The following is a 55,812-nucleotide window of genomic DNA, read 5'->3' on the forward strand; positions in this document are numbered from 1 at the left end:
GCCGGCGATGTGGCGGCTGAACCGGCCGCCGACCAGAACGATCTCGCCCTTGGCCTCCATCAAAAGGCGGGCGGCCCGCTCGTAGGTCTGGACCGGTGTCGCGGCGGTGGCTTTCTGCAGGGCCGCGGTGACGGAATCGAGATAGGCGAGCACCGCGCTGTCGCTGGAACCGCTTTGCCGCTTGGTCTCCATCATCAACAGAGGCGAATGCAGCCTGGCCTCGACCTCGGCGAGCAGCTTTGCCTGAAAATCCGGAAACCCCTCATAGCCGAGCTTGACCACCAGCCGGACCACGGTGGGATCGCTGACGCCGGCGCGCCGCGCGAGCGACGAGGCGGTGCCAAGGCCGGAGGTCGGATAGTCCGTCAACAGCAGCCGGACGATCTTTTCCTCCGACGGCGTCAGCGCTAGATCCCCGCGCATCAGAACATCGCGTATCGCCATTGGCCTCCCCGAAATCCACGGTCTCTTGTTTTGTAAAAACTATTACAGATACTTTAAATAGTGTCAAGAATGAAGGGATGTTGACATCGGGCGATCGCCGGCCTTCGGCATCTTCGTCGAATATCCCCAGCAGACCCCCATCGAAGGCGAGATCCAGCAGCATGTGCCCGATAACCTGTGGCAGGTCATATCAGGCGACCAAGGGCCGGCGCGATGCCGCCCAGATCACGCTGTTCGATTCCGTAGGCTTCGCCATAGAGGACTTTTCGGCGCTGGGTTATGTCAGGGATCAGCTGAAGTCGACCAGCCTCTACCAGGAACTCGACATGCTGGCCGACCCCGACGAGCCGCGCGAACTCTTCGGCATGCTGCTCAGGGCTGACCCTTCAGGCAAGGCATCGGCTGACCCATGCTGGTCGCAGGCAGCGCCTCGATCTATCGGACATCATGGCGAAAATCCGTCCATCCGGGCAGCACGCAAGATGCGATTGCCGAGCGGCGGCCGATATTCAGCTTGGCGAAGATCCGCCTGATGTGTTCGCGCACCGTGTAGCCGCTGATGCCGAGCTGGCGTGCGATTTCCTTGTCGAGCTTGCCTTCGGCGATCAGCAGCGCGATCTGCAGCTCGCGCCGCGTCAGTATATCGGCGGCCGTGAGCGGTGTGTCGGCGGTTGCCGGAACATAGACTGCGTCATAGATCAGATAGTGAGTGCCGGCGCATACGATGCGGCCCACGGGGCGCTGATCGCCATGGCCGCTCGGGCCGCCAGGCTCCTCATCTTCGAGATGCCGGATGGCGACCAGCGAATGGCCGTTCACCACAAAACTCGATGTGTCCGTATCGGTGTTCCGCTCATTCCGTGACGCGGAGAGTTCTTCGGCGAACTCCGAAAGCCTCTGCAAGTTCTCGGCATGCCCAATCATGACCGAACGCCTTAGTTGGCAGGAAACTCATTACAATCACAAGCCCTGGCGCCTTAGCAAACGGCCACGCCACCGGACCACGGCGCAACCCGTATGAATGCTGCATTGATGGCCCGAACTATAACACTTCCCGGAATATTAGCATTCCCAAAATCATTTGGGGCCATCAATTTTCAGGTCAGGGTGCGAATCCGGAGTTGATAGAGCGCAACAGGTCCGGCGTTATCCTGACACCGCGGTTGAACAGCCCGGCCGGCGCCAGCGGCACACCCGGCCGGCAGCCCCAGGCGCCGCCCGAATGCGGGCGCGGACCGGCGGTGTGAACGGCGATGATGACCGGCGGGCCGGCTTGCTGGCGCTGGATCCAGACGGGCGCACCGCTGTGCCCCGGGCAGGTGTCGACGCTGTAGAAAAGCTGCCGCTCGGTGATCCGGTCGAGACGCTCGGCATGCTCCCACTGCGTGCCCTCCGGCTTGTCGGCCGGATAGCCTGAAATGTGCAGCAGACGCGAGGCCCGGAGCCTGTCGAGATCCTGCCGGCTCGGCGACCACAGCCGGAAAAAACCCGGCGCCGGCGAGAACGGCCGCTCGAGTTCGATCAGCCCGACATCGTGCAGCGCGGATGGCCGACGGCGGTAGGGCGGATTGACGTGCCAGCGTTTCGCCCATTGCCAGCCGAAGGGGCGCGCGTCGCGGGACGCACGGCCCGGCGTGACCCGGATGCGCACGGCAAGGTTGGGCAGGCCAAGCCGCTGCCGGATCGGGCTGGTGATGCAGTGTGCGGCGGTCAGCAGGCGCGTCGGCGAGATCAGGAAAGCGGTGCAGCCGGTCAGCCTGCCGTCGCCGAAGTCGCGCTCGATATGGCAGACCGCGCTGTGCGGAAAGCGGTTGGTGTGCGCGACTCTGGCGCGGCCGTCGGTCGGCCCGACCACCGCATAATCCGCTTCGTCGGCCAGACGGTCGAGTTCGAAGGGCGCTGGCGAGAACAGCGTCATGTGTCTTGCTCGGCTTGTGGTGGCTCGGCTTGCGGCGGCGCGACATCCGGCGGAGCGACATCGTAGATCCCGCCTCCGCTTTCCACCTCCCGTGGGACGTCGGTCGCGGCCATGTCCGCGTCCGCTGCCGGGCCGAGCATGTCGCGCAGGCGGTCCACTAGAAGATGGGCCTCTTCGCCCCGGCCCTCAAGGTAGGCCGTCGCGCGATCCATGAACTCCTCGTCGGAACCAAATTGTGGTTCCGCCGGGCGCGGCGGGACCGAGCGCAGCGCCTTGACCTCCTGGAGAACGATGGCATCGAGGTCGGCCCATACCGACCTTGCATGAGGTGCGACTTGCCCGTGCATGGAGATCTCCCTTGGTTCAGTTGGTGTACATCAACCCCGCTTCATCGAATGTGGTGCTGTTGGGGTCATAGAGCAGTGGCCGCTCCCGGTCCTGCAGCCAGCCCTCATAGTTCCGGGCCCGCCTTGGATGCATCGCCTGGCGGGTCAGGCGAGCCGCCTGGACCAGGACCTGGCCCGGTTGCAGGTTGCGGATCGCGGTGTTGACCCGGGGGTCGGCGCGGCTCGGCTGCCGGTAATGTTCGACAATCCTCTGCGCGATCGAATTGGTCCCCTTGGTCATGCCGATGCTGAGCGGACGGTCGCGGTCTATGCCGGCGCGGGTGATGCGATAGACCTGCGGCCCCGGCGCCAGGAACGGCCGCAGCAATGGATCGACGGCCTGGCCCCTGCCGGCGGCGGTGCGCGCCGCATCGATGGCGGCCAGCGACACCGGCGGCGTCCAGCCGCGCCAGCCCGGCAGTTGCGAACCCCGAGCCCGTGCCGAGGTCTGGCCGCGCGCCGGCCGCGGAGCACGTCCCCGCCGCACGGTGGCTTCGTCGAAGGAGGTGTCGCCGCCGCAACCGCAGCCGCAGCCACCGCTTGGAAAATGCCGGCGCCTGACCTCCACGGCGCGAAAGCCCTGTTGCCGGCGGCATTGTGCGCAGCCGCATGGCCGGCGGTGGCCGACTGTTTGCGCTGCCTCGTCAACCAGCGCGTCGAGTTGTTCGTCGAGATATGACATGCCGGCTCCCTTTCCTGCGTCCTGTTCAATGCCTGCCCGTTGCCGGGCTACCCCGGACCGGCCGCCACTTTTGCGTCCGCCGCCGTAGCCCGCCGGCGCAGCCGCGCCACGGTTCTTTCCCGCTGTTCGACCGTCGGCAGCGGAAAGGATGGCCGCGCCGGCTGTGGCGGCCTGATATCGAGATAGCTGGCGATGTTGGCGCTCGGATCGAGCTCAAGCTGCAATAGCGAAGCCGGTGCCGAAAGCAGCGAGACGACACCCGGGCCATGACCCGCCACGGTGCTGTCCGAGTGCACAATCACACCCACCGATACATGTCCGCCCAGCCGCGAGCGGCCATAGCGGTTGTCTGCGTCCATGATGCCGACAATGTCGCCGAAACGCAGCGAGCCGAGCTTGTAGCGACGCACCATGCCCGGATCGGACATCTGGATGTCGTAGTCGCCGCGCAGCACATTGTTGCGGCCCAGCCCCGAACCCATGACGCGGGCGGGAATGCGATGCGTGACCTTGACGTGGATCCTGCCGTTGCGCTCCACCGGCCGCCAGCGCGCGAGCAGCCGTGGCGAGCAGTTCCAGATCGCAACGTCGGGATAGTCGGTCAGGCGCAGGCCAAGTCCATAGGCCCAGACCTGGATGCGGTCGCCGATCGCCATCTGCCGCATCGCCGGCAGCGGAAAGTCGATCAGCACCGTGTCGACGCCGCCATGCTTGCCGGTCACCACGCCGCGCGCGCCGGCGGCGCGCCCCGTCGTGACGATGGCGTGATTGCCGACGCAGGAATAGCTCTGCAGCGCCTGGTTGGCGGCATCAGGGCTGCCGCCGGCCGCGCGCGCCTCGTTGCGGATCGACACCGCCGGTTCGACATGATCGCCGGCGAGCCCGACGCAAGGGTCGCCGACGCGATGGTTGAGCACGATGCCGCCGGTGCCCGGCAGCGAGCGCGGCCTGCCGTCGTAGCCGATGCGCCACGGCGTTCCCTTCTCTGTCGGCGAAGCCACTTGCCCGGCGACGCTGATCATCACCAGGTCGCGCGCATTGGTGCGCAGGCCGTGGACCGGGTGGAGGCGGGCCGGTTTCATGCCGCCGCCTCCACTGGTGCCAGCTCGTACCAGAGCGCGCAAGCATTGCGCCAGGGATCGTCCGGCGTCTCGTCATGGTCGGCTGGATCCTCCAGCGCCAAGTCGGTTTCGCTCCAGCCGTCCGGCAGCGCCAGGATGACCGGCGCGACGACCTGCACGATGGCGGCGCTGCGGCCGCTCGCGGCGATCGGGGCGGCGGCGGGCCAGAAGGCCGGACCAGACCAACCCGGGATCGCGCCCGGATGACGTGTGGCCGGAAACGCGAGCCGCTCCAGATAGTCGCATAGCGGCGGCCGGGCACCGGCGCTGCCGGCGATGGTCAGGATGTAGGTGCTCTCGGGCTGCAGCGCGGCCGACAGGGCAATGACGTCGCGCGCGCATTCGTCGAGCGGTGCTGCGGTGCCGGCGAGGTCGCCAAGCCGCGCTTCAAGCGCGGCACAACAGCCTTCGAAGCGCGGCAGCAGGGCAGTGCCTTCGCGCTCGGGCAGCGCGCTCTCATATTGCGCATCGCCGACCCAGTGTACGCGTGACGACAGCCGGCCGTTCTGCCAGGCGCGGCGCCACGGCTCGAGCTCAAGCACCAATTCCCTGAGCGTCGCGTCCCGCGCATCGGGATGCAGCCAGCCGCCGCCCATCTGGTCCGGCCGGTGGCGGTAGTACTCGTCATTGTCGAGCAAGGTGTAGAAGCCGCGCGGCAGCCACACCCGAGCCGACTGCGACAGCGTCACCGTGACGAGCAGCCCCATCGGCGACAGCGCCAGCGGCGCATCGATGACGATGTTCGGGGGCTTGGGCGAAAAGCGCCCGGGAAGAGCCAGATGGTGGTCCATCGCGGACACCCTTCAGAAATAGAGAGTTGGAGCTGTCCGGCGACTCCACCGGATGCTGAACAGCTGCAACGGTTTAGGCGGCGATGCGCGAGGCGGTGTTGCGGTTGAGCCCGTACGACCAGTGCACACGATCGCCATCGAGGCCGGGGAAGCGGCGCCCTTCGCGCGTCAGCCGGTAGGCGGCGAGCCACGCGTCGGCCTGCGAGCCCATCTTCTTGGCGTCGGCGTCGAACTCGGCCGGCGTGATCGTCGTGCGGAAATCGTTCTCGGCGATGTATTGCAGCGTCCTGCGCCCCGCATCCGCCATCTTGGCGCGCTGCGACATCTCGGCCGCGCCGCCCAAGTGCCGGTTGGCGACGGCTTCGATGACATCCCATTTGGTGTTGGCGTCGAAGGACTTCTTGATGTCGGGCGCGTCGAACAGTTCGAAGATTTGCTGCACGTACTGGCCGGTTTCACGGGTCAGCGCCAGGATGTTGCCATAGCTTGAACGGTCGAGATGGTAGCGCAGGTCGGTACCGACACGCTGCACCGTGGCGAGCGCCGCGAACGGCCGGTCATTGATGGTCGAGCTGCCGCGGATGACCTGGCCGATGGTCAGATCCTGGAAGTATTGCGACATCGCGTTCATGAAGGCGACCAGCATGAAGTGGAAGCTGCGGTTGACGATCGCCCCCGACGGCACCGGCGCGCGGCCATAGTTGAAGACGCGGCGATAGGCGATCAGCCGGTCGCGGCGCTTGTAGCGGATCGGCCGCCACTTCTCGAGGATGTAGAGCCCGCGCGCGCCGGGGCCGCGCTGGATGCGGATCTGGCCGTTCTGGAATAGCCGGCGCAGCACATCGACGACCTGGAACAGCTTCATGCGGTCCATCTGGTAGATGTAATAGAGTTCTGCCGAGGCCTGCAGCTGCGGCGGAATGATGGATTCGTCGAAGTCATTGCGCAGCAACGGCATCTGCAGCGCGTCGAACGGCTTGAGCGGCCCGTCGCCGAAGCCCACCAGATCCGCGAAGCTCGTTGTCGTCGCACTGGACGAGCGATCGAGCAGTTCGCCGTAGCGGCCCTCGAACTCGCTCTCGAAAGCGGCGCGGTCCGCCGGCGACAATCCGGGCAGCTCGTCCCTGAAGAAGCGCTGGAACAGCCTTTGGATGACCTCATTGGATTCGCTAGCCATAACAGACCTCATGTTGCTCGAATTGGCGGCTCACGGTTTCAGGCTTTGGGCGGCTCGCTGGAGCCAGTGTCCTGACTGGCATTGATGGCGCTGATCACGGCCGGCACCAGGTCGAAGAAGCGCGCCAGCTCACTGTCGGTGATCGTCGCGGGAAGGCCTGGTGGGACGGGCTCGACAGCGCGCACGCGCTTGACGAACTCGCTGCGCCGTTCGTCCTGCGGCTTGGTCTTCTGAAACTTGACGATGGCCTGCAGCGACGGGAATTCCGCCCGGATGAGCCATTGGCCCGCATTCGTGCGGCCAACGATGTCGCCGGTCGTGTCGACCGCCGCCGCGTAGAGTGCCGTGACATTGTCCTTGTCGCGCAGGCCAAACGACCGCACCGTTTCGTCAAACCTGTCGATCGCCTTGCCGATGTCGCCAAGCTTCTTGTCGATCTCGCTACCCTTGGGCTGGTTCTGCAGCGCGGTGGCGATAGTCTCCATCGCGGCGGTCAGCCGTTCGAAGGTCTTCGACTGGTCTCCGTCGGGATATCTCCTGATCGCCTTGGCAACGTCGCCGATGGCCTTCTGGGTTCCCTGGCTGCCCGTATCGACCTGTTTGGTCAACAGGTCGATCGATTGCGGCGTCTGGGCCTCCACTTCGAAGCGGGCCTTGACCCCGGCGTGGAACTTGTTGGCCGGATGATAGGGAAACGGAATTTTCGCAGCCATTGTCCTGCTCCTCTCATGCCTGCTCACGCCGACCAGTAGTCGGGACGGTTCTGACCCATGCTAGCCATCGAGCTCGCGATAGGCGACGGCATCTGGACCGGGCTCGGCAGGTTGGTGCCCTGGTTGAACGTGTTCTGCAGGATCGTGCGGATCATCCAGCGGATCAGCGACTGGTTGTTGCGGAAGTTGAAAACGTTGAAGTCGCATTGCTGGGTCAGCGACCGCACCAGGCGCTCGGTCTGCTCCTCGGCCTGGTAGAAGGTTCGCAGCTCACGCACCATCAGCCCCTTGAGACCGGGGTCCCAGGCGCCAGCGCCACCGAACGGGTCGAGCAACTCGCCGGAGATGGTGGCGAGCTTGGTCTTCAGCTTGTCGCTGAATTCGCACAGCAGCACGCCGGGGTTCGCCACCTGGTCGGTCAGGTCCAGCACCGCGCCCACGGCGAGGCCGACGGCGGTCGCCCGTCTCTCCTGTTCACCGAGGCCGTCCGGATCGATGCCGACCGCATAGAGATCGATCGCCCGGTCGAGCAGGAACAGCATGTAATCCAGGAGCACCTGGCAGCTGATCTCGTCGTCGTCGCAGCCGCAGCCGGCGAAGCAGTCGACCTGCTCGAGCAGGAAACCGCGCGCGATGGTGAGGTTCATCAGCCGGACGGCGCCCTGGTCGGGGCCGCCGGCGCCATAGAGGCCGTAGACGATGATCGGCGGGCGCGCGACATAGAGCAGCCGCGAGCTGCCTTTGGCGACGAAGGCATCGACGAAGAGCTGCAGGCTGGAGACGAACGCCACCAGCGGCGGCGATTCCGGTGGTCCCGATGTGATCGGCACGTCGATCGGAACCGGAATGCTCTGGCCGAACTGGATCAGGCGCTGGAAGCGGTGAACCAGCATCGCCGACGCGGTCGATAGTTCACGCAGGCTCTCGACGCTTGCCCCGGTCGAGAGGTCGACCAGGTCGTCCATCGCCTGCGACAGCGCGTTCTCTTCCAGAAGGGCACGCAGGTCCGCCTGGCCGCCGGCTTCCAGTTGCAGGACCAGATTGCGGTAGGCTTCGATGCCGCGCGGCCAGTCCTCCTGGCCAAGCGCGCTTTCGACCGAGCCGGTCAGGCTGCGCAGCGCCATGATGACGGCATTGCGGCGCGCCTGCAGCTCACCGGCCGCCGAACGCACGATCGAGGTGCTGCGTGTGATGCCGTTGGACGCCAGCCCCTCGCCGATGGCGACAAGGATGAGCCCCGCCAGCACGTCGCAGCTCTGGGCAAAGCGCCGGAACAGGATGGCGCTGCCATCGGTTAGCGTGCCGACATAGCGTGCCAGGCGCGAATACTCGCCGAGCTGGCGACGCGCCGACATGGCGCGGTCGTGGTTGACCGAATCCAGCGAAAGGCGCGCGGCGGCCAGCCCGTCATTGGCGAGCTGCCGGATCGAGCGGCCCCAGCCAATCATCTCGATGCGGATGTCCTTCAGTGGCGAGGAGGTCGAAAGCGTCTGCAGGTCGCGCTCGAGATCGTCCTGCGCCTGGGCCATTTCGACCGAGGACGGACCCGTGTTCCGTACCTGCGGCACATAATCGGGCACGCTCGAATAGGGCAGGCCGGCGCGTTCGCGGCGGTCCCTGTCCGCTTCCTGCGGGTAGAAGTTCAGCAGCGCGTTGGCCATCTGGTCGGGATCGCGCGGATCACTGACGCGCAGCGTCTTGCGCAGCAGATTGTCGACGGCGACCGTGGCGGGCGACCGAAATTTCGAGACCGGGCTGGCGGCGGTTGTAAACAGGTCGGCCATGACATCTCACCTCATGCAACGAGTGCGGCTGGGGACGGTTGCGCGGCAGGCCGTCTGCTTGCCTGGCGCTGGGCCAGGTTCCTGATGACGAGCTTGGCAATGGCGTCCGGTTCGGCGCCGGCCTCCAGCGCGAAACGGCTGGCCGACACAAGAAAGCGTGGCGGCAGGTCGGGTACGTGCCCCGCCGCGATCTGGATTCCGCCGCGCCGGATGCGGGCTTCGTCGGCGCGCGTGAATGGAATGGCATCGGCCAGCGCGTGCTGGCCCAGCCCCCGCCGAGGCTGGTAGGCGATCTCGTCGACCACCGCCGGGATGAGGCGCGGGACCGACGCAAGCAGCACCGGAGGCAGCCTGTGGCCGCGCGACGGATTGTAGAGCGCGCGCCAGACGCGTTCGGCGCGCGCCGCATCGGCGGCGAAGCCCATGCGGCGCAGCATTTCGGTCAGGATCAGGACCCGGATCCAGCCGGTCGGATGGGCGCCGCCGGGGCGATAGGTCAAGGCGCGCGCGCCGGGGTGGGCCAGGAACTCCATCATGCCCCAGACCGACGCCGTGCCGCCGAGCAGCAGCGCCGCGAGGTCCGCGAAGATCTCCTTGTGCCAGCGGCGCAGAATGGTCACCACGAGCGGATCGAAGCGCATCGAGGCCAGCCGGTTACCGACCGCCTGCGCGTTTTCCTGCCACAGGCCCATATCGGCCTGCAGATTGTGCGCGACCTCGTGCAGGAATACCGATTGCCAGGGATTGTCGCGGTCCCAGGGGACGCGGATCACCGGGAACGGATTGCTGTCGCCGAGCAACCGCGCCAGCGCCACGCCACGACGCTGCGTCGCCGGCGAATAGCCGTGTTCCATATAGGTCAGCGGCTTCAGCAGCGGGCCGGCGAAGACGCCGGGCAAGGCCGCGCGGACGACGGTATAACAGTCCATCGCGATCGCGTCATGGGCGGCCAGCGCCGGCGCGAAGCCCGAGCCGCGCTGCGACATCACCTCGAAGAACATGCCGAAGCTGCGGCGCAGCCGGTCGATGCTGCGGTCGAGCAACGCCATCTGGGTGAGAGCCGCCTGCGCCGTTGCCGGCGGCCAGCCGCGTTCGATCACGGCGATCTGCCGATTGATGGCGTTGCCGATGGCGGCCAGCCGCCGGTTGGCGGCGTGGAAATGGGCTCGCGACGGCGCATAGGGCAGGTCTTCGGGACGCAGCCCGATGCGCCGCGGCGTCAGCCGGTTCAGGCGCTGCGCGCGCGCCTTCAGCGCCCGCAACTTGGTGTCCAGGAACCGCCTGGTCGAAGAACCCGTGCGCATCGCCACGATCCTTCTGGTTGCACCGAGAGGGTTTCAGTTGGGCCGGATGGTGATGCTGACCGGACCGCGGATGACGATGCGCCGCCGGCGCCCGGAACCCTGGCCCTGGCCATAGCCCGGAGCATACCCACCGGTCCAACCGCCAATGCCGCCCATTCCCCCGAGCGCCCGCCCGGCGGCGCGCGCCAGGATGCGTGCCGGAGCCATGCCGGAGCGGACCGCCGCGGCCGTGCGGCGCACGATCCGCCGCCCTCTCTGCAAGGGCTGCGTCAGCTGCCGGCGCAAGCCATGCCCGCGTGCCGCGACACGGCGCGCGGTGCGCGCCAGCACCATTGGCCGCACAGAAGCCGGGGTGCGCCGGGTGACCGCCGTGCGGCGCACGCTGTTGGCGATGCGCGGCAAGGCGCGGATCGCGGTCGGCCCGCCACGGTTGACGAGCTGGGTGGCGGCGCGGCGCACGGTGCGCACCGCCTGGATGCGGGCGGCCGCCGGCATGCGGGCGGCGGCGGGGCCGAGCACGCGTCTGGCGGCGAGCCCCGCGACCAGCGGGATGGCGGCGCGATTGCGCACCGCGAGCTCGGCGAAGGCGTCGAGCGCTTCGTCCTCCGAGGCTTCGTCCGCCATCAGCTGGCCGATGACATTGGCGACGCCGCCAATTGCCGTGCCGTAGCCTGGGATGAGGCTGGCGACCGGCGCCACGGCGCGGGCGATGCGGCCGATGGTGGGAGCGGCACGCCGCACGGTGCGCACGGCGCCGCGTATGCCGCGGGCGATGCGCCGGAAGAACTCGTCGCTGTCTTCAGCCGCGAGCGCGAAGCCCAGCGCTTGGTCCCAGCCGTCATCGTCGCCCTCGTCGAAATCGTCGCTCTCGTCGAAGTCGTCGCCTTCATCGAATTCGTCGCCGGCGTCCATCTCGTCGAAGCTCGAAGCCTCGTACTCGTCGCCCGCGTCATACTCGTCGCCCTCGTCGCCTTCATCGGCACCTTCGAAGCCGTCGCCTTCGTCCATTTCGTCGAATTCGTCATAGCTGTCGGCGGGGCCTTCCGCTTCATCAAAGGCTAGGTCGTCGAACATCGATTCGTCATACCCGTCCATCTCGAGATCTCCTCTTGAGCGATCGGCCCCTCAGGAGAGCGGGACCAAAGCGATTAACGCCGGTCGGGATAGTCCCCCCTGAAGTGATCGCCCTCAAGTCGGCAGGACTGGGTAGCTCGAAGATGGTCGTCAGTATCGGCGACTATTCAGGTGCGGAATTTTGTGCTTAAAACAAATATATTGCGAGTATTATTTTACTATAATTTTATTATAAACGGATTTACGGCTGATATCTGACGTGAAGCGCCAAAAATTGGAGAAAGGCCCATAAATACTTCGCGGCATGCTGAAAGCCGCCGTCGCCGGCCAGGCTCGCCATAAGGTTGGGAAGTCTTCCTCGTCTTTACCGCAACGCAACACCCTTCTCAGTTCGGCCATATCTCCTGCCGTGATCACGATCATCATCATATCGCCTGCGCGGCGTGGAAAATTATTCGTCGCGATGGCTTTTGAAGGGCCAATCGTTTCTTTCCGGGCAAGGGGGAGTCGATGAGACTTGTAGGCATTGGCGGCGGAAGGAAACCGGTAAAGGAGCCTGATATGCCCAGAATAGTACCCGTGCTCGATTTGAGCCGCTTTGAGCAAGGCGCATCGGAACGTCGGACATTTCTGGCGGATCTCCGCTCCGCCTCGCGTGACATCGGCTTTTTCTACCTGGCCGGACACGGGATCTCCTGGGCCGAGATCAGCGAGGTGCTCACCGCGTCCCGCCGCTTCTTTGCCTTGGCCGAGGCCGACAAGCTCGCGATCGAGATGGTCAAGTCCTCGCAGTTCCGCGGCTATACGCGCGCCGGCGGCGAGCTGACCAAGGGCAAGGCCGACTGGCGCGAACAGCTCGATATCGGCGTCGAGCGCCAGCCCATAGCGCAAGGCCCCGGAATTCCCGCCTGGACGCGGCTGCAGGGGCCGAACCAGTGGCCGGCTGCGTTGCCAGAACTCAAACCCGCCCTGCTGGCATGGCAGGCCAAGGCGACAGGGGTGGCCATCAGGCTCTTGAAAGCCTTCGCGCTGTCGCTCGACCAGCCAGAGGATGCCTTCGACCCGATCTACCGTGAGCAGCCAAACCACCGCATGAAGATCGTGCGCTATCCGGGCCGTGAGGCGACCGGCGGTGATCAAGGTGTCGGCGCGCACAAGGATGGCGGTTTCCTGACGCTGTTGCTTCAGGATGACAATAAGGGGCTGCAGGTCGACTATGATGGCAGCTGGGTGGATGTGGATCCCATTCCCGGCACGCTCGTCGTCAACATCGGTGAATTGCTCGAGCTGGCCTCGAACGGCTATTTGCGTGCGACCGTGCATCGCGTCGTGACGCCGCCCGCCGGCATTGAACGCATTTCGGTGCCGTTCTTCTTCAGCGCCAAACTCGATGCGACGATACCGCTGCTCGAACTCCCCGAGGAATTGGCGACGCAGGCGCGCGGGCCGGCCAGCGATCCGGACAATCCGCTGTTTCGCGATGTCGGAACCAATGTGCTGAAAAGCCGGCTGCGCTCGCATCCCGACGTCGCGCGCCGCCATTACGCCGACCTGCTTGAGCCGGAAACCGGAGCGGGTTGAGCCTGTTGCCACAAGAACGAATGGATTTTTTGCAGTCCCGGCTGATTTTGGAAAATCGTTCGTCGCATCTGCGTGAAGATCGGTTCAAAAGAGAAAAATCCGTTCGGTGTTCTCCTCCCATTTCGCTGAACGGTGTTCCCCTCTGAAGGTTGTGACCTTCTTTTGGCCGGGCGTTTCGCGCCCGGCCATTTTTCTTTCCGCCTTGCGCGTTGCCGGTGCGGCGTTGATCCGGCAGACTTCGGCATGCGCCAACCGTTGCAATCAGTGGAAGAAGGAGAGGTCACATGACATCCAATGTCGCCGTCATTGCCGGAGCGGGTTCTGGATTGAGCGCATCGCTGGCGCGTCTTCTCGCCAGGGAAGGGTTCCAAATCGTCCTGGCCGCTCGAAATATCGAGAAGCTCGGTGCATTGCAGGCGCAAGCCGGCGCGCAAGCCGTGGCGACGGATGTCTCGGATCCGGCCTCGGTGGAGCAGCTGTTTGATGTCGCCGACAAGGCTGGCCCGCTTTCCCTCGTGATTTTCAACGCCAGCGGCCGCGCTCGCGGCCCGATGCTGGCCTTGGGCTCGGGGTCGATCCTTTTCACCGGCGCGACGGCAAGCGTGAAGGGGTTCGCCGGGTCTGCCGGCTTTGCCATGCCCAAATTCGGATTGCGCGGGCTGGCGCAATCCATGGCCCGTGAACTGGCGCCCAAGAACATTCACGTCGCGCATTTCATCATCGACGGGGCCATCGCCTCGGCCGCGTCTGGACAGGAGTCCGAGCTGCAGGACCGCCGGCTGTCGCCGGATGCGATCGCCGCGGCCTATCTCTCCATCCACCGCCAGCACCGCAGCGCCTGGACCTGGGAAATGGAGCTCAGGCCATGGGTCGAAAACTTCTGACCGCATCAGCGATCCATGCGACCTTTGCATGGCTCGTGTGCACAGGCCTTGAGGAGAGTCGACATCGCATGAGGATGTCACTATATAGCGACGGCTTCGATGGCTCGCGCCTTGAAGCGTAACGTCATAAGGCGGCTGCAGCGACAGCCATTGAGATACGAAACGGACTGGAAGCCGTAAAAGGTAGAAGCAATTGCTCGGAGCGGGCAGATCCCGCCAACGGTACAGTCCTTCAGAATCAGAAAATGTTCTTCACCCCTCGATTTCCTTCGGCTCTGTGGACCCTGGACGGCATTGGCTTGCCGGCTGGCCGCGACTCGGCTGGAATGGGAGCATGCATCCTTTGCGGGATGCCGACGTTTATGATTACCAACCGGCTTTGCCGCCAGGGAAAAGCAGTATGAGTGAACATGCGATCGAGTTCTTGCGGGGATGGATCGGTGAAAAGGTCCATTGCCAGTCCCACGCCAGGATCGAGAAACAGGCCGAGACATTGGCCCGCGAATGCGCCGCCAAGGCAGCCGAGGTCGGCATACCGCTGGAGGACATCCAGGAGGAAGTCGGCGACATCCAGGAATTGATCGCTTCCCGGCTCGAGGAAGCTGCCGAGGCGGACGAAAACCAGCAGGCTTCCAGCAAGGCCGCGGAATAGATTTTCAGGGACAATCCTGTCTGAAAGCGCGGGCCGTTCGGCCCGCGTTTTCGTCTCAGCCGAACTTTTCTTTCAACCACGTCTTTGGCAGCGCCGGCACGAAATTGCCGTCGCGGCCGGTCATGTCGTCATTGGCGACCAGGGCGTTGAGGATCGATTCCTCCACCGCCTGGATCACCGCGTCGAAGAACGGGTCGATGTCTGCGTCGGGAATGAAATCGGCGCTGGCGATGCGGCCAGACAGCCCCAGCGCCGCGGCGGGATTGGCCGTCGAGAAGGCGAGGAAGATGTCGCCCGAACTGTGATAGCCGAAGCCGCCGGTCATGGCGACGCCGAGCGGCACACGCCGTGCCAGCCGCTTCATCTGGTGCGGCAGGAACGGCGCGTCGGTGGCGATGACGGCGATGATCGAACCCTTTTCCGCGCGCGACGTGGCTTCGCGGATCGCTGGTTCGGTGAGTTCGGGATCGGCGCGCCGGCCACGCATCGTGAAATTGTGCCGCTTGCCGAAATTCGACTGCACGAAAGCGCCGGCCGTGTAGGTGCGCCCCTGCCATGCGACGATGCGCGATGCCGTGCCCGAGCCTGCCTTGAAGCCGAAGGTGATCATGCCGGTGCCGCCGCCGACGCTGCCTTCCTCGACCGGTCCGCCGGCCGCGCCGTCGAGCGCCTCGGTGACATGCTCCGATGTCAGATGGTGGCCGTTTATGTCGTTGAGAAACCCGTCATAGGTCTCCGCCGCCACCGGCAAACCCCAGGCGCTGTCGATCGCGGCCGGCAGCACCCGGTTCATCCAGCGCAGCGTGCCGTCACGCGAAACACCGCAGGAATGCGTGTTGGTGATGGTGATCGGGAAGTTGAAAGCACCGGTTTCCTCGATGATGTGCGAGCCGGTCAGCTCGCCATTGCCGTTTTGGCTGAAGATGCCGGCGAAGACCGGCGTCGCCAGCTCGGCGCGAGGCCTGGGCAGGATGGCGGTCACGCCGGTGCGCACCGGTCCCTTGCCGACGACAAGCGCACCATCGCCTGAAATCAGCGTCGTATAGCCGACCGCGACCCCTGGCACGTCGGTGATCGCATTGAACGGCCCAGGCGTGCCGTCGAAGTCGATATTGAAGCTTCGCGCGCGCGGCTTGCACGACGGTGTTGCCAGATGGTGCGGATTGTCGGTCATGCTCTTAGAACAAGGATCCCTGATTGCCGGGTTCTCTCGTCTTGGCAACTGGGGCCTTGGCCGCGGGCCTGGCGGCGGGCTTTGGCCGCGCCGCGCCGCTGGTTGCCACCGCATCGGCAGTGCCGTCGGCGAACTCCAGCGAAAGCGCCATACCCGACGCCACGTCTGCGGCCTGCTTGATGACGGCGCCGTCGGCATCCTTCACCAGCACGAAGCCGCGCGCCAGGACGGCCTTGTGCGACAACGTCGCCATCAGCCGGTCGGCCTGGATGATGCGGCCGCGCAACCGCTCCAGCCTAAGCAGCATCGCCTGGCCGCCGCGTCGCGTCAAAGCGGTCAGCAAATCTCTATGAACACGTTGCCGCCGTGCTGTCGGCTCGATCGTGATGCGGCCCTGCAGCAAAGCCAGTTGCTGCCTGTGCCGTTGCAGCGATGCCTTGGCGCATTTTGGCAACTGATCCGCTGCACGATTGAGTTCCGCCCGCCGGCTTCTCGCCAGAGTACGCAGCGCCCGTTGCGCACGCAAAAGATTACGGTCGTTGGTGCGCCGCGCCTCGGCAATCCGCTGCGACAGCATCGCCGGCGTCAATTTTACGGCGAAGAATCGTGCCCGCTTGCGCTCGGTGGAAACCATCAGGCCACGGCCGAGCCTCGACGTCGCTTCGTCGAGGCGCCGGCGCGGCAGCGCCAGCAATTGATCGGGCGAAGGCAGCGCACGCGCTGCTGCACGTGTTGCTTGCCGCTTGCGCTCGAAATTGCGCAGGACGGCTGCCTTGAGCCGTGCGCCGAGGCTGGCCAGCGTCGCTTCGAGGTCCGCCTTCACCGGTACGGCGATTTCGGCCGCGCCTGTCGGTGTTGGCGCCCGCACATCGGCGACGAGGTCGATCAGCGTCCAATCGGTCTCGTGGCCGACCGCCGAGATCACCGGAATGCCCGAGGCGGCGACGGCGCGGGCGAGTGCCTCGTCGTTGAAGCCCCACAGATCTTCCAGGCTGCCGCCACCGCGCGCGACGATCAAGAGATCGGGACGCTGGATAGGGCTGTCCCATGCCAGCGCGTTGAAACCGGTCACGGCATTGGTCACTTCCGCACTCGCCGTGTCGCCCTGCACGCGCACCGGCCAGACCAGCACATGCAGCGGAAAGCGGTCCTTGATGCGGTGGATGATGTCGCGGATGACCGAGCCGGTCGGCGAGGTGACGACGCCGATGACGCGGGGCATGAACGGCAGCCGGCGTTTGCGGCCCGCATCGAAAAGCCCTTCCGCCTGCAGTCGGCGCTTGCGCTCCTCGAGCAGCGCCATCAGCGCCCCGGCGCCGGCCGGCTCCAGATTGTCGATGACGATCTGGTAGTTGGACTTGCCGGGATAGGTGGTGAGTTTGCCGGTGGCGATCACCTCCATCCCTTCCTCGGGACGGAATTTCAGCCGGCTCATCGTGCCTTTCCACACCACGGCGTCGAGCCGGGCGCGGTCGTCCTTCAGCGCGAAATAGGCGTGACCCGAGGAATGCGGCCCGCGATAGCCCGAAATTTCGCCGCGCACCCGCACATTGCCGAAGACGTCCTCGACCGTGCGCTTCAGCGCGCCCGATATCTCGCTCACCGTGTATTCGGTGGCGTTGGTGCGTGATTCGGATGCTGCTTCGCTCATTGGCCGATTGGGGGCTGGTTGAGCGCCGACGTCAAGGCGGCCATGTCAGCCCCGATATTGATGATCCGCATCTACCAGCCCGGCAGGATCTGGTTCGGCTTGCTCCGCTTCATCTTGGCGAAGGCGAGGGCCGCGAAGTCGAACGTTCCCGTTTCCTCGCCAAGCGGGATCGAGATGTTGTCCAGGCTTTCCGAAATATGGCGGGCAAGCGCATCGACAATCTCCGGCCGCGAGGTCTGGCCGCGCATGATGCCGATGCGGCAGTCCGGCAGGGCGCCGAAGCCATCGGCTTCGCCCAGCACCCGCATGCCAGGCCTGAGCGCGCATTCCGGCAGCACCGAGACCGCCAGGCCGGACAGCACGGCCGCGGTGATCACGGTCGCCGAGAAACTGGTGAACAGGATGCGGTAGTCGCGGTTCTGCTGGTCCAGCACGTCGACGGCGGCGCGCCGCCAGATGCAGTTCGGCCGGCCGAAGGCCATCGGCAGGATTTCCTGCTCGTGCGTCGCGTGATTGGCCGAGGATACCCACAGCAGCGGCTCACGTCGCACGACCTCCGACTGGCCGCGCACATCATTGTGCGTCACCAGCGCCAGGTCGAGATTGCCGCGCTTGATGTGTTCGACCAGCCCCGGCGTCGGCTCGCAGATGACGGTCAGTTCGACGCGCGGATTGGAGCGGGTGAAACGTGCCATGATCTCCGGCAGGAAACGATCTGCATAGTCGTCCGGCGTGCCGATGCGGATCGTGCCTTCGAGCCGCTGGTCGTCGAAGGCGGCAAGTGTCTCGCGGTTGAGATAGAGCAGCCGCCTTGCGTAGGAGAGCAGCTTGTCGCCTTCCTCCGTCAGCCGGTTGGTGCGCCCCTCCTTCTCGAACAGCGGCTTGCCGATCCGCTCCTCCAGCCGGCGCATCTGCATCGACACCGCCGACTGGGTGCGGTGCACATCTTCGGCAGCCCGGGTGAAACTGCCGGTGTCGGCGATCGAGACGAAGGTCTGCAATTGATCGAGATCGAGCGGCGCTTTCATCGACATGATCCATCACTAGTGTTGATGCCAAAGATTAAAAACATTCGTTGGATTAATCAATCGGTCGATGGCAAATTGGCATTGTCCACATGAAGGCATGTGAATCGAAGCCGAAACGGCCGCTGTCGCCAGCGCCGATCGTCGGGTTTCGTCTGTTCGAGTCTGAAGGAGACCGACATGACCACGATCGATTTCGCCACCGAGACCTCGCGCATCACTTCGCGTCCGTCCGTTGCCGCGCGCGTGGCCAACACGGCCTTCAATATCTACCGCGCCTGGAAAAACCGCCGTGCTTTCTACCGTTTGGGCGAGATGTCGGATGCCGAGCTCGCCGATATCGGCCTGACGCGCGCCGACCTGCATGTCGCGATCGACGTGCCGTTCGGCCGCGATCCGACGGCAATCCTGCGTGAGATCGCCAGCGACCGCGTGGAAACGATCGAGGATATCGCCCGCAAGGTAGCCTGATTGGTTCAGTTTCGGTCTTGTTGAACCTTTCTGCGGTTCAGCGCGACCAAGGTTCATGCAGGCTCCCCACTCCCTGCCGGTTCCCCGCCGGCCTGCCTGCACGCTGCCCGGTCCTCCCAAGGACCGGGCTTTTCTTTTCTAGCTTGCCGGGAAATGGCGTTGGCCTGACGCCTATCGCCGGTCCATATCCCGCTTGAACTGGTCGAAGATCGTTTCCACGCCCTTCTGGTAGTCGTCACGCTGCTGGGCGCCGGTCTCGAACATCTTGCCGAAAATGTCGTCGAACGGGTTCCTTGGCCGGCCGCTCGGATTGGCCTGCGGCTGTGGTGCCTGGCGCGGCTGCGGCTGCGGCGCTTGAGGTTGCGGCGTCGGCTGCCCGCCGGGCATCCCGAAGCCGCCGCCTCCGCCTTGCCGCAGCATCTCCTCGAAGATTTTCCCCAGCGGGTTGTCGCCGTAGGGACTTTGCGTCTGCTGGGGCTGGGGTCGGCTTTGTGGTTGCTGCGGCGTGCCGCCGCCGAACATGTCCTGCAGCACCTTGCCGAGCGGATTGTCGCCATAGGGGTTTGGCGCCGGCTGCGGCTGGCTTTGTGGTTGCGGTGAGCCGCCGCCGAACATGTCCTGCAAGACCTTGCCGAGCGGGTTGTCCATGGGGTTCTGAGGCGGCGGCTGGCGCTGTTGCGGCGCCGGCGCCTGCATGCCGCCTTGCCGCATCATCTGCTCGATGATCTCGCCCAGTGGATTGTTGCCGCCGCCACCAAGACCAGCCGCTGCCTGCATCTGGCTTGTCGTCTGCTTGAACAGTCCGCCCATTACCATCGAGGCGATCGCGGGCAGCATCTGCTGCAGGATCTGCTGGCTGACGCCGCTCGCTTGCGCCGCCTGGCTGGCCACGGCGCGCGACAGGTCCTTCGAGCCGAACAGATGTCCCAGAATGCCGTTGCCCTCGTCCACGCCTTGCGGCGAGAAGGCGCGCGTCGCGTCCTCGAAATATTTGGCGTGCTGGCCGCTCGCCATCGCCGTCATGAAGGCGCCGAGCCCGTAAGGATCGGCGGTGTTGCGTTGCAACCCTTGTGAAAAGGCCGGCAACAGTGCGGCGACCGCGGCCTGCGTCTGCTGCATCGAAAGCCCGTATTGCTGGGCAAGCGCCTGCATGCCGTTGCCGTTCTGGGCCTGCGTCAGCATGTCGAACAAGGTAGGCATCGGCTTCTCCTCCGGGAAATCCTCGGATGAGAGCCTAATTCGTTTCAGGGTTCGTTTGAAGCTGGTTTTGCCCTCGCCATGGCTCGCGGTTAATAGGCATATTCCATGAACACGGGCTCGATCGAGCCGCCCCAGCGTGTGTGATAGGCCGACAGCATCTCCTCGGCGCTGGTGGTGCCGCGCGCCACGACCTCGTCGAGCGTGTTGAGGAACGAGGTTTCATCATAGCCGTCGCGGTTTTTCTTGCCGCGGTTCTTCAGCCCTGTGCGTGAAATGGCCATCACGTCGCGCGCGATCTCGCGCAGCGTGGTGTTGCGGAAGGGCGCGGCAATGCCCAGTTCCGGCACGGCGTTGCGCATGGCCAGCACTTCCTTGTAGGTCCAGCTCGAGGTCAAGGCTTCTGCCGCGTCGAGCGCGGCCTCGTCGTAGAGCAGACCGACCCAGAAGGCCGGCAGCGCGCAGATGCGCCGCCAGGGCCCGCCATCGGCGCCGCGCATTTCCAGGAAGCGCTTCAGCCGCACGTCCGGGAACAACGTCGACAGATGGTTCGCCCAATCACCCATCGTCGGCAGTCCGTCCGGCACTTCGTTGCGCGCCGCGCCGGCCATGAACTGGCGGAAGGTGATATGCGTCATGTCGTGATAATGGCCGTCGCGGATGACGAAATACATCGGCACGTCGAGCGCCCATTCGACATAGTCGGCGAAACCGAAATCGGGCGAGAAGCAGAATTCGAGCAGGCCCGAGCGCTGGTTGTCGGTGTCGCGCCAGATGTCGCCGCGCCAGCTCTGCAGGCCGTTCGGCCGGCTGTCGGTGAAGGGCGAGTTGGCGAACAGCGCCGTCGACAGCGGCTGCAGCTTCAGCGACACCTGCATCTTGCGGCGCATGTCGGCTTCGCTTTCGAAGTCGAGGTTCACCTGGATCGTGCAGGTACGGTACATCATGTCGAGGCCCTTGGTGCCGACCTTGGGCATGTAGCGGGTCATGATCTCATAGCGCGACTTGGGCATTTTCGGCGTCTCGGCCAGCGACCATTTCGGGCTGCCGCCAAGCCCGAGGAAGCGGATGCCCATCGGCTCGGCGATCTCGCGCACCTGGGCCAGGTGGGCATTGCCCTCGCGGCAGGTCTGGTGGATCGTCTCCAGCGGCGCGCCGGAAAGCTCGAACTGGCCGCCTGGCTCAAGCGAGATAGCGCCCTGGCCCGTCGGCTCGACCAGGCCGATGATGCGGCCGTCATCGACGATCGGATCCCAGCCAAGCTTGTTCTGCATGCCTTCGAGGATGGCGCGGATGCCGCGCTCGCCACCGTAAGGCACCGGCGCGTTGCCATCGACATAGAACGGGAATTTCTCGTGCTCGGTGCCGATGCGCCATTTTTCGCGCGGCTTGTTGCCCTCGGCGAGGTGCTCGACAAGCTCGTCTATGCCCTCGATGGGCCGGAAATCGGTTGTGTCGCGCGCCATGATCAAGCCCTCAGAACGCGACCAGCAGGGCCGCCGGCGGTAAATGGACGAAATGTCAGGAGACGATCAAGCGAAAAATCCTGAGCCACAGGTCAAGAGGAATTGAAGGGGGGAAGGAAGAGCGCCTACCAGTCGCCAATTGTTGCCTGCATAACGGCAAGCGCCGCAACGGCCGCCGTGTCGGCGCGCAGGATACGCGGCCCGAGCGGAATGGCGGTCACGAAAGGCAGGGCGCGGAGCATCTTGCGCTCCTCGTCGGAAAAGCCGCCCTCGGGCCCGACCAGCAGGGCCAGCTTCTTCTCCTTCACTGCCTGCAAGGCCGGCAGCGGGTTGTTGGTCGAGGCGTCCTCGTCGCAGAAGACCAGCCGCCTTTCCTTGTCCCAGCCGGTCAACAGGCGCTCGAACTTTTCCGCCTCGCGAACCTCCGGCACCGCCAGTATGCCGCATTGTTCGGCGGCTTCGACGACATTGGCGCGCAGGCGATCGATGGACGGTCTTGCGACTTGCGTGTGCTGGGTGATGACCGGCTGCAGGATACCGGCACCCATCTCGACGGCTTTCTGCACGAGATAGTCGAGCCGGCCCTGCTTCAGCGGCGCGAAGCAGTAGATGAGGTCGGGCAGTGGCGGCTGGGGTCGTTGCAAGGCCAGCACCTTCAGCCGCACCGATCGCTTCGATTTCGCCGATATGGCCGCCGACCACTCGCCGTCGCGGCTATTGAAGACAAGGATTTCGGCGCCTTCGGCAAGCCGCAGCACATGCAGCAGATAATGGCTCTGCTGCTGGCCGGGTTCGAACTCGATGTCTGGTCCGAGGTCGTCGGGTACGAACAGACGTTGCATCTTGTAGTTGGCGCGCATGGCGGAGGAATGGGGGAGGCGGCCGCCGCCGTCAAGCCTCGGCCGAAGGATGCCACACGGGTTGAAAGCCATGACGCAGGACGGCAAGCGTCGTTTCCGGGGTCAGCAGCACGGGCGTCTTGTCCTCGAACCGGTCATGGCCGACCGGCGGCCCGTATCCGGCAAAAGCCCATGGCAGAATCTTGCCGTGGCGCAACGCAAAGGCCCTGCCGCCAGTTGCGATCATCGCGCCGTCTGGCAGCCCGGCAAGCGTGTCCATGGCGACGGCAGGCCGTTTGCCGCCCGCGGCCAGCCGCTCCTTGTGCAGCCGCTTGTCCACCTGCGGCGCCCGGGGTTCGGCAATGCCGAAGGTCTGGCCGAAGCGCTGGACAAAATCCCTGGCCCGTTCGCGCTGGCAAAAGAAGCAGGGGCGATGCCCGGCGGCGAGCGCCGTCACCTCGTCGAGGAAGAACAGCTCGGTCCAGCCGGCCTTTCCTTCCTTCCTGTTGCGGCCCATCGGCTCGCGCCGCACGTCGCGGAACCGGCACACGCAGATGATCCAGGCCTGAAGCGCCCAGCGCTTTTTCAGAAGCGTCTTTGCCGCGGGGTCGTGGATGATGCCGCGATTGCCGGTGAACAGGCCGCGCTCGGGCACGGCGTGGATGGCGCCGAACGGATCGACCCGGTTTTGCAGTGGCATAGTTCTCTCCCGCGATACGCATCTTGGCTGCAATACTGGCGGCATGATATCGCTCGTCGCATCATTTTCATGTCAGCAGGGTTTTTCGATGCGGGTGCTGGTGGTCCAGAACTACGACAATACCGGGCTTGGCCAGGTCGGTGCGGCCCTGGCGGAAGCGGGTGCCGATCTCGATGTGCGGCTGCCCTACAAGGGCGATCCGCTGCCGCGGGACGCAACCGGCCATGATGCCATGGTGGTGCTCGGCGGCGGCCAGAATGCGCTGGCCGACGAAGACTATCCCTATTTCCCGGCGCTGCTCGAATTGACCCGTGATTTCGCCGGCAAGGACCGCGCCGTGCTCGGCATCTGCCTCGGCAGCCAACTCGTCGCCCGCGCCTTTGGCGGCGCGAACCGCATTGGCGGCGCCAACGAATTCGGCTGGCGCGGCGTGTCGCTGACGCCGGACGCCAAGGCCGATCCGGTGCTGGCTGAGCTGCCGGAAAAGTTCCCGATCTTCCAGTGGCACGACGACACGTTCGAGCTGCCGGAGGACGCCGTGCGGCTCGCCGGCAACGATGTTGCCGAAAACCAGGCGTTTCGCGTCGGCCGCGCCGTTTACGGCTTCCAGTTCCATTTCGAGGCCGACCGGCCGATGGTGAAGGACTGGAGCTCCTCCTTCGCGCCGACCATCGCCGCGCGCCATCCCGACTGGGCCGGCAAGCTCGACGGTGAAATGGCCCGCAACGGCCCTGACGCCGATGCCGCTGGTCTGGCCATCGCCCGTGCCTGGGTGGCGACGATCTAAAAGTCCGTTCATGCTCCGCGTGACATAATTGGCACGCGGCCGTGAAACCGTTTGGGGAAAACCCCTTTCATCCTTGGCTTGTGTTCGCCCGCCATCCTAGAAGGCGCGCGCCCTATGTCGGCTGTGCAACCGGGATGAACCTTTTGTGTGACCCGTGCGACACACCATCGATACAGAACACACCTAGAAGCGCGAAATCGTCGAAACTTTGACACGTATTTTCCGTTTCAACGCATTGGTAACCGCCTCGTGCACAGATGCAGGAAGCTCAACAAGAGATGACCTCCGTGAAAGCAGCGCTTCTGTCCTTTGCCATGCTGTCCGCCATAGTACTTTGCGGTCTTGGTATTTATGCCGCCGATGCCGCCAACAACCACAATGCGGTTGACGGCTACGGCGTCACCGCCTCCCTGCGCTAAGCCAGGGCATCCCTCGCGCCCGGATCCCTCGCGCCCTTGGGCACCGGGGCCGTTAAGGCTCCCTTATCGATATTTCCAGGATGCGTTTGTCCGCGCCGTCAACGACGAGCGCGGTAAGCATGCCTGACTGCCAGGCAAGCGTGTCGACATTGACGCGGTTGGCCATCACTTCCGCCTCGGGGACCGGTGTGTGGCCGTGCACCACGATCTTCGGGAAGAGGCCGGTGTGATCGTGGAAAACGTCACGGATCCAGATCAGGTCCTGCGGACTTTGCTTTTCCAGGGGAATGCCCGGCCTGATGCCGGCATGGCAGAAGAAGAAGTCGCCTGATGTCACCGAGAGTGGCAGCGACCGCAGGAAGTCGACATGGCTTTGCGGCACCGCTTCGAGCAGGGCTTGATGACCCTTGCGCATGGCTGATTCCGCCTTGCCGAACCAGGCGCCGTTGCCGCTGTTGATCGTCACTCCGTAGGATTGCGCGGTCTGGATGCCGCCGAAACGAATGAAGAGCCCTTCCGGGTCGGGTGTCTTGAGAAAGTCGAGAAAGCCGATGTCGTGGTTGCCGGCCAGCACCAGGTTTCGCGGATCGCGTTCGCGCGCCTCGATCAGGAAGTCGATGACGCCCTTGGAGTCCGGTCCGCGATCGACATAGTCGCCAAGATGGATGACGCGCCAGTCCGCAACCCTGTCCCTCGCGATCTCGGCCTCGATCTGACCATGCATGGCGGCCAGCAGGTCGAGCCGGCCATGCACGTCGCCGATCGCATAGAGACGCACGCCGTCCGGCCCGTGTGCGTCGAGGAAATGGATGCCGGGTTCCGCCAAGGTCTGGATATCTCCGTGGTCAGTTGTCACTGACTTAGCGTCGGAGCTGCTCCTTGCCCATGTCGGTGACCAGACGCTTTCCGCACAGCGCCAACGTGATGTCCATCTCCTTGCGGATGATTTCCAACGCTTTGGTAACCCCTTCCTTGCCGAGCGCGCCCAGGCCGTAAAGAAATGGCCGGCCGATATAGGTGCCCTTGGCGCCCAGGCAGAGTGCTTTCAACACGTCCTGGCCGGAGCGGATGCCGCCGTCCATATGCACTTCTATTCTGTCCCCGACCGCGTCCGCAATCTCCTCCAGAGCCATGATCGAGGACGACGCGCCGTCGAGCTGGCGCCCGCCATGGTTGGAAACGACGATTGCGTCGGCGCCGGTCTTGGCCGCCATCAACGCGTCTTCCTTGTCGAGGATGCCCTTGAGGATCAGCTTGCCGCCCCAGCGTTCCTTGATCCAGTCGACATCCTTCCACGACAACTGCGGATCGAACTGCTCCGTCGTCCAGGACGACAGCGAAGAGACGTCGCCGACGCCTTTGGCGTGGCCGACGATGTTGCGGAAGGTGCGGCGCTTGGTGCCGGCTATACCCAGGCACCAGCGCGGCTTGCTGGCCAGGTCGATGATGTTGGCCAACGTCATCTTGGGCGGCGCCGAAAGCCCGTTGCGGACGTCCTTGTGGCGTTGGCCTAGGATCTGCAGGTCGAGCGTCAGCACCAGCGCCGAGCACTTCGCTGCCTTCGCCCGGTCGATCAAATCGAGCACGAAATCCTTGTCGCGCAGCACATAGAGCTGGAACCAGAACGGCTTCTTTGTCACCGAGGCGACATCCTCGATCGAGCAGATGCTCATCGTCGAGAGCGTGAACGGGACGCCGAATTCCTCTGCCGCCTGCGCCGCCAGCATCTCGCCGTCGGCATGCTGCATGCCGGTCAGGCCGGTCGGGGCCAGCGCCACCGGCATCGACACTTTCTGGCCGATCATGGTCGATTCCAGCGAGCGGTTGCTCATGTCGACCAGCACGCGCTGGCGGAACTTGATCTTCTGGAAGTCTTCCTCGTTGGCCCGGTAGGTGCTCTCTGTCCAGGCGCCCGAGTCGGCATAGTCGAAGAACATCTTGGGCACGCGCCGGCGCGCGAGATCCTTGAGGTCTGCGATGGTCAGAATGTCGCTCATGATGGTCCCCGCTTGATCGAATTGATTAGGAGCGTCTGCGCGCTGGTTCGCCGTCGCCGGCTTCCGAACGCTGCCTCAGCCTCAGCCGCGACACGCGTTGCCAGTCGCCGCTGCGTTCGGCTTCCGCCATCGAACGCTCGACATAGGTCATGTGGTCCATCGCCGCCTGGCGGGCGCCGGCCGGATCGCCGGCCTTGACCGCGGTGTGGATCGCCCGGTGCTGCGCCAGCAGCGCCTCGCGCGCGCCGGGCACGGTGAACACCAGGAGTCGGTTCTGGAACACGCCTTCCGACAGCAGCCGGTAGCAGGAGCGCAGCGTGTGCAGGAGCAGGATGTTGTGCGCGCACTCGCAGATCGCATGATGGAACTCGACGTCGATCTCGGCCTCATCGTCGAAGTCGCCGGTGCGATGCGCCTCGTCCATGCGCGCCATGATGCGATCGAGCAGAGCAAGGTCTTCCGGTGTGGCGCGCCGCGCCGCGTATTCGGCGGCTATGCCTTCGATCTCGCGGCGGTATTCCAGATAATCGGCCACCGCCTTGCGATGCGTTGAGATCAGGTCCGCCACCGGCTTGGTGAACAACTGGCCGATAATGTCGGCGACGTGCGTGCCGCCGCCCGGACGGGTCGACAGCAGGCCGCGCGCTTCGAGCGCCTTCAGCGCGTCGCGCAGGATGGGCCGCGACACATCGAACTGGCGTGCCAGTTCGCGCTCGCCCGGCAGCCGGTCGCCGGTGCGCAGCACGCCTTCGAGGATGAGGCTTTCGATCTGCTGCACCACCTCGTCGGCGGTGCGCGAATGCTCGATCCTGGAGAAAATGTCGCTCAATGGAAGCGCCTGGAGAAAGGAAGGATGTCGCGCAGACTAGAGCCTCTGTCGCCAACTGGTCAAATTATTTATCCAATTCGTCTCGTACGGTCGATTTTCGCGCCGCGCCGGCACATCGCCTCGCGCTAAATTTTGCTGTTTACGTCCCTTGCCGATTGCCGCAAGACGACGCCATTGCACGAAGGGTCGAAACCAGGGGGACCAGACGTGTCGGACGAGACGTCCAATCTTGAATTCCAGCCGCGCAGCCAGGGCAGCGTCATGGGCTTTCCGGCGCATGAAGGCCGGCCCGGCGCGCTCGGCGAGGTTCACGCCCGCCCGCATCCGCTGGTCGAGAAGCCGCGCGTGCTCGTCCAACTCTCCTTCATGACCGAAGGCGGCTCAGCGGTCGACCACGCCGTGCTTTCGGAACTGTCGCGCCGCCTCGGCATCGCCGCGCCCGAGCGTCATGCCCGCCACCACGCCATGAAATGGGGCAAGGGCACGCTGCGCTGGGAGCGGCACACGGAATTCTCGACCTATCTCTGGGAAGGGCCGCTGGCCGAGAATGGCCGGGGGCAAAAGGATTCGCCTTTCGGCAATGGCTTCTCGCCGCCGGGAACCGTCATCTCGGGCATCCGGCTCGAGATCCGCAAATGGACGCAGGCGAGCGAGAGGCAGGTCGCCGGCTTCGACCCGACCAGCCTCTGTTACTCGCTTGTCGAGCGTGGCAGCGCGGCCATTGTCACCGACTTCCGCCAGGACGGCGACGGCATGACCCGCATGCTGGTGCTCGACCGTGGCCTGACCCCGGCCAGCACCGGCGCCCTGTCGCAGCGGCTGATCGACATCGAGACCTACCGCACGCTTGCCATGCTCGGCCTGCCGCTGGCGCTCACCTTGTCCGGCCGCGCCCGCCGCATCGAGGACCGCTTGGCGCAGACGACCCTGGAAATGAAGGTCGCCGAAACGCGCGACAACCAGACGCTGCTCGCCGGCCTGACGGAGCTTGCCGCCGAACTGGAGGCCGATGCCGCTTCCAGCCTCTACCGCTTCGGCGCCAGCCGCGCCTATGACGGCATCGTCACGGAAAGGCTGGAGGCGCTGGATGAGGAGCCTGTGCAGGGCTATGACACCTGGGCGGGCTTTCTGCTGCGGCGCATGGCGCCAGCCATGCGCACCTGCCGCTCGGTCGAGGAGCGCCAGGCCAATCTGTCGCGCAAGCTGACCCGTGCCACCACTCTGCTGCGGACCTGGGTCGACGTCGAGGTCGAGAAGCAGAATCGCGACCTGCTTGCCTCGATGAACAACCGCGCCCGCCTGCAACTGCGCCTGCAGCAGACCGTCGAAGGCCTTTCGGTCGCCGCCGTCTCCTATTACGTCGTCGGCCTCATCGGCTATGTGGCCAAGGGCGCGTCGGTCTTTGGCCACGCCTTCGCGCCGGAGGTCGTCACCGCCGCCTCGGTGCCGTTCGCCATCCTGCTGGTCTGGTGGGGCGTGCGCCGCGTGCGACGGATGCATTCCGAGCCGGCGAAACATCCGGGCGAATAGTCCGCGCTATGCTTCGGACGCAACGGATGTGCAGCGGCAGATTGCCGCTGCGGAAGCTTCGCCTGCATCCGCCGCCCTGACGCCACCAAAGCAAGATTTGCAACAAATGCCGCCAGCTGGTAAATCATTTTTACCAGTCGAGTGGAGGAAGCGCCGATGTCCGGCCTTGCCATGCCCAAGCCAGACGCCGATACGCTGCGCCGGCGCAGCGAAATCGTCGCCGACATGCGCATCATCGTGCCGGGCGAGGGCGTGGTCGACACGGCCAATGAAATGCGTGCCTTCGAAAGCGATGGCCTGACCGCCTACCGGCAAGTGCCGCTGGTCGTGGTGCTGCCCGAAACGGTGGCGCAGGTTTCGCGGGTGCTGAAATACTGCAACGACCGCAACATCCGCGTCGTGCCGCGGGGATCCGGCACTTCGCTGTCGGGCGGCGCCCTGCCGCTCGAAGACGCGGTGCTTTTGGTGATGAGCCGGTTCAACCGCGTCCTCGAGATCGATTTTCCCAACCGCCTTGTCGTCGCCCAGCCCGGCGTCACCAATCTCGGCATTACGTCAGCCGTCGAGCAGGAGGGGTTTTACTACGCCCCCGATCCATCCTCCCAGATCGCCTGCTCGATCGGTGGCAACGTGGCGGAGAACTCCGGCGGCGTGCACTGCCTGAAATACGGCCTCACCGCCAACAATGTGCTCGGCATCGAGATGGTTCTGATGAATGGCGAGGTGGTGCGGCTCGGCGGCGGCCACCTCGACGCGGAGGGCTATGACCTGCTCGGCGTCATGACCGGTTCGGAAGGTCTGCTTGGCGTCGTCACCGAGGTCACCGTGCGCATCCTGAAGAAGCCGGAGACGGCGCGCGCCCTGCTGATCGGCTTTCCGACCAGCGAGCAGGGCGGCCAGTGCGTCGCCGACATCATCGGCGCAGGCATTATTCCAGGCGGCATGGAAATGATGGACCGGCCGGCGATCCATGCCGCCGAGGATTTTGTCCATGCCGGCTATCCCCTGGATGTCGAGGCGCTGCTGATTGTCGAGCTCGATGGCCCCGGCGTCGAGGTCGATCATCTCATCACGGCGGTCGAGGCGATCGCCATCGCCAACGGCTCGACCACGTGCCGCATCTCGCAGTCCGAGCAGGAGCGGTTGAGTTTCTGGGCCGGCCGCAAGGCGGCCTTCCCCGCCGTTGGCCGCATCTCGCCCGATTACTACTGCATGGACGGCACCATCCCGCGCAAGGAACTGCCGCGCGTGCTGGCCGGCATGCGCGAGCTGTCGGAAAAATACGGTCTCGGCGTCGCCAACGTTTTCCACGCCGGCGACGGCAATCTGCACCCGCTCATTCTCTACGATGCCAACGTGCCGGGCGAACTCGACAAGGCCGAAAGTTTTGGGGCCGACATTTTGCGGCTCTGCGTCAAGGTCGGTGGCGTGCTCACCGGCGAGCATGGCGTCGGGGTCGAGAAGCGCGACCTGATGCCGGAAATGTTCAACCAGGTCGACCTCGACCAGCAAATGCGCGTCAAATGCGCTTTCGACCCCAACCATCTGCTCAATCCCGGCAAGGTTTTTCCGCAACTTCGCCGCTGCGCCGAACTGGGCCGCATGCACGTGCATCGCGGGCAGGTGGCATTTCCGGATATTCCGAGGTTTTGAGCTGATATGTCGGCGCGTGAACACCCCCCTCTGTCCTGCCGGACATCTCCCCCTCAAGGGGGGAGATTGGCAGTTCGTGCGCTTCGCCTTTTCCTCAACGCAGAAGATTGGCGAAACCCTGCACGACATCTGATCTCCCCCCTTGAGGGGGAGATGTCCGGCAGGACAGAGGGGGGCGCGACAGAACTCGGCCTATCCTGTTTCCCCCGCTTCGCGGGGACGAGGAAAGGCGCGAACCTATGACCACCTTCACCCCATCCACTTCCACCGAAGTCCTCTCCACCATTGCCTGGGCGGCGGCGGAGGAAACGTCGCTCGAAATCCTCGGCCACGGCTCCAAGCGCGGCATCGGCCGTCCGTTGCAGACCGAGCATACACTCGACCTGTCGAAACTCTCGGGCGTGACCCTCTACGAACCCGCCGAACTGGTGCTGTCGGCAAAGGCCGGCACGCCGCTGGCCGATATCGAAAGGCTGCTGGCGGACAACGGTCAGCAGTTAGCCTTCGAGCCGATGGATTACGGCCCGCTGCTCGGTGGCGAGCCGGGCAAGGGCACCATTGGCGGCGTGCTCGGCGCCAACCTGTCCGGTCCGCGCCGGCTGAAGGCGGGCGCCGCGCGCGATCATATTCTCGGCATCAACGTCGTCTCCGGTCGGGGCGAAGCGTTCAAGTCGGGCGGCCGCGTGGTCAAGAACGTTACCGGCTATGATCTGTCGAAGCTGATGGCCAACAGCTGGGGTACATTGGCCGTGTTCACCGACGTCACCTTCAAGGTGCTGCCAGCCGCCGAGACCGAAGTCACGCTCGCCGTCCGTGGCCTGCTCGACGATGCCGCCTGCGCCGCCATGGCCCTGGCGCTCGGCTCCAGCGCGGAAGTGTCGAGTGCCGCCCATCTGCCGGAGCGCATTGCCGCGCGCGTCGCCGGCGGAGCGCTCGGCATTGAAGCCGCCACGCTGCTGCGCGTCGAAGGCTTTGGCCCGTCCGTTGATTATCGGCTTGCAGCGCTGAAAACACTGCTCGGCAAGGCTGGGCCGCTGGAGGAGATTGCCGGTGAGACTTCCAAGGCAATCTGGCGCGATGTCAGGGATATCAGGCCCTTCGCCGACGGCAGCGGGAAGCCGGTCTGGCGGGTCTCGATGACGCCTGCCCAGGGCCACCAGATGGTCCTGACGCTGCGCATGCAGGCCGCCGTCAGCGCCTTCTATGACTGGCAAGGTGGGCTGGTTTGGCTGCGCATGGAGGAGGGCGATCCGGAACCCGCTTTGCTGCGCGGCCTCTTGAGAAAACATGGCGGCGGCCACGCGACGCTGGTGCGCGCCGCACCTGCCCATCGCGCCGCGCTGCCGGTGTTCGAGCCTCAGCCGCCGGCCTTGGCGGCGCTCAGCCAGCGGCTGAGGCAGGAATTCGACCCGAAGAACATCCTCAATCCCGGCCGCATGGCCTAGGACATCAGAGATGCAGACCAATTTTTCGCCCGCACAGCTTGCCGATCCGCATGTCGCGGAATCGGAAAAGATCCTGCGCAAATGCGTGCATTGCGGCTTCTGCACCGCCACCTGCCCGACCTATGTGACGCTTGGCAACGAGCTCGATTCGCCGCGCGGGCGCATCTATCTGATCAAGGACATGCTGGAGAACGGCCGTCCCGCCGACAAGGAAATCGTCACCCATATCGACCGCTGCCTGTCGTGCCTCGCCTGCATGACCACCTGCCCATCGGGCGTCAATTACATGCATCTGGTCGACCATGCCCGCGCCCATATCCAGCAAACCTACAAGCGGCCGCTGCTCGACCGGTTGACCCGCGCCATGCTCGCCTTCGTGCTGCCCTATCCCCGTCGCTTCCGCGCGGCGCTCAAGCTGGCGAAGCTCGGCAAGCCGTTCATCGGCCTGTTCGAAAAAATCCCGGCGCTGAAGCCGCTCGGCGCGATGCTCAAGCTCGCGCCGGCATCAATCCCGGCGGCCTCGCCGATGGCCTTGCCGGGTATCCATGCCGGACAGGGAGCGAAAAGGGGACGCGTCGCCATCCTGACCGGCTGCGCGCAGTCGGTGCTTGACCCCGCCATCAACGATACGACCATCTCGCTGCTGACACGGCTCGGTGTCGAGGTCGTGGTGCCGCCGGGCGAAGGCTGCTGCGGCGCACTGGTTCATCACATGGGACGGGAGGAAGCAGCGCTTGCCTCGGCCAGGCAAAATGTCGATGCCTGGACGCGCGCAGTCGAGCAAGGCGGGCTCGATGCCATCATCATCACCGCGTCGGGCTGCGGCACGACGATCAAGGATTATGGCTTCATGCTGCGGCTCGATCCGGCCTATGCCGACAAGGCCGCACGCGTGTCGGCGCTGGCCAAGGACATCACCGAGTATCTGTCCGCCATCGATCTGCCTGAACCGGTGCGCAGGCCAGGCACGGTCGTCGCCTATCACTCTGCCTGCTCGATGCAGCACGGCCAGAAGATCACGCGTCAGCCGAAGGAACTGCTCGCCAAAGCCGGTTTCATCGTGCGCGAGCCGCGCGAGGGCCATCTCTGTTGTGGCTCGGCCGGCACCTACAACATCCTGCAGTCCGAGATTTCGGCCAGGCTGCGCGACCGCAAGGTGAAAAACATCGAGGCGACGGGCGCCGCGATCGTCGCCACCGGCAATATCGGCTGCATCAGGCAGATCGCGTCCGCTGCCAGGGTGCCGGTGGTGCACACGATCAAATTGCTCGACTGGGCCTATGGCGGGCCGAGACCGCAAGGCGTCGCGGAAGACAGCCTGATCGCGGCGGAATAGGCGTCCGTTCCGGCGCTACTCGGCCGCCAGCCTGTCGGCCGTGCCGTAGGTCGCCTCGTAGAGCGCGCGCTGGCGGCTGAGCGCGACCATCGTGTTGCGCAGCAGGATGGCCACCGTGATCGGGCCGACGCCGCCTGGAACCGGGGTGATCCAGGAGGCCACGTGCTTGACGCTGTCGGTGTCGACGTCGCCGACGACGCGGCTGGTGCCATCAGGCCCGATTTCGGAATTGATGCCGATGTCGATGACGGCCGCACCTGGCTTCACCATGTCGGCCTTGATCAGCCTTGGCTTGCCGACGGCGACGAACAGCGCGTCGGCGCGCCGCGCATGGGCGGCGACCGACCGCGTCATGTGATGGCAGACCGTCACGGTCGCGCCTTCGCTCATCAACAGGAAGGCGATCGGCTTGCCGACGATTTCCGAATGGCCGACGATGACCACTTCCAGTCCCTTGAGGTCGAGGCCGGTTTCCTTGAGCAGTTCGACCGAGGCCGCGGCCGTGCAGGGCGCGAGGTCGAGCTGGTTGTAGACGATGTTGCCGATCGAGGCCGGGTGCATGCCCTCGACATCCTTCAGCGGATGCACGGCCGCCTGCAGCGTCTTGACCGGGATATGCGCGGGAACCGGCCGCTGGATGATGATGCCGGTGACGCGCGGATCGGCGTTCAGCCCGTGGATGGCTGCTTCCAGCTCACCCGAGGTGATGGTGGCGGGAAAGCGCCGTTCCTCGAAATCGATGCCGGCGAGCTGAGCCTTGGCGCGCTGGTTGCGTACATAGACATCGACCGCGTCGGTATCGCCGACGGTGATCGAGATCAGCTTGGGCGGAAAGCCCTCGGCCTTGGCAATGGCCGCGTCCTCGCGCACGGCGGCGATGATGCGCTGGGCGACCGGGCCGCCCTTGAGATAGCGGCTGTCGTCGGAGAGGGACATAGCTCGAACCTTTGGTGGGAAGATTGTGCACTGCAATAGCAGAGCATGGCCCGGAAATCAGCCCTGAAAGCGAAACACCGTGCCTCCGGGGCGACCTGTCGCACCGTGAAACGAAAAGGGCAGCCGGTTACCCATGCTGCCCTCTCGTGACTGGCCGTATCCCCACACGGCCCGTCCCCCGTTAACTCGCTGCCAGTCTAAGCACGTCTTCCAAAGGTGCGCTATGGCTTGAGGGCAACAGCGCGCGAAAACCTGCTCAGCACTGCTTAACCGGCTGATTCGCTATCACTATATCACCTCGACCGTGGTTCCGACATTGACCCGCTCATAAAGGTCAACCACGTCCTCGTTGCGCATGCGGATGCAGCCCGACGACACCGCGCCGCCGATCGTCCAGGGCTGGTTGGTGCCGTGGATGCGGTACTCCGTCGTGCCGATATAGAGTGCGCGCGCGCCGAGCGGGTTTTCCATGCCGCCGGCCAGATAGGTCGGGAGGTAGCGGCCCTTGGCCGCCTCGCGCTTGATCATCTCCGCAGGCGGCCGCCAGTCCGGCCAGACGCGCTTATTGGTGATCTTGTGTGTCCCCGACCATTCGAAGCCGGGCTTGCCGGTGCCGACGCCGTAACGCCGCGCCTTGCCGTTCTTCTCGACCAGATAGAGGAAATTCTGCGTGGTATCGATGACGATGGTGCCTGGCTTCTGGCCTCCGTCATAGGCAACTTCCTGCGGCAGGTAGACCGGGTTGATCTGCGGGCGCATGACCATGCGCTTGGCCGGCGCCTGCACGCCCGCCGTCTGCACACGGTCGGGCTGCGCGGTGCGCTGGCGCGGCTGCTGCGCGGCCTGCCGGTTCTGCCGCACGATGCCCGGCGCATGGCCAAGCTGCAGCACCCAGGGCGCGGAAAGGTCGGGGCTCACTATCACCGGCGGCCTGTCGGCATAGCGGTCGTCGGCAAGGGAGGGCATGACGCTTGCGGCAAGCACCGCCGCGCTGAACAACGGAAGCAGGAATTTCATCGGGAACGCACCTTGATCGCCTGATACGCCGGGCAAGAACGCTCCCGGTTTGCGCGATCATTGGCGGCGAGCGGCAACCGAAACATGAATCGGAATGCGTAAAATGCGGTTCTGTCAGTAAACCTTTTGGTGTGGTTACCGCCGGGTTCAGGAATCTGGTAAAGCCACGGTAAAAGCAGCGCGGAAGCGCGTTAACGGATGGATCTCTTGAGATGAGCAATGAAAACACCGGCCTGCTTGCCGGTCCTGACGGTGTCGTGCGCTGCTTCTGGCATGGCAATCTGCCCGACTATCTGCACTACCACGACCATGAATGGGGCCGGCCGGTGGCCGACGACCGCAGGCTGTTCGAGAAGATCTGCCTCGAAGGGTTTCAGTCGGGCCTCTCATGGCTGACCATTTTGCGCAAGCGGGAGAATTTTCGCGAGGCCTTCGCCGGCTTCGACTTCGACAAGGTCGCCGCCTTCACCGACAAGGATGTGGAACGCCTGCTCGGCAATGCCGGTATCATCCGCCATCGCGGCAAGATCGTCTCGACCATCAACAACGCCAAACGCGCCCGCGAAATGGTCGACGAGTTCGGCTCGCTGGCCGCCTGGTTCTGGAGGTTCGAACCCGGCAAGGAGGAACGGCCGCAAACCGTTGATCTCGCCCATCTGCGCGCCAACCCGACCACCGCGGTTTCCGTGCGGATTTCGAAGGACCTGAAGAAGCGCGGCTGGAGCTTCGTCGGCCCGACCACGGTCTACGCCTTCATGCAGGCCATGGGGCTGGTCAACGACCATCTCGAAGGCTGTGTATGCCGCAAGGAGGTCGAGAAGCAGCGGAAGGCTTTCAAGCGGCCGAAATAGCCGCCTTCTTCCCATTCACGCGGAGAAGCTGCCGGCAGGCGGATGAGGGGCGGCGCGACCTTCAAATGCTCGCACTGCCCTCACTTCTCGAAACGTCCCTTGTGCCCGCTGCCATTGATGTCCCACACCAGGCTGCGGCCGGAAATGCTCAGCACCAGGCCGCTGAAACCGCTGTCGTCGGGCGTATGATGCGTCGATGCCGAACTGCGTCCGGCGGGGATGACCTCGACAGTCGAGCCCTTCTTCACCCAGCAGCCCTTGCCGTACTGGTCGTTGGCGCCATAGGCGAGCATGAACTCGAAGCTGCCGTCCTTCTTCAGCAGCAGTTCGGAGCCGACCTCCATGACGCCGCGCAGGTAGTAATGGCCGGCAAGGCCCGCGTCCCCCGGCTTGCAGCCTGCGGCGCTGGCCGGATTGGCCGCCCCAAGTAAAAACGCGCAGCCAAGCGCGTATGCGTAGCCCAGTCGCATGCTCAATCCCCTGATCAAGAATGAAAATCGCATCCAGCGAAACGGACGGTTTCAGGTGCCGTTGGCGCCGGCCAGGAACAGCCCGGCGACGATTGCCGCCACGGTGGCCACTGTCGGATAGATCACCAGCAGGCCGGTCACCAGGGCGTCGCGCAGGGAAGATCCCTTGCCGGTGTCGGCGGGTACATCGAACGGCCCGGCCGCCTGGCCAGCCATTTTCGGTGCATGGGTGCCCGCAGGGCGCAAGCGTGTGGGCAGTTCACCGGCCTCGCCGTTGGCCTGGAATTCCGTTGCACTGGTCATGTCCTGAACCCCTTCGTTTCGATGCGCTGTATCGGCCGCGATTGTGTCGGCACGATGCCGCGCTCATGGCGGCATTGTTTCACTTCTGGCGTGTTTTTGTTTCAGAGGGTTTCGATTTTTCCTGATCTCGTCGGGTGCGCCGCGGGGCGCCAACCCTTGCCGCTCCCGGCTTCATCGGTTAGGAAACGCGCGCTGTGGAACGCGGTAGATTTACCGCGCCACGAAGTCATGAACCATCGGGTGCCCAGATTATGGCCGACAAATCGGAAAAGACGAAAGCGCGGCTGCCGCGCGGGTTTGCCGACCGCGGCGCCGAGGACATCCGCGCCGTCGAGAAGATGATGGCGACGATCCGCTCGGTCTATGAGCTCTATGGCTTCGAGCCGGCCGACCAGCCGCTGATCGAATACACCGATGCGCTCGGCAAATTCCTGCCCGACCAGGACCGGCCGAACGAAGGCGTGTTCTCCTTCCAGGACGATGACGACCAGTGGCTGTCGCTGCGCTACGACCTAACAGCGCCGACGGCACGCTTCGTCGCCGAGAATTTCGAACGCCTGCCCAAGCCATACCGCAGCTACCGGTCCGGCTGGGTGTTCCGCAACGAAAAGCCCGGCCCCGGCCGCTTCCGCCAGTTCATGCAGTTCGACGCCGATACGATCGGCACGCCGGGCGTTGCGGCGGATGCAGAGATGGCGATGATGATGGCCGACGTCATGGAAGCGCTCGGCATCAAGCGCGGCGACTATGTCATCCGCGTCAACAACCGCAAGGTGCTGGACGGCGTGCTGGAAGCAATCGGCCTTGGCGGCGAGGAGAATGCCGGTCGTCGGCTGACCGTGCTGCGTGCCATCGACAAGCTGGACAAGCTCGGCGCGGAAGGTGTCCGGCTTCTGCTTGGCCCAGGGCGTTGGGATGGCGGCAAGGAAGGCGAGGGCGACTTCGCCAAGGGCGCCGGGCTGAACGATACTCAAGCCCAAGCCGTCCTTCTGGCGACGGCGCGCAATGCGCAGGCCGGCCAGGATGCCAGCGTCAGCGGGAACACGGTCTACCAGGAGGGCGTCGGCGAACTCGCGACGATCGAAGCCTTGGTCAGGGCCGCCGGATACGGCGGGGACCGCATCGCCATGGACCGTTCCGTCGTGCGCGGCCTGGAATATTACACGGGTCCCGTCTTCGAGGCCGAACTGCTGGCCGAGATCCCCAATGAGGACGGCCAGATCGTACGCTTCGGCTCGGTCGGTGGCGGCGGCCGCTATGACGGATTGGTCTCACGCTTCCGCGGTGAGCCGGTGCCGGCGACGGGCTTTTCCATCGGCGTCTCCAGGCTGATGACGGCGCTGAAGAACCTTGGCAAGCTCGGAAGCGCCGACGTGATCGCGCCGGTTGTCGTGCTGGTCATGGACAAGGACACGGAAAGCCTCGGCCGCTACCAGAAGATGGTGGCGGAACTGCGCGCCGCCGGCATCCGCTCCGAAATGTACCTCGGCGGCGCCGGCATGAAGGCGCAGCTCAAATATGCCGACCGTCGCGGCTGTCCGGTCGCCATCATTCAGGGCGGCGACGAGCGCGCCAAGGGTGAACTGCAGATCAAGGACCTGATCGAAGGCGCGCGCATGTCCGCCGAAATCACCGACAATGCCGAATGGCGCGCCGCGCGCCCGGCGCAGGTGACGGTGGCGGAAAGCGAGCTGGTCGCCGAAGTGAAGAAGATCTTGGCGGCGCAGGCCCAGGAGCGGACCAAGTGACGAGCGCCGCGCGCTCTTGTCCTTCCCCCCTTGTGGGGGAAGGTGGCCTCGCGAAGCGAGGTCGGATGAGGGGTGTTCCAGGGAACGCAAACGCTTCATTCCGACACGCACCCCTCAACCGTCTCGGCGCTGCGCGCCGATCCACCTTCTCCCACAGGGGGAGAAGGGAAGGGCGCGGCATATGACCTCCCGCTACCCCGCCATATCAGCCGACATCATCGCGCTCTTCGCAACCCGCAACACGCATGCGGTGGAAGTTGCCGTGCTGCAGCCGGCCGATCCGTTCCTCGACATGGCCGGCGAGGATCTGCGCCGGCGCATTTTCCTTACGGAGAGCGAGACCGGGCAGACGCTCTGCCTGCGGCCCGAATTCACCATTCCGGTCTGTCTCGACCACATAACCAGCCAGGCCGGCACGCCGCGCCGCTATTCCTATCTCGGCGAGGTGTTTCGCCAGCGCCGCGAGGGCGGCAACGAGTTCTTTCAGGCCGGCATCGAGGATCTCGGCGATCGCGACACGGCTGAAGCCGATGCCCGCTCGGTTGCCGACGCGCACGCCCTGCTGTCGCTGGTCCTGCCCGGTCAGTCGCTGGCGGTCACGCTCGGCGACCAGGGCATCTTCGAGGCGGTACTGGCGGCCCTAGGGCTCCCGCGCGGATGGCGCATGCGGCTCGCCCGCGCCTTCGGCTCGGCGCCGATGCTGGAGGCGGCACTCGCCGATCTCGCCAACCCGCCGCGCAACGGCCAGCTCTCCGGCCCGGTCGCGGCGCTTGTCCTCGACGGTGATCTGGACGGCCTTTCCCAGCACATTGCCGGCGGCATGGAGGAGGCCGGCCTCTCGGCATCGGCCGGCCGCGCGCCGTCGGACATCGCGCGGCGGCTCATCGAGAAGGCCGAGTTGCGCAGCGTGCGGCTGTCGAACGAGGCCTTCGCGGCGCTGAAAGGTTTTCTGGCCATCGACGTGCCGCTCGATGGCGCGGCCCAGGCATTGGAAACCTTCGCCGCCGGCGCCGGACTTTCATTGGGTGCGGCGCTGGAAAAATTCGCGGCCCGCGCCAAGGCGATCGAGGCGCATGGCTTGCCGTCGGGAAAAATCCGCTACGACGCCGCCTTCGGCCGTCCGCTCGATTATTACACCGGTGTGGTCTTCGAAGTCGCGGCCGCAAGTGGCGAGCGTCCCCTGGCCGGTGGCGGCCGCTATGACAGATTGCTGACGCTGCTCGGCGCCAAGACCGCGATCCCCGGTGTCGGCTTCTCGGTGTGGCTCGACCGCATCGAGGCGTTGCGGGAGACGGCACCATGATCACGCTGGCGATCCCGTCCAAGGGCCGGCTCAAGGAGCAGGCGCTGGAGGTGCTGGCCAAGGCCGGCCTCGCCGTCAGCCTGCCCGGCGACGAGCGCAAATATCACGCCCGCGTCGAGGGCCTGGACAATGTCGAAGTGGTCTTCCTGTCGGCTTCCGAAATATCGGGCGAAATAGGGCAGGGCGCGGTCGATCTCGGCATCACCGGCGAGGACCTTGTGCGGGAAAATCTCGCCGACTGGGAAGCGCGGGCCGAGATCGTCGCCCGTCTCGGCTTCGGCCATGCCGATGTCGTGGTCGCGGTGCCCGAGATCTGGCTCGATGTCGACACCATGGCCGATCTCGATGACGTCGCCGCAGATTTCCGCCAGCGCCATGGCCGGCGGCTCAGGATCGCCACCAAATACTGGCGGCTGACGCAGCAGTTCTTTTCGCTCAAGCACGGCATCCAGGTCTATCGCATCGTCGAAAGCCTCGGCGCCACCGAAGGCGCGCCGGCGGCCGGCCTTGCCGACGTCATCGTCGACATAACCACCACGGGCTCGACGCTGCGCGCCAACCATCTCAAGGTGCTGGGCGATGGCGTCGTGCTGAAGTCGCAGGCCTGCCTGGTGGCCTCGAAGAAAGATCGTTCCGCCGCCGATGAGGCCATCTTCCGGGATATAGCCGCGAAAATGACGGCGACGGTCGGATAGCCTGCTTTCCCTGGCGGGAGGGGTGTCACTACCATCGGCGGGATTTCCACCGTTCCGGCAGGCTGATAGGCTCGGTCCGTGCTGGGAGGAGAGAGCGATGCCGGTCAATCTCGACGAGCTGAAGAACGCCACCAATCTGCGCGGACGCGGCGCGCGCTCCGGCATTGTCTTTGTCGCGCCCGTCGACGGCAAGGCGCATGTCTCGGGCGAGCGCAAGGTGCCGTTGCTGGAGGAGACCATTCCGGCCCTGTTCTCCGATACCGTCAGCAAATACGGCACGCTCGATGCCGCAATCTTCGTCGGCCAGGACAAGCGCTTCACCTGGAGCGAACTGTCGGACACCGTCGATGCGCTGGCCGCCGGCTTCCTGGCGCTCGGCCTGCGCAAGGGCGATCGCGTCGGCATCTGGTCGCCCAACCGCTGGGAATGGCTGGTGACGCAATTCGCCACCGCCCGCATCGGCCTGATTCTGGTCAACATCAACCCGGCCTATCGGCTGACCGAGCTGGAATATGCCCTGAACAAGGTCAGCTGCAAGGCCCTGGTGACGGCGGCGAGCTTCAAGACCTCGGACTATCTCGGCATGATCGAGACGCTGGCGCCGGAAATCGCCACGGCGACGCCGGGCAAGCTGAAGGCCGCCAAATTGCCGGCGCTGAGGACCGTCATCCGCATGGGCAAGGAGAACTCGCCAGGCATGTTCAATTTCGGCGACGTGCTGGCCATGGCCGGCCGCGACGAGCATGACAGCCTCGACCGCATCTCCGAGGGTCTGAAGCCGGGCGACGCGATCAACATCCAGTTCACCTCAGGCACGACAGGCGCTCCCAAGGGCGCGACGCTCACTCATCTGAACATCGTCAACAACGGCAACTTCGTCACTTCGGCCATCAAGCTCACTGTCGACGACCGGCTCTGCATCCCGGTGCCGCTCTATCACTGCTTCGGCATGTCGATGGGCACGATGGGTTGTGTGTCGAAGGGCGCGACCATGGTTTTCCCTTGCGAGGGCTTTGATCCCGGCCTGACGCTGAAAGCGATCGCGCACGAGCGCTGCACGGGCCTCTACGGCGTTCCGACCATGTTCGTCGGCATGCTCGACCATCCGGATTTCTCATCCTTCGATCTCTCCAGCCTGCGCACCGGCATCATGGCCGGCTCGCCATGCCCGATCGAGGTGATGAAGAAGGTGGTGTCGCTGATGCATATGTCGGAGGTGACCATCGCCTACGGCATGACCGAGACCAGTCCGGTCTCGTTCCAGAGCAGCACCGACGATCCGCTGGAAAAGCGCGTGTCGACCGTCGGGCGCATCCATCCGCATGTCGAGGTCAAGGCGGTCGATGCCGATGGCGCCACCGTTGCCGTCGGCGCGCCGGGCGAGCTTTGCACGCGCGGCTACTCGGTGATGAAAGGCTATTGGGACGACGACGAAAAGACCCGTGAGGCAATCGACACCGACGGCTGGATGCACACTGGCGACCTCGCCACCATCGACGCCGAGGGCTATTGCAACATTGTCGGCCGCGTCAAGGACATGGTCATCCGCGGCGGTGAGAACGTCTATCCCAGGGAGGTCGAGGAATTCCTCTACCGTCATCCCAAGGTGCGGGAAGTGCAGGTCTTCGGCATCCCGGATGCCAAATATGGCGAGGAGTTGTGCGCCTGGATCGTGCTCAAACCCGGCCAGGTCGCCACCGAACAGGAAATCAAGGCCTTCTGTGCGGGCCAGATCGCCCATTACAAGATACCGCGCCACATTCGCTTCCGCACCGAATTGCCGATGACGGTGACCGGCAAGCCGCAGAAATTCCTGATGCGTCAGGCGATGGTGGAAGAGTTGGGGCTGGTGGCGCAGAAAACGGCGTGAGGCGGGATCAGCCGCGTCGTACGAAGGCACTGATGCTGTCGAGCAGGGACTGCGGGTCGCCGACCCAGAACCAGTGGTCGTCGCCGTCGACCTCGATGAACCGGGCGCCCGGAATCCTGGACGCGAGGAACCGCCCGGCCTCGATGCGCACGGCGCGGTCGCCTGAACGGTGGAGGACCATCGTCGGGGCGGAGACTTTTGCCAGGAGGTGACGGACATCTGCATCCCGTAATGCCTCGAGCAGGCCCGCGACCGCGCCCGGGCTGGAGGCTGCCCTGAGCAATCCGGCCCACCAGGTCCTCGCCTGACGGTCGCCAGTGAGGCTTGGGGCGAAGGTTTCGATTTCCGCCGGGCCACCCCAACCCGCGAGCAGGCGTTGCTTCCACAGATCATACTGCGCGCCGGTCAAGGCGAAGGGATAGTCGGGGGCGCGGCTGCCCTTCGCCAGCGAGCCCCAGAGAACAAGGCCGCTCAGCCGGTCGCTATGCTCGACTGCAAAACGGATGCAGCCCGGCCCGCCCTCCGACGCACCGACCAGCAAGGCCCGGCGGCTGCCGGCCGCGTTCATGACCGCCAGAATATCCTGCGCCGTCGCCTCGACCGTGGGGCGGGCGCCGACGCGGTCTGAAAGCCCCATGCCGCGCCGGTCGAAGAGGATCAGGCGACCCAGGCGCGAAACCGCGGTCAGCCAGGCGCGGCAGCCCGGGTCTTCCCAGATACGCTCGACATGCGAAATGAAGCCGGGAACAAGCACGATGTCCGTCGGGCCGCTACCGACGATCTGGTACGCGATGTGAATGCCGTCCACTGCGACGTAGCACGTCCTGGGCACGTCCACGGTAGCGTCCTGAGTTGGCTCGCGCAGCATGGCTAGCGTGGCGGGGTCCGGCGCTACGCCGAGTTCGTCCCGCAAGAGCCGGATGCACGTCTCGATCTGGCGCTCGGCCGCGGCCCTGTCCCCGCCGGCCAGGTGGACATGGATCAGGTGGCGGTGCGCGCTTTCGCTCAAAGGGTCGAGCGCCGTCAACCGTGTCGCATGAACGACCGCGCCGCGCGGCTCGCCGCCGGCGATCTTGGCTTCGACGAGCCGCTCCAGCGCCTGCACCAGCCGGCCGCGCAAGGTCTCTCGCCGGAAGAAGATCCATTCCTCGAATTCCGGACTGTCCGGCAGCGAGAAGCCGGCGAGATAATCGTCGTTGTAGATGTCGGCTGCCTCGTCGAGAGAGCGGGAATTGCAGGCCTGCTCGAAAACCCTGGTGTCGATCTCGGCGGACAAGGCCGGGTGCAGGCTCAGCGAGGCGCCTGTGGCGGCGATGATCTCTCTGCCGAACGCGATGCGGATTTTATAGAGTGTCCGCCGAAGGCGGGCGCGAGCGGCCTGTTCGTCGGTCTCGGGCCACAGAAGCGTGGCGACGACATCGCGCGCCACCGGTCCGCCGGCCTCGGCCAGGTAGATGAGGAGCGCCGCCGCCTTGCGCAAGGCAAGTTCCACCCGCCGGCCGCTCAAGCGGAACTCCGGAAAACCCAGAAATCGGAATTCCAATCGCTCCATCGATCCGACCACGGCCATGCGGGGACGCTGAGGGGACGCCGGCCTTCTATCCATTCCCACGACATCGGGCCGATCGGGCCCGATCATGAGACTCCCTTGGAGCGAGAAATGTCACTGGTCAATACTCTCATCCACCATTGCACAGCAGGGCCTGTTGCCGGCGGTGGCGCCCCTGTTGGCGCTGCCGGCGCAGGGCAGGGAGGCTGAGACATGTGCCAATCCTGTCTCTCCTGGTACGCGCGCTGCATGGCGCCCTACTTCGTCCACGTCGGCTGTTCAGCCCGCACTTTCACGCATATGCGACGGCGCCTGATCCCACGGGCAGACGGCGTTGTCGTCGAGGTCGGTTTCGGGTCCGGCCTGAACCTTCCCTATTACGACGCCGGCAGGGTGAAGCGGCTGGTCGGCGTCGATCCCGACGGCACGATGCTCGGCCTGGCCGAACCGAAGAGCCGTTCCTTGCCATTCAAGGTCGACTGTATCCGGGCCAGCGGTGAAAGACTGCCGTTGATCGACAGCTTCGCCGACACGGTCGTCGTCACCTACGCCTTCTGCACCATTCCGGATCCCGAGGCGGCGCTGACCGAGATCCGGCGCATCCTGAAGCCCACGGGCCGGCTGATCTTCATCGAGCACGGCCAGGCCGAGGGGCCGCGCTGCCGCAAATGGCAAGAGCGTCTGAACCGGTCCTGGGGCCGACTCGCCGGCGGCTGCCACCTCAACCGCGATCCATTGCACCTGATCCGGGCGGCGGGCTTCCATGTCGTCGAAGCGGAGCGTGAACGGTTCCGGCTACCCTTCTGGCAGTTGGGAAGCCACCATGCCGGCATCGCGATACCCCCAACGGGCTGATGCGCCTTCGCCCTGCTATCGCCGCCCACCACGTATTTCCACCGGCCTCGGCGCCGAACCCGGCTCTTGGACCAGCGGGCCGAGCAGCACTTCGCCGAACAGCGGCTGGTAGCTCCGGCGCACCGCCGGGTCCTCCTTGAAGGACAGAGCGTATTGGCCGATCTGGTGGAAATAGGTGATGCGGGCCCTGACCAGGCTCTCATCCTCGGGATAACCCATGGCGCGGAAGGAACGGATCAGGAGCTCGATGCGCAGGTCGTCGATATCCTTGACTTCCCGCGCCAGCTTTTTCGAAGTTCGCGACCAGTCGCGCACGGCGAGGTCGAGCAGGGGACTGAACGGGGCCTCGTCGACCCAGACATGCACGATGTCGGTGAAGAACTGCAGGCCGTCTATATCTAGTATCTCGCGCATCGCCCAGAAGGGCTCGCAATTGATGTCCCGCCATTCCTGCAGCAGTCCGTCACGAAGATCGGCCAGGCTGGTGAAATGGAAATAAAAGCTGCCGCGCGTCACCTTGAACTGCTTGGCGAGGCGGTCGATCTTGACCTCGCCGATGCCGTGTTTCTCCAGCACCTTGCGCGCCGCCGATATCCAGGCCTCGCGGCTCAGCGTCTGCCGCGCCGCCTTCGCGGGCGCGGCGGCTTTGGGCGGTCTCTTGCCTCTGCCAGGGGCGCTGTCGGCTTTCATGTGGTCAAGACCTTCATCGCCATGCTCAACGCCTGCAATCCGTTTGCCGGCTCCGATGCGCTTCGCGACTCATCAAGTGCCCATCTATCGCGGAAGGCGCAACTCAGGGCAATGCGCTTATCCGCTCCAGCATGAGTTCGAAGAACGGCGCCGGATCGATGCGCCGCAGCACATTGCAGTTCTTGCGCCGGCCGGTGACATGCCACCAGTCGACGACCGTCATGCCGATCGTCTCCGGCGAGACAATGTCGACCGTCACCGCGCACTGGCGCTGTTCATAGATTTGCGGCGCCAGGAGATAACCTGTCACGCAGGCATCGTGGATGGGGCGCGCCGGCGTCTCGAATTTGTGGGTGCCGTACTGGCGGTAGAAGTCGGCCAGGTTCGCGGCCTCGATCGCGGCGCGGCTGCCGGTGGCGCGCAGGCGGTCCAGCCATTCGGGCGTCATCAGTGCGGTGTAGGTGCAGTCGATACCCGCCATGGTCACCGGCACGCCGCTGGCGAACACCTTGTGCGCGGCGTGCGGGTCGACGAAGATGTTGAACTCGGCGGCCGGCGTGGCGTTGCCGCCCTGGAAGAAGCCGCCGCCCATCAGCACCACTTCGCGCAGGCGAGGCACGATCCTCGGCTCCATGGTCATGGCCATGGCCAGATTGGTCATCGGCCCGAGCGTGCAGACGGTCAATTCGCCTTCAGGCGCGTCCATGATCGCGCGCACCAGGTAGTTGACCGCGTGTTCGTCCTGTAGCGGCGTCACCGGTTCGGCAAGGTCGGCGCCGTCGAGGCCGGTTTCGCCGTGGACGTATTCGGCGGTGATCAGCGTGCGCACCATCGGCGCCGGGCAGCCGGCATAAACAGGCACATCCGGCCGCCCTGCAAGCTCCACGACCTTGAGCGCATTCTTCGAGGTCAGTGCAAGCGGCACGTTACCGCCGACCGTAGTGATGCCGACCACGTCGAGTTCATCGGGCGACCCCAGTGCGAAGAGGATGGCGAAGGCGTCATCCTGGCCGGGATCGGTGTCGATGATGATCTTGCGTGGTGCCATGATGCCGCGTCCTTCGTTTTGCGATCGAAAGCCTATTGATGAGGCCGTTCGGATGTGTAGAAATACAGTACTGTATCTTATGTTCAAGACAGGGTGTTCGAAAATGGATGGACAAGAGCGCGGCTATTTTTCCGAAATTCCGATCCTCGACGTCTCGGCGCTCTATGGCGACGACGAAGCGGCGATCCGGGCAACGGCAGCGACACTGCGCCGCTATCTCGAGACGATCGGCTTCCTCTATGTCACCGGCCACCCCATTCCGCGCGCCGATGTCGAAGCGGTCCGCGAGGCCTCCAAGCGTTTCTTCGCCTTGCCCGAGGAGGAGAAGGCCAAGCTGAAGATCGACAAGAATTTCCGCGGCTTCCTGCCCTTTGCCGGCTCGACCATCGTGACCTCGTCCGTGGCGGCGGTCAGCAAGCCGAACCAGAGCGAATCGATCTTCTTCATGCACGAGGTCGGCGCCGACGATCCCCGGGCTTTGGCCGGCAAGCCGCTGCAAGGCCCCAACCAGTGGCCTGACGAGGCCGCTCTTGCCGGCTTCAGGGAGACCATCGAGCGCTATGTCCAGGAGATGGGCACGCTCGCCCGCAAGATGGTGCGTGCCATCGCGCTCTCGCTCGGGCTGCCCTCCGACAGCCTCGACCGCTATTTCGAGCAGCCGACGACCTTCCTGCGGCTGCTGCACTATCCGACGCAGCCCCAGGAAGAGGGCCTGTTCGGCGCGGCCCCCCACACCGACTATGGCTTCATCACCCTGTTGGCGCAGGACAATGTCGGCGGCCTCGAGGTCAAGAACAAGGCCGGTGACTGGGTTCCAGCACCTCCGGTTCCGGATTCCTTCGTCATGAATGTCGGCGACATCCTGGCGCGCTGGTCCAACGACCAGTTCGTCTCGACGCCGCACCGCGTCATCAACCGCTCCGGACGCGAGCGCTATTCGCAGCCCTTCTTCTTCGATCCGTCCATGGATGAAACGATCGCCGCACTTCCGGTCTGCGTGCCGGCCGGCACACAGCCGAAATACGAGCCGGTGCTCTATGGCGATTACCTGATGGAGCGCATCGACAAGAATTATCACTACCGCAAGAAGAAGGCGGCCGAAGCCGCTGCTTCGTAAGGAATGCCGAGCCCGCGCCGGCCACCGGCTCTGCCACAAAGATCGTAAACAAGCACAAGAAAGGGGAACAGCAATGAACAGATATCTGCGAATGACCAGTCTCGCGCTGGCGGTCTCCGCCACCGTCTGGGGCGGGGTTTCCAAAGCCGCCGATGTGCCGAAATCGGCTGAGGTGAAGCAGAGCGGAACGCTCGCCGTCGCCAACACGCTGGACTTCGCGCCGTTCGAATATCTCGACGCCGACGGCAAGCAGACCGGTATCATCATCGAACTCGCCGGCGAGGTGGCCAAGCTCGTCGAGGCCAGGCTCGATATCCAGCGCACGCCGTTCCCGTCGATGATCCCGGGCCTCGCGGCCGGCCGCTTCAAGATCGCCTGGGAGACCTTTTCGGCCACGCCGGAGCGCCTGAAGCAGGTCGATTTCGTCATGTTCCTGAAGGCGGGCCTCGCCGTATCGACGTCACCCGACAAGAAGGCGAGCTTCAGCGGCGACACGCCGCTTTGTGGCAAGCGCATAGGCGTCTCGGCCGGCAGTGCTTCGGATTTCCTGGTCGACAAGCTCGGCAAGGAATGCACCGACAAGGGCCAGAAGGCGATCGAAAAGTCGGTGTTCAATTCCTCTACCGATATCGTCCAGGCCGTGCTTTCGGACCGCGTCGACGGGCGTATGGACGATGCCACGGCATCGAGCTATTTCGAGGTGACGAGCAAAGGGCAACTGGTGGTCCTGCCGACGCTTTATGAAGTCGCGCCACTCGGCATGGCGATCGCCAAGGACGACAAGGAGACCGCCGGCATGATGGTGGCGGCACTTGCCGAGCTGTTCAAGAACGGCACGTACAAGGCTATCCTGGAGAAGTACGGCATGGGTGCCTACGCGATCAAGGAACCGTATTTCGTTGGCTCCATGGACGCGCTTCGCGCCGAATAGAGACTATCTGGCGCCTGATGCTTCATCAGGCGCCGGCCCGCAACCTGGAGGCATCTGATGGGCGTGGCCCACCCGACCGAGATCGACATCGAGCCGGGCGCCGCCGCGGCGGTGTCACGACTGATCGTCGTGCCGCAGCGCCGCTATGGCATCTGGATCGGCACGGCGTTCGCCCTGCTGCTGGCCTTCCTGATCATTCGCGCTTTCGCCAGCAACCCGGCCTTTGCCTGGGGCACGGCAGCCGGCTACCTGTTCCATCCCTCGATCATGCGCGGCCTCGGCAACACGCTGATGCTTACCGTCATCATCATGGTGCTGGCGATCGTGGTCGGCACCGTCATCGCCATCATGCGGGTGTCGCCGAGCCCGGTGCTGCGCGCCTTTTCCGGCGTCTATGTCTGGTTCTTCCGCGGCGTGCCCGCGCTGATCCAGCTGATCTTTTGGTTCAACCTGTCGCTGCTGGTGCGCGAGATCTCGCTGACGCTGCCGTTCCTGGGCACGCTGTTTTCCGTGCGCACCAATGATTTCATGACCCCGTTCTTCTCTGCCGTCGTCGCGCTTTCGCTGTGCGAGGCCGGCTACATGGCCGAGATCATCCGCGCCGGCATCAAGTCGGTGCCGTCCGGCCAGTCGGAAGCGGCGAGCGCGCTCGGCATGCCTTATCGCATGATCCTGAAGCGCATCACCTTGCCGCAAGCCATGCGCTTCGTGCTGCCGCCGACCGGCAATGAGGCGATCAACCTCCTGAAGATGACCTCGCTGGTAACGTTCATCGCCGTCGATGACCTGTTCTACACCGCGCAGAGCATCTACGCGCGCACCTTCGAGACGATCCCGCTGCTGATCGTGGTCGCCTTCTGGTATCTCGCCGTGGTCAGCATCATGTCGGTCGGGCAGCATTTCCTGGAGCGCCATTTCGGCCGCAGCGATATCCGCCGCGACCCCCTGACGATGCGCGCCTTGCGCAACGCCATCAGCTTGCGCGGCCTTGCCCGATGAGCGATGTGAAATCCGAAAATCGTGCCCGCTTCGGCGTGCCGGCCGATTCCATGGTGTTCGCGCGCGGCGTGCGCAAAACCTATGGCCAGCTTGAAGTTCTCAAAGGCGTCGACCTCGATGTGCCGGAGGGTTCGGTCGCCTGCATCATCGGCCCGTCGGGATCCGGCAAGAGCACGTTCCTGCGCTGCATCAACCATTTGGAAAAGCTCAGCGGCGGCATCCTGCTCGTCGACAGCCAGTTCGTCGGCTACGACCTCCAGGGCGACAAGCTCTATGAGGTGAAGGACGATCTTCTGTGCCGGCGCCGCGCCGAGATCGGCATGCTGTTCCAGTCGTTCAACCTGTTCTCGCACATGACCGTGATGGAGAACCTGATCGAGGCGCCGACGCAGGTGCGGCGAATCCCGCTGGACCAGGCGAAGGCCGAGGCGGAGGTGCTGCTGCGGCGTGTCGGCCTCGCCGACAAGGTCGACCGCTATCCGCGCGAACTGTCCGGCGGTCAGCAGCAGCGTGTCGCGATCGCGCGCGCCATGGCGATGAAGCCCAAGGTGCTGCTCTTCGACGAGCCGACCTCGGCGCTCGATCCGGAACTGGTCGGCGAAGTTCTGCAGGTCATGCGCGACCTTGCCGAGAGCGGCATGACGATGGTCGTCGTCACCCATGAGATCGGCTTCGCCCGTGAGATCGGCGACCAGCTCGTTTTCATGGATGGCGGCGTGATCGTCGAACGCGGCACGCCGCGCGAGATGATCGCCAATCCGACATCGCCGCGCACCCGCGAGTTCCTGTCCAGGGTTCTGTAGCGCCGGTTAGACCGGCTCTCAGCCAGCCAGCACCGCCGCGCCGAGGCCCCGGATGATCTTCGCCAGCTCGACGCATTCGCCATGCCGCGCATTGTTGCGCCGCCAGGCAAGGCAGATCATGCGCTGCGGCATCGGCTCCTGGAACGGCACGATCTTGAGGTCGGGGATAGTGCCGGCGGGGCCGACCGCCATTTCGGGGATGAGTGTGACGCCGAGCCCGTGCGCCACCATCTGCAGGAGCGTCGTCAGGCTGGTGGCGCCGTAGCTTGCCATCGCCACCGGCCGCACATTGCCGCAGACGGCCAGCGCCTGTTCGCGCAGGCAATGGCCTTCTTCCAGCAGCATCAGTCTCTCCAGCGCCGGGCTCTCGGGTGGAACCGGCGGCGATGCAAAGGCCGGATCGCCTGATGGCACGGCCAGGAAGAACCGGTCGGGAAACAGCGCCTCGGTGATCAGCCCGGGATGGTCGAGCGGAAGTGCGGCGATGAAGGCATCGAGTTTTCGCGATGCGGTGTCCTCGACCAGGGAGGTGGTGACCGCCTCGCGCAATTCGAGCAGCAAGGCCGGGAAATGTTTCTTCAGTTCGGGCAGGGCGCGCGGCAGAAGATAGGGCGCGACGGTCGGGATGATGCCCAGCCGGAAGCGTCCCTCCATCGCCGTGCGGCCGCGCCGGGCCGTCGTTTCCACGTCACGTATGTCAGCCAGGATGCGCTCGATGCGCGGCAACAGAGTGATCGCTTCGTCCGTCATGCGCACCGACCTGCCCCCGCGTTCGAACAGCCGGCAGTTCAGCCGTTGCTCCATTTCGGCGATCTGGGAAGACAGCGCCGGCTGGCTGACGCCGGCAAGTTTCGCCGCGCGCCCGAAATGCAGCGTTTGCGCCAGCGCGTCGAAATAGTGCATCTGGCGAACTGTCAATCCGATCATGCAGTCAAGCCTGTCATAAGAAAATCCTATCGAAATAAACAGGAAAGGCAATTTGTTTTTATCGCCAGTGTGGCCTAGTCTGGAACCGTTCCAGATTGGCGCGGGCCGCCGGCCGCCCCCAAAATCTCGGCAAAAATCAACCTCGGCAAAATCAAACCTCGGCAAAATTGGAGTGAGAGATGGACGCGAAAACCGACGATAACAGCGCGGGCAAATGCCCCGTGGCGCATGCATCCGCCGGCCGGACCAACCGTGACTGGTGGCCGAACCAGCTTGACCTCGGCGTTCTCCACCAGCAGTCGAACCTGTCCGACCCGATGGGCGAGGACTTCGACTATGCCAAGGAATTCGCAAGCCTCGATCTCGATGCGGTCATCAAGGATCTGCACCATGTGATGACGGACTCGCAGGATTGGTGGCCGGCTGACTTTGGCCATTACGGGCCGCTGTTCATCCGCATGGCCTGGCACAGCGCCGGAACCTACCGCATTGGCGACGGCCGCGGCGGCGCCGGAGCGGGCCAGCAGCGTTTCGCGCCGCTCAACAGCTGGCCGGATAATGCCAATCTCGACAAGGCGCGCCGCCTGCTCTGGCCGGTCAAGCAGAAATATGGCCGCAAGATTTCCTGGGCCGACCTGTTGATCCTCACCGGCAACGTCGCCCTGGAATCGATGGGCTTCAAGACCTTCGGCTTCGCCGGCGGCCGCGCCGATGTCTGGGAGCCAGAGCAGGACGTGGACTGGGGTTCCGAAACCAAGTGGCTCGGCGACGAGCGCTATTCGGGCGACCGTGAGCTTCGCGGCCATCTCGGCGCCGTGCAGATGGGCCTGATCTACGTCAATCCGGAAGGCCCGAACGGCAAGCCCGATCCGCTGGCCTCGGCCCGCGACATCAGGGAAACCTTCGCGCGCATGGCCATGAACGACGAGGAAACCGTGGCGCTGATCGCCGGCGGTCACACTTTCGGCAAGACCCATGGCGCCGGCGATGCCTCGCTGGTCGGTGCCGAACCCGAAGGCGCCGGCATCGAGGCGCAGGGTCTCGGCTGGTCGAGCAAGCATGCCTCAGGCATTGCCGGCGACGCCATCACCTCGGGCCTCGAAGTCACCTGGACGACGACGCCGACCAAGTGGAGCAACAACTTCTTCGACAATTTGTTCAACTATGAATGGGAACTGACCAAGAGTCCGGCCGGCGCCCATCAGTGGACGCCGAAGGCTGGCGCCGGTGCCGGCACGGTGCCGGATGCGCACAATCCCTCGAAGCGTCACGCGCCGGCCATGCTGACCACCGACCTCGCGCTGCGGGCGGACCCGGCCTACGAGAAGATCTCGCGTCGTTTCCACGAACATCCGGACCAGTTCGCCGATGCCTTCGCCCGCGCCTGGTTCAAGCTGACCCACCGCGACATGGGTCCGGTCGTGCGCTATCTCGGCCCGTTGGTGCCGAAGGAAGAGCTGATCTGGCAGGACCCGATCCCCGCGATCGATCATGAACTGGTCAGCGACCAGGACATCGCATCGCTGAAGGCCAAGATCCTGGCCTCCGGCCTGTCGGTTTCCGAACTGGTCTCGACAGCCTGGGCCTCGGCTTCGACCTTCCGCAACTCTGACAAGCGCGGCGGCGCCAACGGCGCCCGCATCCGGTTGGCACCGCAGAAGGACTGGGCCGTCAATGAGCCGGCCCAATTGTCGAAGGTGCTGGCCAAGCTCGAAGCCATCCAGAAGGAGTTCAATACCGGTGGCAAGAAGGTCTCGCTGGCCGACCTGATCGTGCTCGGTGGCGTTGCCGCGGTCGAGAAGGCGGCGAAGGATGGCGGCAACGACCTGAAGGTGCCGTTCACGCCAGGCCGCATGGATGCCTCGCAGGAGCAGACGGACGTCCACTCCTTTGCCCCGCTCGAGCCGAAAGTCGACGGCTTCCGCAACTATGTCAGGGGCAAGCAGCCCATGTCGGTCGAAGCCATGCTGGTCGACCGGGCGCAGTTGCTGGGCCTGACGGCGCCGGAGCTGACGGTGCTTGTCGGCGGTCTGAGGGTGCTTGGTGCCAACACCGGGCAGTCAAAGCACGGCGTGTTCACCGACAGGCCGGGTACGCTGACCAACGACTTCTTCGTCAACCTGCTCAGCATGAGCACGGTGTGGGATCCGGCTGCCGGCTCCGAGCCGGGCTCGGAAGAGGTCTACGAGGCGCGCGACCGCAAGACCAAGGCGGTCAGGTGGACCGGCACCCGTGCCGATCTGATCTTCGGCTCGCACGCACAATTGCGTGCATTGGCCGAAGTCTATGGATCCGGGGATGCCGGGCAGAAATTCGCCCGGGATTTCGTTGCGGCATGGACCAAGGTGATGAACGCCGATCGCTTTGATATCGCTGCCTGATCCGAACTTAAGGACCTACAAAAAAGGCGCGGGCCATGGCCCGCGCCTTTTGCATTCGGGCTTTGGAAATCAATCCTTCTCGAAGATACGCGCCTTGGCGACGACGCCGGCAATGGCGCCACCGATCAACGGCGCGACGATGAACAGCCAGAGCTGGCTAAGCGCGGCACCGCCGGTAAAAAGCGCCGGACCGATGGAGCGCGCCGGATTGACCGAGGTGCCGGTGACCGGGATCATGGCGAAGTGAATGCCCGCCAGCGTCAGGCCGATGACCAGACCGGCAAAAGCCGTCGAGTGCTTTTCAGCGGTAACGCCGAGGATCACCGTGACGAAGGTGAAGGTGCCGATCAGCTCCCACAGGAACGCCGAGCTCATGCCCCATTTCGTCTCGTCCCAGCCATTGGCGCCGAAGCCGCCGGTGTGGCCGCCGGTCTGGCCGGAAACGATGATCCACAACGCCAGCGAGGCGATGATGGCCCCGATGATCTGCGCGATCCAATAGGGGATGACGTCCTTGGCGGGCAGCCGGCCGGCAAGGAAGACGCCGAGCGTCACCGCCGGATTGAGATGCGCGCCCGAAATCGGGCCGATCGCATAGGCCGCTGCGATGAGGCCGATGCCGAATGCCAGGCCGATGCCTTCCTGACCAAGCGGCAGCGCGCCGCCGAAGCCGCCCGTCACCACGGACGCCGTACCGATGAACACCAACAGAAATGTGCCTAGAACTTCCGCCAGATAAGTCTTCATTGCCCTCTCCTCGTGACGATCCGCCGGTCCACGGTTTCCGCGCCGCGAATCATGGCGGCAAGAGTATTCCCAACCGAAAAACTTGGAAAGCAGAGCGGTTGCGCCACAAGCCGTGCTTGCAGTCACCAGTTGCGAACATTAGAGACCTTTCATCTATTGATCGATCTGCTTTCGCGGACCGGGGAGATTTATTGGTCGGCTAGATCCGCTGGGCCTGGTCGGCAGTGTCTCGGCGGTGCGCGACGGAGCGGGGTTCAATCCGGGCGTGAAAGGCTCTAAGAGCAGGCCCTAGGATTCATGTGCTCGATTTGATGGAATGACGAATGCGACTGGGCGGACGGCTGGCTGCGGCCATCGAAGTGCTGGAGGACATTGGTCGGCGTCACCGGCCGGTGGCCGATGCGCTGAAGGATTGGGGCCTGTCACATCGCTTCGCCGGCGGTGGTGATCGCGCCGCGATCGGCAACATCGTCTACGACGCGCTGCGCCACAAACGCTCCGCCGGCTGGTTGCTGGGCGAAGACACGCCGCGCGCCATCGGCTTCGGGGCGCTGCTGCTCGAATGGAGCCAGACGGGGCAGTCGCTCAACGCTGCGCTCGAAGGTGACAAGTTCGCGCCGCCGCTGCTCAGCGCAACGGAACTCCAGGCAATCGCAGACCGCCGGCTTGCCGATGCGCCGCCTGCGGTTCGCGCCGACATCCCCGATTGGTGCGAACCGCTATTCGAACGGGCCTTTGGCGGGACATGGGTCGAGGAGGGCGCAGCACTTGCCACGCGTCCGCCGCTCGACATCCGGGTCAACACCCTGCAGGCCGATCGCGCCAAGGTCTTGGCCGAACTGAAGCAGACCGGTGCCAGCGCCGCACGGATCGCACCCTACGGCATCCGCATCCCGCCGATCGACGGTGACGGCCGACACCCGAACGTGCAGGCCGAGCCGGCCTTCCAGAAAGGCTGGTTCGAGGTCCAGGACGAGGGGTCGCAGATTGCGGCAGCGCTTGCCGGCGCGACGGCTGGCATGCAGGTGCTCGACTTTTGCGCCGGCGCCGGCGGCAAGACGCTGGCGCTGTCGGCTGCGATGGGCAATCACGGTCAGATCTTCGCTCACGATGCCGAAAAGGCGCGGCTGGCGCCGATCTTCGACCGTATCCGCCGCTCGGAAAACCGCAATGTGCAGGTCGCCACCAAGCCGGCCGAGCTTGCCCCGCTCGCCAATCATATGGACATCGTGCTGGTGGACGCGCCCTGCACCGGCAGCGGCACCTGGCGGCGGCGTCCCGACGCCAAATGGCGGCTGACGCAGAGACAACTCGACGCCCGCAAGGGCGAGCAGTCGACGATCCTCGATGCCGCCAGAACCTATGTCAAACCCGGCGGCCTGCTGGTCTACATCACCTGTTCCGTGTTCGACGAGGAAAATGGCGAACAGGTCGCCGCGTTTCGCGAGCGGCACGGCGGCTTTGCCTCGGTCGATCATCGCCAGCTTTGGGACAGCCACTTTCCAGGCCATGCCGCCGCGATGCGGATCGGTGCCCTGGGTG

55 protein-coding genes and 1 pseudogene (2 of these 56 running past the window's edge) are annotated in these 55,812 nt (G+C 64.9%); 23 read left to right on the forward strand and 33 right to left on the reverse strand.

The genetic code is table 11. The features are described from left to right. On the reverse strand, positions 1-444 hold the start of the coding sequence (locus tag EN845_RS05610) for a MurR/RpiR family transcriptional regulator (protein WP_127275916.1). Its footprint begins 501 nt before the window's first position; the window shows 444 of its 945 coding nt (coding positions 1-444); it begins with the start codon at positions 442-444; the stop codon falls past the left edge of the window. A 73-nt stretch (positions 445-517) separates the two neighbouring features. Here EN845_RS05610 and EN845_RS35990 point away from each other — a divergent pair. Next, positions 518-824, forward strand: a pseudogene (locus EN845_RS35990) (hypothetical protein); the annotation flags it as partial. A 55-nt stretch (positions 825-879) separates the two neighbouring features. Here the strand turns inward: EN845_RS35990 and EN845_RS05620 are convergent. From EN845_RS05620 to EN845_RS36000, 12 genes are all read right to left on the reverse strand, one after another. Then, a complete protein-coding gene (locus EN845_RS05620; RefSeq protein WP_127275917.1) occupies positions 880-1,368 on the reverse strand; it encodes a helix-turn-helix transcriptional regulator in 489 nt (162 codons plus the stop codon). 178 nt (positions 1,369-1,546) lie between these two features. Next, complete coding sequence (locus EN845_RS05625; protein ID WP_127870912.1) at positions 1,547-2,362, reverse strand: serine protease; 816 nt, start codon at positions 2,360-2,362, stop codon at positions 1,547-1,549. Then, complete coding sequence (locus EN845_RS35995; protein WP_245511642.1) at positions 2,359-2,709, reverse strand: hypothetical protein; 351 nt, start codon at positions 2,707-2,709, stop codon at positions 2,359-2,361. The genes EN845_RS05625 and EN845_RS35995 overlap by 4 nt, the downstream gene beginning before the upstream one ends. Positions 2,710-2,725: 16 nt before the next feature. Continuing rightward, the gene (locus tag EN845_RS05635) at positions 2,726-3,430 is read right to left on the reverse strand and encodes a hypothetical protein (RefSeq protein WP_127870913.1); all 705 of its coding nucleotides are present in this window, start codon (positions 3,428-3,430) and stop codon (positions 2,726-2,728) included. 47 nt (positions 3,431-3,477) lie between these two features. Further along, positions 3,478-4,512, reverse strand: a complete 1,035-nt coding sequence (locus tag EN845_RS05640) for a DUF4438 domain-containing protein (RefSeq protein WP_127870914.1) — start codon at positions 4,510-4,512, stop codon at positions 3,478-3,480. Further along, entirely contained in the window at positions 4,509-5,342 is an 834-nt protein-coding gene (locus EN845_RS05645; RefSeq protein ID WP_135906792.1) for a hypothetical protein, read from the reverse strand. Before EN845_RS05645 ends, EN845_RS05640 begins: the two co-directional genes overlap by 4 nt. A 73-nt stretch (positions 5,343-5,415) precedes the next feature. Beyond that, positions 5,416-6,519, reverse strand: coding sequence for a hypothetical protein (locus EN845_RS05650; protein WP_127870915.1), 1,104 nt, complete (start codon positions 6,517-6,519; stop codon positions 5,416-5,418). A 38-nt stretch (positions 6,520-6,557) separates the two neighbouring features. Continuing rightward, entirely contained in the window at positions 6,558-7,232 is a 675-nt protein-coding gene (locus tag EN845_RS05655) for a hypothetical protein (RefSeq protein WP_127280026.1), read from the reverse strand. 23 nt (positions 7,233-7,255) lie between these two features. After that, positions 7,256-9,016, reverse strand: a complete 1,761-nt coding sequence (locus tag EN845_RS05660) for a hypothetical protein (RefSeq protein ID WP_245511643.1) — start codon at positions 9,014-9,016, stop codon at positions 7,256-7,258. Positions 9,017-9,027: 11 nt separating this feature from the next. After that, positions 9,028-10,320, reverse strand: coding sequence for a hypothetical protein (locus tag EN845_RS05665; protein ID WP_127870916.1), 1,293 nt, complete (start codon positions 10,318-10,320; stop codon positions 9,028-9,030). Between the two features lie 33 nt (positions 10,321-10,353). Continuing rightward, on the reverse strand, positions 10,354-11,415 hold the full coding sequence (locus tag EN845_RS05670) for a hypothetical protein (protein ID WP_127279167.1): 1,062 nt from the start codon (positions 11,413-11,415) through the stop codon (positions 10,354-10,356). Positions 11,416-11,604: 189 nt separating this feature from the next. Next, on the reverse strand, positions 11,605-12,081 hold the full coding sequence (locus EN845_RS36000) for a hypothetical protein (protein WP_245464415.1): 477 nt from the start codon (positions 12,079-12,081) through the stop codon (positions 11,605-11,607). On the opposite strand from EN845_RS36000, the gene EN845_RS05680 reads away from it, so the two are divergent. Further along, complete coding sequence (locus EN845_RS05680; RefSeq protein ID WP_245464414.1) at positions 11,974-12,975, forward strand: isopenicillin N synthase family oxygenase; 1,002 nt, start codon at positions 11,974-11,976, stop codon at positions 12,973-12,975. The two genes, EN845_RS36000 and EN845_RS05680, sit on opposite strands and share 108 nt — an antisense overlap. Before the next feature lie 84 nt (positions 12,976-13,059). On the opposite strand, the gene EN845_RS35325 is transcribed toward EN845_RS05680, so the two are convergent. Next, complete coding sequence (locus tag EN845_RS35325; protein WP_167531258.1) at positions 13,060-13,227, reverse strand: hypothetical protein; 168 nt, start codon at positions 13,225-13,227, stop codon at positions 13,060-13,062. 32 nt (positions 13,228-13,259) lie between these two features. Here EN845_RS35325 and EN845_RS05685 point away from each other — a divergent pair, with 32 nt between their 5' ends. Together EN845_RS05685 and EN845_RS05690 are read left to right on the forward strand one after the other, a co-directional pair. Next, positions 13,260-13,859 carry an SDR family NAD(P)-dependent oxidoreductase gene (locus EN845_RS05685; RefSeq protein WP_127870918.1) on the forward strand — a complete coding sequence of 200 codons (600 nt, stop codon included), beginning with the start codon at positions 13,260-13,262 and terminating at the stop codon, positions 13,857-13,859. Between the two features lie 400 nt (positions 13,860-14,259). Beyond that, positions 14,260-14,511 carry a DUF768 domain-containing protein gene (locus tag EN845_RS05690; protein WP_015316487.1) on the forward strand — a complete coding sequence of 84 codons (252 nt, stop codon included), beginning with the start codon at positions 14,260-14,262 and terminating at the stop codon, positions 14,509-14,511. Positions 14,512-14,566: 55 nt separating this feature from the next. Here EN845_RS05690 and EN845_RS05695 read toward each other — a convergent pair whose 3' ends face one another. The 3 genes from EN845_RS05695 to EN845_RS05705 all read right to left on the reverse strand — a co-directional run bounded on the left by EN845_RS05695 (position 14,567) and on the right by EN845_RS05705 (position 18,364). After that, positions 14,567-15,685 (reverse strand): P1 family peptidase, encoded by a 1,119-nt coding sequence (locus tag EN845_RS05695; RefSeq protein ID WP_127870919.1) that lies wholly within the window; start codon positions 15,683-15,685, stop codon positions 14,567-14,569. Between the two features lie 4 nt (positions 15,686-15,689). Then, on the reverse strand, positions 15,690-17,336 hold the full coding sequence (xseA, locus tag EN845_RS05700) for an exodeoxyribonuclease VII large subunit (RefSeq protein WP_127870920.1): 1,647 nt from the start codon (positions 17,334-17,336) through the stop codon (positions 15,690-15,692). A 71-nt stretch (positions 17,337-17,407) separates the two neighbouring features. Beyond that, on the reverse strand, positions 17,408-18,364 hold the full coding sequence (locus EN845_RS05705; RefSeq protein ID WP_127870921.1) for a LysR substrate-binding domain-containing protein: 957 nt from the start codon (positions 18,362-18,364) through the stop codon (positions 17,408-17,410). A 177-nt stretch (positions 18,365-18,541) separates the two neighbouring features. On the opposite strand from EN845_RS05705, the gene EN845_RS05710 reads away from it, so the two are divergent. Next, entirely contained in the window at positions 18,542-18,832 is a 291-nt protein-coding gene (locus EN845_RS05710) for a DUF1127 domain-containing protein (protein WP_127870922.1), read from the forward strand. 171 nt (positions 18,833-19,003) lie between these two features. On the opposite strand, the gene EN845_RS05715 is transcribed toward EN845_RS05710, so the two are convergent. The 4 genes from EN845_RS05715 to EN845_RS05730 all read right to left on the reverse strand — a co-directional run bounded on the left by EN845_RS05715 (position 19,004) and on the right by EN845_RS05730 (position 23,034). Continuing rightward, positions 19,004-20,032 (reverse strand): DUF937 domain-containing protein, encoded by a 1,029-nt coding sequence (locus EN845_RS05715; RefSeq protein WP_127870923.1) that lies wholly within the window; start codon positions 20,030-20,032, stop codon positions 19,004-19,006. An 89-nt stretch (positions 20,033-20,121) separates the two neighbouring features. Continuing rightward, the gene (locus tag EN845_RS05720) at positions 20,122-21,495 is read right to left on the reverse strand and encodes a glutamate--cysteine ligase (RefSeq protein ID WP_127870924.1); all 1,374 of its coding nucleotides are present in this window, start codon (positions 21,493-21,495) and stop codon (positions 20,122-20,124) included. A 125-nt stretch (positions 21,496-21,620) separates the two neighbouring features. Then, positions 21,621-22,355, reverse strand: a complete 735-nt coding sequence (locus tag EN845_RS05725) for a 16S rRNA (uracil(1498)-N(3))-methyltransferase (RefSeq protein ID WP_127870925.1) — start codon at positions 22,353-22,355, stop codon at positions 21,621-21,623. Between the two features lie 31 nt (positions 22,356-22,386). Beyond that, complete coding sequence (locus tag EN845_RS05730; RefSeq protein ID WP_127870926.1) at positions 22,387-23,034, reverse strand: hypothetical protein; 648 nt, start codon at positions 23,032-23,034, stop codon at positions 22,387-22,389. An 88-nt stretch (positions 23,035-23,122) separates the two neighbouring features. Between EN845_RS05730 and EN845_RS05735 the strand changes: the two genes are divergently transcribed. Next, on the forward strand, positions 23,123-23,821 hold the full coding sequence (locus EN845_RS05735; protein WP_127870927.1) for a type 1 glutamine amidotransferase: 699 nt from the start codon (positions 23,123-23,125) through the stop codon (positions 23,819-23,821). A 278-nt stretch (positions 23,822-24,099) separates the two neighbouring features. Beyond that, positions 24,100-24,240 carry a hypothetical protein gene (locus EN845_RS05740; protein WP_023782442.1) on the forward strand — a complete coding sequence of 47 codons (141 nt, stop codon included), beginning with the start codon at positions 24,100-24,102 and terminating at the stop codon, positions 24,238-24,240. 52 nt (positions 24,241-24,292) lie between these two features. On the opposite strand, the gene EN845_RS05745 is transcribed toward EN845_RS05740, so the two are convergent. From EN845_RS05745 to EN845_RS05755, 3 genes are read right to left on the reverse strand one after another with little or no spacing between them, the layout of a single operon-like run. Further along, positions 24,293-25,066, reverse strand: coding sequence for a metallophosphoesterase (locus tag EN845_RS05745; protein WP_127870928.1), 774 nt, complete (start codon positions 25,064-25,066; stop codon positions 24,293-24,295). A gap of 34 nt (positions 25,067-25,100) precedes the next feature. Beyond that, the gene (locus EN845_RS05750; protein ID WP_127870929.1) at positions 25,101-26,237 is read right to left on the reverse strand and encodes an alpha-hydroxy acid oxidase; all 1,137 of its coding nucleotides are present in this window, start codon (positions 26,235-26,237) and stop codon (positions 25,101-25,103) included. 25 nt (positions 26,238-26,262) lie between these two features. Further along, a complete protein-coding gene (locus EN845_RS05755) occupies positions 26,263-27,066 on the reverse strand; it encodes an FCD domain-containing protein (RefSeq protein WP_127870930.1) in 804 nt (267 codons plus the stop codon). Positions 27,067-27,273: 207 nt separating this feature from the next. On the opposite strand from EN845_RS05755, the gene EN845_RS05760 reads away from it, so the two are divergent. The 4 genes from EN845_RS05760 to glcF all read left to right on the forward strand — a co-directional run bounded on the left by EN845_RS05760 (position 27,274) and on the right by glcF (position 33,030). Further along, positions 27,274-28,596 (forward strand): DUF3422 family protein, encoded by a 1,323-nt coding sequence (locus EN845_RS05760; protein WP_127870931.1) that lies wholly within the window; start codon positions 27,274-27,276, stop codon positions 28,594-28,596. A 156-nt stretch (positions 28,597-28,752) separates the two neighbouring features. Then, entirely contained in the window at positions 28,753-30,249 is a 1,497-nt protein-coding gene (locus EN845_RS05765) for an FAD-linked oxidase C-terminal domain-containing protein (protein ID WP_127870932.1), read from the forward strand. A gap of 239 nt (positions 30,250-30,488) precedes the next feature. Next, positions 30,489-31,694, forward strand: a complete 1,206-nt coding sequence (locus EN845_RS05775; RefSeq protein WP_127870933.1) for an FAD-binding protein — start codon at positions 30,489-30,491, stop codon at positions 31,692-31,694. Between the two features lie 10 nt (positions 31,695-31,704). Next, on the forward strand, positions 31,705-33,030 hold the full coding sequence (gene glcF, locus EN845_RS05780) for a glycolate oxidase subunit GlcF (protein ID WP_127870934.1): 1,326 nt from the start codon (positions 31,705-31,707) through the stop codon (positions 33,028-33,030). A gap of 15 nt (positions 33,031-33,045) precedes the next feature. On the opposite strand, the gene EN845_RS05785 is transcribed toward glcF, so the two are convergent. Both EN845_RS05785 and EN845_RS05790 read right to left on the reverse strand, forming a co-directional pair. Continuing rightward, the gene (locus EN845_RS05785) at positions 33,046-33,966 is read right to left on the reverse strand and encodes a bifunctional 5,10-methylenetetrahydrofolate dehydrogenase/5,10-methenyltetrahydrofolate cyclohydrolase (RefSeq protein WP_127870935.1); all 921 of its coding nucleotides are present in this window, start codon (positions 33,964-33,966) and stop codon (positions 33,046-33,048) included. Positions 33,967-34,254: 288 nt separating this feature from the next. Next, positions 34,255-34,983, reverse strand: a complete 729-nt coding sequence (locus tag EN845_RS05790; RefSeq protein WP_127870936.1) for a L,D-transpeptidase — start codon at positions 34,981-34,983, stop codon at positions 34,255-34,257. A 212-nt stretch (positions 34,984-35,195) separates the two neighbouring features. Between EN845_RS05790 and EN845_RS05795 the strand changes: the two genes are divergently transcribed. Further along, the gene (locus tag EN845_RS05795; RefSeq protein WP_127870937.1) at positions 35,196-35,834 is read left to right on the forward strand and encodes a DNA-3-methyladenine glycosylase I; all 639 of its coding nucleotides are present in this window, start codon (positions 35,196-35,198) and stop codon (positions 35,832-35,834) included. An 80-nt stretch (positions 35,835-35,914) separates the two neighbouring features. Here EN845_RS05795 and EN845_RS05800 read toward each other — a convergent pair whose 3' ends face one another. Together EN845_RS05800 and EN845_RS05805 are read right to left on the reverse strand one after the other, a co-directional pair. After that, positions 35,915-36,304, reverse strand: coding sequence for a hypothetical protein (locus EN845_RS05800; protein ID WP_127278594.1), 390 nt, complete (start codon positions 36,302-36,304; stop codon positions 35,915-35,917). A 51-nt stretch (positions 36,305-36,355) separates the two neighbouring features. Beyond that, positions 36,356-36,607 (reverse strand): hypothetical protein, encoded by a 252-nt coding sequence (locus EN845_RS05805; RefSeq protein ID WP_127278595.1) that lies wholly within the window; start codon positions 36,605-36,607, stop codon positions 36,356-36,358. A gap of 251 nt (positions 36,608-36,858) precedes the next feature. On the opposite strand from EN845_RS05805, the gene hisS reads away from it, so the two are divergent. From hisS to EN845_RS05825, 4 genes are all read left to right on the forward strand, one after another. Continuing rightward, positions 36,859-38,355 (forward strand): histidine--tRNA ligase, encoded by a 1,497-nt coding sequence (hisS, locus tag EN845_RS05810; RefSeq protein WP_127870938.1) that lies wholly within the window; start codon positions 36,859-36,861, stop codon positions 38,353-38,355. Positions 38,356-38,536: 181 nt separating this feature from the next. Then, positions 38,537-39,658 carry an ATP phosphoribosyltransferase regulatory subunit gene (locus EN845_RS05815; protein WP_127870939.1) on the forward strand — a complete coding sequence of 374 codons (1,122 nt, stop codon included), beginning with the start codon at positions 38,537-38,539 and terminating at the stop codon, positions 39,656-39,658. Beyond that, complete coding sequence (gene hisG / locus EN845_RS05820; RefSeq protein WP_127870940.1) at positions 39,655-40,353, forward strand: ATP phosphoribosyltransferase; 699 nt, start codon at positions 39,655-39,657, stop codon at positions 40,351-40,353. Before EN845_RS05815 ends, hisG begins: the two co-directional genes overlap by 4 nt. Before the next feature lie 97 nt (positions 40,354-40,450). Beyond that, positions 40,451-42,223 carry an AMP-binding protein gene (locus EN845_RS05825; protein ID WP_127870941.1) on the forward strand — a complete coding sequence of 591 codons (1,773 nt, stop codon included), beginning with the start codon at positions 40,451-40,453 and terminating at the stop codon, positions 42,221-42,223. Positions 42,224-42,230: 7 nt separating this feature from the next. Here the strand turns inward: EN845_RS05825 and EN845_RS05830 are convergent, their stop codons facing one another. Next, the gene (locus tag EN845_RS05830; RefSeq protein ID WP_348631137.1) at positions 42,231-43,703 is read right to left on the reverse strand and encodes an alpha/beta fold hydrolase; all 1,473 of its coding nucleotides are present in this window, start codon (positions 43,701-43,703) and stop codon (positions 42,231-42,233) included. A gap of 282 nt (positions 43,704-43,985) precedes the next feature. Here EN845_RS05830 and EN845_RS05835 point away from each other — a divergent pair, with 282 nt between their 5' ends. Continuing rightward, on the forward strand, positions 43,986-44,627 hold the full coding sequence (locus tag EN845_RS05835; protein ID WP_127280896.1) for a class I SAM-dependent methyltransferase: 642 nt from the start codon (positions 43,986-43,988) through the stop codon (positions 44,625-44,627). Positions 44,628-44,642: 15 nt separating this feature from the next. On the opposite strand, the gene EN845_RS05840 is transcribed toward EN845_RS05835, so the two are convergent. Continuing rightward, positions 44,643-45,317, reverse strand: a complete 675-nt coding sequence (locus EN845_RS05840; protein ID WP_127280897.1) for a TetR/AcrR family transcriptional regulator — start codon at positions 45,315-45,317, stop codon at positions 44,643-44,645. Between the two features lie 103 nt (positions 45,318-45,420). Then, positions 45,421-46,365, reverse strand: a complete 945-nt coding sequence (locus EN845_RS05845; RefSeq protein ID WP_127870942.1) for a nucleoside hydrolase — start codon at positions 46,363-46,365, stop codon at positions 45,421-45,423. Positions 46,366-46,468: 103 nt separating this feature from the next. Between EN845_RS05845 and EN845_RS05850 the strand changes: the two genes are divergently transcribed. From EN845_RS05850 to EN845_RS05865, 4 genes are all read left to right on the forward strand, one after another. After that, entirely contained in the window at positions 46,469-47,482 is a 1,014-nt protein-coding gene (locus tag EN845_RS05850; RefSeq protein WP_127870943.1) for a 2OG-Fe(II) oxygenase family protein, read from the forward strand. 73 nt (positions 47,483-47,555) lie between these two features. Next, on the forward strand, positions 47,556-48,413 hold the full coding sequence (locus tag EN845_RS05855) for an ABC transporter substrate-binding protein (RefSeq protein WP_127870944.1): 858 nt from the start codon (positions 47,556-47,558) through the stop codon (positions 48,411-48,413). Positions 48,414-48,470: 57 nt separating this feature from the next. Then, positions 48,471-49,412, forward strand: a complete 942-nt coding sequence (locus tag EN845_RS05860; protein ID WP_127277881.1) for an amino acid ABC transporter permease — start codon at positions 48,471-48,473, stop codon at positions 49,410-49,412. Then, positions 49,409-50,215: an amino acid ABC transporter ATP-binding protein gene (locus tag EN845_RS05865; protein WP_127870945.1), complete on the forward strand. Its 807-nt coding sequence runs from the start codon at positions 49,409-49,411 to the stop codon at positions 50,213-50,215. Before EN845_RS05860 ends, EN845_RS05865 begins: the two co-directional genes overlap by 4 nt. 18 nt (positions 50,216-50,233) lie before the next feature. Here the strand turns inward: EN845_RS05865 and EN845_RS05870 are convergent, their stop codons facing one another. Further along, positions 50,234-51,142 carry a hydrogen peroxide-inducible genes activator gene (locus EN845_RS05870; RefSeq protein WP_127277879.1) on the reverse strand — a complete coding sequence of 303 codons (909 nt, stop codon included), beginning with the start codon at positions 51,140-51,142 and terminating at the stop codon, positions 50,234-50,236. Between the two features lie 179 nt (positions 51,143-51,321). Between EN845_RS05870 and katG the strand changes: the two genes are divergently transcribed. Beyond that, positions 51,322-53,523 (forward strand): catalase/peroxidase HPI, encoded by a 2,202-nt coding sequence (katG, locus tag EN845_RS05875; protein ID WP_127870946.1) that lies wholly within the window; start codon positions 51,322-51,324, stop codon positions 53,521-53,523. A gap of 69 nt (positions 53,524-53,592) precedes the next feature. Here the strand turns inward: katG and EN845_RS05880 are convergent, their stop codons facing one another. Continuing rightward, positions 53,593-54,270, reverse strand: coding sequence for an MIP family channel protein (locus EN845_RS05880; RefSeq protein ID WP_027146615.1), 678 nt, complete (start codon positions 54,268-54,270; stop codon positions 53,593-53,595). Between the two features lie 323 nt (positions 54,271-54,593). Here EN845_RS05880 and EN845_RS05885 point away from each other — a divergent pair, with 323 nt between their 5' ends. Then, positions 54,594-55,812, forward strand: partial view of an RsmB/NOP family class I SAM-dependent RNA methyltransferase gene (locus tag EN845_RS05885; protein WP_127277876.1) — the 5' portion only. Its footprint extends 71 nt past the window's final position; 1,219 of the gene's 1,290 nt are visible here — the first part of the coding sequence; its start codon is at positions 54,594-54,596; the stop codon falls past the right edge of the window.

Source organism: Mesorhizobium sp. M8A.F.Ca.ET.202.01.1.1, from assembly GCF_004791595.1.
GTDB lineage: Bacteria > Pseudomonadota > Alphaproteobacteria > Rhizobiales > Rhizobiaceae > Mesorhizobium.

Coding starts and splice junctions, on each gene's coding strand:
- EN845_RS05635 (WP_127870913.1), bottom strand. CDS start 3,430: ATGTCATATCTCGACGAACAACTCGACGCGCTGGTTGACGAGGCAGCG.
- EN845_RS05740 (WP_023782442.1), top strand. CDS start 24,100: ATGACCTCCGTGAAAGCAGCGCTTCTGTCCTTTGCCATGCTGTCCGCC.
- EN845_RS05845 (WP_127870942.1), bottom strand. CDS start 46,365: ATGGCACCACGCAAGATCATCATCGACACCGATCCCGGCCAGGATGAC.
- glcF (WP_127870934.1), top strand. CDS start 31,705: ATGCAGACCAATTTTTCGCCCGCACAGCTTGCCGATCCGCATGTCGCG.
- EN845_RS05805 (WP_127278595.1), bottom strand. CDS start 36,607: ATGACCAGTGCAACGGAATTCCAGGCCAACGGCGAGGCCGGTGAACTG.
- EN845_RS05825 (WP_127870941.1), top strand. CDS start 40,451: ATGCCGGTCAATCTCGACGAGCTGAAGAACGCCACCAATCTGCGCGGA.
- EN845_RS05665 (WP_127870916.1), bottom strand. CDS start 10,320: ATGCGCACGGGTTCTTCGACCAGGCGGTTCCTGGACACCAAGTTGCGG.
- EN845_RS05790 (WP_127870936.1), bottom strand. CDS start 34,983: ATGAAATTCCTGCTTCCGTTGTTCAGCGCGGCGGTGCTTGCCGCAAGC.
- EN845_RS05850 (WP_127870943.1), top strand. CDS start 46,469: ATGGATGGACAAGAGCGCGGCTATTTTTCCGAAATTCCGATCCTCGAC.
- EN845_RS05620 (WP_127275917.1), bottom strand. CDS start 1,368: ATGATTGGGCATGCCGAGAACTTGCAGAGGCTTTCGGAGTTCGCCGAA.
- EN845_RS05705 (WP_127870921.1), bottom strand. CDS start 18,364: ATGAAAGCGCCGCTCGATCTCGATCAATTGCAGACCTTCGTCTCGATC.
- EN845_RS05840 (WP_127280897.1), bottom strand. CDS start 45,317: ATGAAAGCCGACAGCGCCCCTGGCAGAGGCAAGAGACCGCCCAAAGCC.
- EN845_RS05815 (WP_127870939.1), top strand. CDS start 38,537: ATGACCTCCCGCTACCCCGCCATATCAGCCGACATCATCGCGCTCTTC.
- EN845_RS05685 (WP_127870918.1), top strand. CDS start 13,260: ATGACATCCAATGTCGCCGTCATTGCCGGAGCGGGTTCTGGATTGAGC.
- EN845_RS05785 (WP_127870935.1), bottom strand. CDS start 33,966: ATGTCCCTCTCCGACGACAGCCGCTATCTCAAGGGCGGCCCGGTCGCC.
- EN845_RS05640 (WP_127870914.1), bottom strand. CDS start 4,512: ATGAAACCGGCCCGCCTCCACCCGGTCCACGGCCTGCGCACCAATGCG.
- EN845_RS05750 (WP_127870929.1), bottom strand. CDS start 26,237: ATGAGCGACATTCTGACCATCGCAGACCTCAAGGATCTCGCGCGCCGG.
- EN845_RS05720 (WP_127870924.1), bottom strand. CDS start 21,495: ATGGCGCGCGACACAACCGATTTCCGGCCCATCGAGGGCATAGACGAG.
- xseA (WP_127870920.1), bottom strand. CDS start 17,336: ATGAGCGAAGCAGCATCCGAATCACGCACCAACGCCACCGAATACACG.
- EN845_RS05865 (WP_127870945.1), top strand. CDS start 49,409: ATGAGCGATGTGAAATCCGAAAATCGTGCCCGCTTCGGCGTGCCGGCC.
- hisS (WP_127870938.1), top strand. CDS start 36,859: ATGGCCGACAAATCGGAAAAGACGAAAGCGCGGCTGCCGCGCGGGTTT.
- EN845_RS05645 (WP_135906792.1), bottom strand. CDS start 5,342: ATGGACCACCATCTGGCTCTTCCCGGGCGCTTTTCGCCCAAGCCCCCG.
- EN845_RS05735 (WP_127870927.1), top strand. CDS start 23,123: ATGCGGGTGCTGGTGGTCCAGAACTACGACAATACCGGGCTTGGCCAG.
- EN845_RS05835 (WP_127280896.1), top strand. CDS start 43,986: ATGTGCCAATCCTGTCTCTCCTGGTACGCGCGCTGCATGGCGCCCTAC.
- EN845_RS05860 (WP_127277881.1), top strand. CDS start 48,471: ATGGGCGTGGCCCACCCGACCGAGATCGACATCGAGCCGGGCGCCGCC.
- EN845_RS05690 (WP_015316487.1), top strand. CDS start 14,260: ATGAGTGAACATGCGATCGAGTTCTTGCGGGGATGGATCGGTGAAAAG.
- EN845_RS05670 (WP_127279167.1), bottom strand. CDS start 11,415: ATGGACGGGTATGACGAATCGATGTTCGACGACCTAGCCTTTGATGAA.
- EN845_RS05800 (WP_127278594.1), bottom strand. CDS start 36,304: ATGCGACTGGGCTACGCATACGCGCTTGGCTGCGCGTTTTTACTTGGG.
- EN845_RS05710 (WP_127870922.1), top strand. CDS start 18,542: ATGACCACGATCGATTTCGCCACCGAGACCTCGCGCATCACTTCGCGT.
- EN845_RS05880 (WP_027146615.1), bottom strand. CDS start 54,270: ATGAAGACTTATCTGGCGGAAGTTCTAGGCACATTTCTGTTGGTGTTC.
- EN845_RS05660 (WP_245511643.1), bottom strand. CDS start 9,016: ATGGCCGACCTGTTTACAACCGCCGCCAGCCCGGTCTCGAAATTTCGG.
- EN845_RS35995 (WP_245511642.1), bottom strand. CDS start 2,709: ATGCACGGGCAAGTCGCACCTCATGCAAGGTCGGTATGGGCCGACCTC.
- EN845_RS05625 (WP_127870912.1), bottom strand. CDS start 2,362: ATGACGCTGTTCTCGCCAGCGCCCTTCGAACTCGACCGTCTGGCCGAC.
- EN845_RS05775 (WP_127870933.1), top strand. CDS start 30,489: ATGACCACCTTCACCCCATCCACTTCCACCGAAGTCCTCTCCACCATT.
- EN845_RS05695 (WP_127870919.1), bottom strand. CDS start 15,685: ATGACCGACAATCCGCACCATCTGGCAACACCGTCGTGCAAGCCGCGC.
- hisG (WP_127870940.1), top strand. CDS start 39,655: ATGATCACGCTGGCGATCCCGTCCAAGGGCCGGCTCAAGGAGCAGGCG.
- katG (WP_127870946.1), top strand. CDS start 51,322: ATGGACGCGAAAACCGACGATAACAGCGCGGGCAAATGCCCCGTGGCG.
- EN845_RS05650 (WP_127870915.1), bottom strand. CDS start 6,519: ATGGCTAGCGAATCCAATGAGGTCATCCAAAGGCTGTTCCAGCGCTTC.
- EN845_RS05765 (WP_127870932.1), top strand. CDS start 28,753: ATGTCCGGCCTTGCCATGCCCAAGCCAGACGCCGATACGCTGCGCCGG.
- EN845_RS05730 (WP_127870926.1), bottom strand. CDS start 23,034: ATGCCACTGCAAAACCGGGTCGATCCGTTCGGCGCCATCCACGCCGTG.
- EN845_RS05795 (WP_127870937.1), top strand. CDS start 35,196: ATGAGCAATGAAAACACCGGCCTGCTTGCCGGTCCTGACGGTGTCGTG.
- EN845_RS05655 (WP_127280026.1), bottom strand. CDS start 7,232: ATGGCTGCGAAAATTCCGTTTCCCTATCATCCGGCCAACAAGTTCCAC.
- EN845_RS05855 (WP_127870944.1), top strand. CDS start 47,556: ATGAACAGATATCTGCGAATGACCAGTCTCGCGCTGGCGGTCTCCGCC.
- EN845_RS05870 (WP_127277879.1), bottom strand. CDS start 51,142: ATGATCGGATTGACAGTTCGCCAGATGCACTATTTCGACGCGCTGGCG.
- EN845_RS05725 (WP_127870925.1), bottom strand. CDS start 22,355: ATGCGCGCCAACTACAAGATGCAACGTCTGTTCGTACCCGACGACCTC.
- EN845_RS05715 (WP_127870923.1), bottom strand. CDS start 20,032: ATGCCTACCTTGTTCGACATGCTGACGCAGGCCCAGAACGGCAACGGC.